This window comes from Sphingopyxis sp. (genome assembly GCF_036675685.1).
In the GTDB taxonomy this organism is placed as follows: domain Bacteria; phylum Pseudomonadota; class Alphaproteobacteria; order Sphingomonadales; family Sphingomonadaceae; genus Sphingopyxis.
The window spans coordinates 113,430-169,336 of the sequence record NZ_JAKFEM010000022.1 but is presented as its reverse complement, the minus strand read 5'-3'; the positions used below and the strand labels follow the sequence as shown (position 1 = coordinate 169,336).

Genomic DNA, 55,907 nt, shown 5'->3' with positions numbered 1-55,907 from the left:
ACATCGCCCCGACATCAGCCACGTCCTCTCGGCCGCACGCGCGATCGCGCCGGTGCTCGAGGCCGGCAATCTCGTGATCCTCGAATCGACCTCCCCCGTCGGCACGACCGAAAAGGTCGCGCAGCTGATCGCCGAACTGCGCCCCGACCTCAAGGTTCCGGGTGCCTGCACCGGCGCCGCCGACATCTTCATCGCCTATTGCCCCGAGCGCGTGCTTCCGGGGCGCATCCTCGTCGAGCTCGTCGACAACGACCGCTGCATCGGCGGGATCACCCCGCGTTGCGCCCGCCGTGCGATGACCTTCTATCGCCAGTTCGTCCGCGGCGCCTGCGTCACGACATCGGCGCGCGCCGCCGAAATGGTGAAGCTGGTCGAAAACAGCTACCGCGACGTCAACATCGCCTTCGCCAACGAACTGTCGATGATGGCCGAAGAGATGGGGGTCGATGTGTGGGAGGTGATCCGCCTCGCCAATCGTCACCCGCGCGTGAACATCCTCCAGCCCGGCCCCGGCGTCGGCGGCCACTGCATCGCGGTCGACCCCTGGTTTCTTGTCCATGGTGCGCCCGACCACAGCCGCCTGATCCGCACCGCGCGCGAGGTCAATCTTGCCAAGACCGCGCACGTCATCGGCGCCGCCGAAATGCTGGTGTCGCAGCATCCGCAAGCGCGCGTCGCTTGTCTCGGCCTCGCCTTTAAGCCCAATATCGACGATTTCCGCGAAAGCCCCGCGGTCGAGGTCGCGGCGGCGCTCGCGCGCCGTTTCGGCAAGCAGATCGCGATCGTCGAGCCTTACGCGCGCGGCCTGCCGATGGAGTTCGCGGGCACGGGCGCCGAGCTGATCGACCTCGATACCGCGCTCGCCGTTTGCGACGTTCTGATCGTGCTCGTCGACCATGAGCTGTTCAAATCGATCCCGATCGAGGAGCGCGCCGACAAGATCGTCTACGACACGCGCGGCCTCTGGCTCGATCAGCCGAACGCAGCAGGCGGCAATCGCCTTCACCGCGCGGCCTGACGCAGCATGGCTTGACGCTCCGCCCGGCGCTCCACATGGTCGGAGCATGCTGACACGCCTTGAAACCATCATCATCGAGAAGCCCTGGGGTCGCACCGACATTCCGCGCGCGTTCGGCGATTTCGGCGGTCGCCGGATCGGCGAGATCTGGTTTTCGAACCCCGCCGGCGACGCCGCGCCGATCATGGTCAAATTCCTCTTCACGTCGGAACGGCTGTCGATCCAGGTTCATCCGGGCGACGAAGCGGCGCGGGCAGCCGGTTTTGCGCGCGGCAAGGAGGAATGCTGGCTGATCCTGAACGCCGAACCCGACGGCGAACTGGGGGTCGGGCTGACACACGAAACGACGCGCGAAAAACTGCACGATGCCGCGCTCGACGGGTCGATCGTCGACATGATCGACTGGCGGCCGAGCAAGGCAAACGACTTCGTCTATAACCGCGCGGGCACGATCCACGCGATCGGCGGCGGGCTGACCGTCGTCGAGGTTCAGCAGAATGTCGACTGTACCTATCGGCTTTACGATTATGGCCGCCCGCGCGAGTTGCACCTCGAAGAAGGGCTGAAGGTTTCGACCCCCGGCCCGGTGCACGATCCGCGCGACGGTGTCGTCGATCCGGACGAAAACAGGATGCTCGTCAGCGGGCCGCATTTCTATCTCGCGCAGCTCGCCGCGCCGCTAGACCCGGCACTGCTCCATCAGGCGACGGGGGAATTCACTTTCGTCCCGCTGTCCCCGGGTTGCCGCGTGGCGGGCGAAATCGTCGCATTGGGCGAAGCCGTGGTGTTGACCGATCCATCGGCCATCGAGATCGATCAAGGCGCTCGCGCGCTTCTGACCTGGTCTGCCCAATAGCCGTCGCCCCCGCGAAGGCGGGGGCCGCTGGAGGTTTACGCCTTCGCGGCCGACTAAGGCCGATTGCGGCCCCCGCCTTCGCGGGGGCGACGGATACACCCTCCCCTTGCGACCCCGCGCGCTATCTCCCATATCCGGCGTCATGAGCGAACCCGATGCGCACCGTGCCGCGCCCTGGCACGGAACCACCATCCTTTCCGCCCGCAGCGCCGACAAGGTCGTCATCATCGGCGACGGCCAGGTATCGATGGGCCAGACGGTGATGAAACCCAACGCCCGCAAGGTACGCCGCCTCCACGACGGCAGCGTCATCGGCGGCTTCGCCGGCGCGACCGCCGACGCCTTTACACTGTTCGAACGGCTCGAGGCCAAGCTTGAGCGCCATAATGGCCAGCTGCTCCGCGCCGCGGTCGAGCTCGCCAAGGATTGGCGCACCGACAAATATCTCCGAAACCTTGAGGCGATGATGATCGTCGCCGACAAGGAAGTAACGCTGGTCATCACCGGCACCGGCGATGTGCTCGAACCGCTGGGCGGGATCGCGGCGATCGGGTCGGGCGGCAATTTCGCCCTGTCGGCGGCCCGCGCGCTCGTCGATTATGAAAAAGACCCCGAAGTGCTGGTCCGCAAAGCGATGGAGGTCGCAGCCGACATCTGCGTCTACACCAACGACCAGTTCACCCAAGAAACCATCGAAATCCAGGCATAATCATATGAACAAGGACCTGACTCCCAAGGCGATCGTCGCCGCCCTCGACACGCATATCATCGGCCAGGATGCCGCCAAGCGCGCCGTCGCGGTGGCGCTTCGCAACCGTTGGCGCCGCCAGCAGCTGTCGTCCGACCTTCGCGACGAAGTGAGCCCCAAGAATATCCTGATGATCGGCCCGACGGGCTGCGGCAAGACCGAGATTTCGCGCCGCCTTGCAAAGCTGGCCGACGCCCCATTCATCAAGGTCGAGGCAACCAAATTCACCGAGGTCGGCTATGTCGGCCGCGATGTCGAACAGATCGCCCGCGACCTCGTCGAGGAAGCCGTGCGGCTCGAGAAGGATCGCCGCCGCGAAGCGGTGCGCGCCGCCGCCGAAGAAGCGGCCATGGAACGCCTGCTCGATGCGCTGACCGGCAAGGGCGCGAGCGAGGCAACGCGCCAGAGTTTTCGCCAGCGCATTCGCGAAGGGCATCTCGACGATAGCGAGGTCGAGATCGAGGTTGCCGACGCCCCGAACATGCCGTTCGAGCTGCCGGGTCAGCCGGGACAGATGAGCATGATCAACCTGTCCGATATGCTCGGCAAGGCGATGGGCGGCGCGCCGAAGAAGCGCCGCAAGCTGAAGGTTATCGAAGCCGCGACGCGGCTGATCGAGGAAGAACAGGACAAGCGTCTCGACCAGGACGATGTCGCGCGCATCGCGCTCGCCGATGCCGAAGCGAACGGCATCGTCTTCCTCGACGAAATCGACAAGATCGCCGTCAGCGACGTGCGCGGCGGATCGGTGAGCCGCGAAGGCGTGCAGCGCGACCTGCTGCCGCTGATCGAGGGCACGACGGTCGCGACCAAATATGGTCCGATGAAAACCGACCATATCCTCTTCATCGCGTCGGGCGCCTTCCATGTCGCCAAACCGAGCGACCTGCTCCCCGAACTCCAGGGGCGCCTGCCGATCCGCGTCGAACTGAGCGCGCTGAGCGAAGCCGATTTCGTCCGCATCCTCAGCGAGACCAAGGCCGGACTTCCCGAACAATATGCGGCGCTGCTCGGCACCGAGGGCGTGACGCTCTCCTTCACCGACGATGCGATCGCGCGCGTCGCCAAGCTCGCGGCCGAGGTCAACGAGCGCGTCGAAAATATCGGCGCGCGGCGCCTCCAAACGATCATGGAGCGGCTGGTCGAGGAGGTCAGTTTTGGCGCGGAAGACCTCCATGGCACGACGCTCGACATCGATGCCGCCTATGTAGACAAGCAACTCGCGGACATCGTGGGCGATACCGACCTCAGCAAATACGTCCTCTGATCGATCCCCACCAACAATCCCAAATCTGTATCTTTTCAGCCGCTCGTTTACCGAACTTCATTTGACTTTCGCGCGTCGTCAGTGCGATGAACGGGTGACACGGTCAGACTGGGTTGCAACCGACCGGCACGGAGACAGTAATGGAAGATGAGGAGGTCGCCCCGGAGCAGGGCGAGTTGGCGATCACGCGCACCGGCGATCGGCTTCGGCTGGCGCGGGAGGCTGCGGGACTGTCGCTCGCCGATGTGGCGACGCGGACGCGGATCACCCAGCGCCATCTGGCCGCGATCGAGAAGTCGGATTTTTCCGAGCTTCCCGGGCGCACCTATGTCACCGGTTTCGCGCGCGCCTATGCGCGCGCCGTCGACCTCCCCGAAGCCGAGATCGGCGCCGCTGTTCGCCGCGAGCTCGAAGACGATGCCTATGGCTCGCGCCCGCTCTACGAAGCCTATGAACCGACCGATCCGGCGCGCCTGCCGACCGCGCGGCTGACCTGGACGCTCGTCATTGTCACCCTGTTGCTGGCGTCGGCCTATGGCGTCTGGCGCTTCCTGTCGATCGAACCCGACGAAGCGCTGATCGCGGCGCAGAATCGCGCCGCGGATGCGTCGGAAGCCCCGCAGGGCGATACCGCTCCTGCTCCGTCGACGCAGGCTGGCGCGACGACGTCCGCCACCGCCGCCAACGCCCCCGTCGTGCTGACCGGTATATCCGAAGTCTGGATCGGTTTCGACGATGCACAGGGCAAGACCGAAAATTGGCGCACACTCGACGCGGGTGAAGCCTATCAGGTCCCACCGGCCTATATCGACCAGTTCACACTGCGCACGAGTATCCCGCAGGCGCTGAAGGTCACCGTCGGGGGTCGCGACATCGGTCCGGTCGGTCCTGCCGACACGCTGGTCAAGGGCGTCTCGCTAAAGCCCGCCGACCTCGTCGCGCGCGCCGAAGGCAGCGGCACGCCGAGCGCGCCGACAACAGCTGCACAGCCGCAGCCAAAGGGTTAAATCGGCCATCATTCGGGCCGGCTGAAGCGGCGGCGCGCCGAAATGGGTTTGCGCTGCTGCACTTTGGCGCGTTATGAACGGCGAAATGGTTAATTGGTGGGGACCTAACGGCAGATGATGATGCGTCAGATCACTTTACTCGGAGCAGCAACGATTGCGCTCGCGGCCACGATGCCCGCGGCGGCGCAGGAGGGGGCGATCGACAAGCGGGTCGAGCGGCTCGAAAAGGAAATGCGGGCGGTTCAGCGCTCGGTCTTCCCCGGCGGCAGCCCGACCTTTTTCGAGGGCGAGATCGCGCCCGACAACACGCCCGGCGAACGCGCACGCAGCAACGCACCGGTGATCGACCTGACCGCGCGCGTCGACGCGTTGGAGAATCAGCTGCAGACGCTGACCGGCCAGACCGAACAAAATGCCTTCCAGCTGCGCGAACTCGAAAAACAGTTCACCGCCTATAAGGCGGAAATGGACAAAAGATTTGCCGATCCGGCGGCTGCCGCAGCGGTCGCGACGCCTGCCGGCCTGACGCCGACGGTAAAACCGCCCGCGACGACATCCACCGTGGCGGCGACGCCGGTGAAAAAGCCTGCCGCCAAGCCCGCGACAACCACACCCGACGCCGCGCGGCTCGCGCTCGTCAAGAAGATCGAGGTTCCGGCGTCCGGCAACGAGACCAAGGACGCCTACGACTATGGCTATCGCTTGTGGGAAGCCAAACTCTATCCCGAGGCGCAGGTGCAGCTGAAGCAGGTTGTGACCAAATGGCCCAAGAGCAGCCAGGCGAGCTTTGCCCAGAATCTGCTCGGCCGCGCCTATCTGGATGAAGGCAAGCCGAGCCTCGCCGCCGTCGCTTTCTATAATAATTACAAGGATCGCCCGAGCGGGGCGCGCGCGCCGCACAGCCTGATGTACATGGGTGTCGCGCTCGACAAGCTCGGACGCAAGGCCGACGCCTGCAAGGCGTTCCGCGAACTCGAAGAAGTCTATGGCGACAAGGCGCCGCAGGATGTCCGGACCGATGCAGCCGCCGCAAAAACAAAAGCAGGCTGCTGACCGCGACTCCGTCGGCCGACTGGGCAGCGATCTCGCCGCACTCGTCGGGCCCGACTGGCAACGCTTCCATTATGGCGTTGCCGTCTCTGGCGGACCCGACAGCATGGCACTGCTCTGGCTGATGGCGTCGCTGCTGCCCGGACAGGTCTGGGCGGCGACGGTCGATCATGGGCTGCGCAAAGGTTCGGACGAAGAAGCGCGGATGGTTGCAAGCTTCTGTAATCGCGAACATATCCCGCATTCGACGTTGCGCCCGCCGACGCCGATCAAGGGATCGCAGCAAGCCGCGGCGCGAACCGAGCGCTACCGTCTGCTCGAGCAGTGGCGCGATGCCAATGCGCTCGACCATATCGTCACCGCACATCATGCCGACGACCAGCTCGAAACGATGGTCATGCGGCTCAACCGCAGCAGCGGCGTCGGCGGCCTTGCCGCGATTCGTGCGCGCAACGGTGTCGTCCTGCGCCCGCTGCTCCACTGGCGGCGGAGCGATCTCGTTCACCTGGCGCTCGACCACGACCTGCCCTTCGTCGACGACCCGTCGAACAGCGACAACCGTTTCGACCGGGCGCGGCTGCGTCATGCCTTGAAGTCGCAATCCGCGCTCGATCCCGCAGCGGCAGCGCGCTCAGCCGGCTGGCTCGCCGAAGCCGACGAGGCGCTCGACTGGGCAGTCGAGCGGCTGATCGCATCCTGGCCCGATGCTTCCAACATCGCAGTGATCCGCGACGCCGGGTATCCGCCCGAGATGTTTCGCCGCATCGTCGCGCAGCGGCTGCGCGCGAACGCGCCGCAACTGGCCTTGCGTGGCGCGTCGCTCGACGGCGTGATCGCGGCGATGCACGCAGGCCGGCGGGCGATGGTCGGCGCGCTGCTGATCGATCCGGTCCGCGGCCTTGAAGGGACGATTTGGCGCATTTCTGCTGCGCCGCGCCGGAAAGCGCCCAAAAAGGGCTGATTGGCTCATTGTCATTTAACGCGATTATCCTATCTTGTGGGGATAGGAGCGCAGTGGCGCGCCGTTGAGGAAAGAATCCGCATGCAGGACGACAAGGAACCGCAGGGCAATCCCTGGATGAAGAGCGTGATGATCTGGAGCGGCATCCTGCTTGCCATGCTCCTCGTCGCCTCGATGTTCGGTGGCGCTTCGCAGCCCGCTGGCAATCCGCTTGCCTATTCCGAGTTCCGGCAAAAGATCCAGGAAGGCAGCGTCAAGGAGGTTGTCCTGTCCGAAGACAAGGCAATCGGCACGCTGTCGAACGGCGACCGCTTCAGCGCCAATGTTGTGCGCGATCCCGATCTGCTCAAGCTGCTCAACGACAATGGCGTCAAATATGACGGCAAGGCGCCCGACACGGGCAATCTCTGGGTTTACCTGCTCATGCAGTCGCTGCCCTTCCTGCTGATCCTCGGCATCGCCTTCTTCGTCTTTCGCCAGGTGCAGAAGAACAATGGCTCGGGCGCGATGGGCTTTGGCAAATCGCGCGCCAAGATGCTGACCGAAAAGCAGGGCCGTGTGACCTTCGACGATGTCGCGGGCATCGACGAAGCCCGCGAGGAACTCGAGGAAATTGTCGAATTCCTGAAAGATCCGACCAAATTTTCGAAACTCGGCGGCCAGATTCCCAAGGGCGCGCTGCTCGTCGGTTCGCCCGGCACCGGCAAGACGCTGCTCGCCCGCGCGATCGCGGGTGAGGCCGGCGTTCCCTTCTTCACCATTTCGGGTTCGGACTTTGTCGAAATGTTCGTCGGCGTCGGTGCATCGCGCGTCCGCGACATGTTCGAACAAGCCAAGCGCAACGCGCCGTGCATCGTCTTCATCGACGAAATCGACGCGGTCGGCCGCCATCGCGGCGCCGGCCTCGGCAACGGCAATGACGAGCGCGAACAGACGCTGAACCAGCTGCTCGTCGAAATGGACGGCTTCGAGGCGAACGAGGGCATCATCATCGTCGCGGCAACCAACCGCCCCGACGTGCTCGACCCCGCGCTCCTGCGTCCGGGCCGCTTCGACCGCCAGGTGGTCGTGCCGCGCCCCGACATCGAGGGCCGTCAGAAGATCCTCGAGGTCCACACGCGCAAGAAACCGCTCGCACCCGACGTCGACCTGCGCCGTGTTGCGCGCGGAACGCCGGGCTTCTCGGGCGCCGATCTGGCTAATCTTTGCAACGAAGCCGCGCTGCTCGCCGCGCGCAAGGGCAAACGCCTGATCGCCAATGACGAGTTCGAAGAGGCCAAGGACAAGGTCATGATGGGCGCCGAACGCCGCTCGATGGTCATGACCGAGGACGAAAAGAAGTCGACCGCCTATCACGAAGCCGGCCATGCGCTCGTCTCGCTGCACGTCGATGGCTGCGATCCGCTCCACAAGGTGACGATCATCCCGCGCGGCCGCGCGCTGGGCGTGACGTGGAACCTTCCCGAACGCGACCGCTATTCGACCAATATGAAGCAGATGAAGGCGCGGCTCGCGCTCTGCTTCGGCGGCCGCATTGCCGAACAGCTGATCTACGGCCAGGACGAGCTCAACACCGGCGCGTCGAACGACATCCAGCAGGCGACCGAAATGGCCCGCTCGATGGTCATGGAATATGGCATGTCGGAAAAGCTCGGCTGGCTGCGTTATCGCGACAATCAGGACGAGGTATTCCTGGGTCACAGCGTGTCACGCGCGCAGAATATGTCCGAGGACACGGCGCGTCTGATCGACGCCGAGGTTCGCCGGCTGGTCGAGGAAGGCGAGACCGTCGCGCGCAAGGTACTCACCGATCACCTCGACGAGCTTCACCTGCTCGCGGGCGCGCTGCTCGAATATGAGACGCTGTCGGGCGAAGAATCGAAGCGCGCGATCAAGGGCGAGGACATCGGCCGCGAAGATGACGCCGACAAGCGCGGTACGCCGGTTCACGGCCATGCCGGCTCGATTCCGCAGATCAAGCGCAAGCCGCGCCCCTTCGGCGACGCCAATCCCCAAGGCGCCTAGGCTACACGGCCCAGGCCCTTCGATTCAGGGACACTTCATTGGCTGGGGGCAATTTGGCGCGCATGACCATCGGGAAACGCGCGCGCATCTTGCCCGCCCTGCTTGCCGCATCCCTGCTTTGCGGCATGGCGCCTGGCGACATGAGCGTCGCGGCCTTCCTGATGCGCGCGGATTCGATTTCGCGGCTGGGTCCGCTGGCGCTCGCCACGCCGCAGGGCAACCAGCTGAAAGGCGAAGTGGTTGCGGCGGGCAAACGCTATAAGGCAGGGATCGACGCCGCCCGCCGCGCCGGTCGCAAGACGACAAGCTGCCCGCCCGAATCGGGCACCCTGACCCCCGACCAATGGCTCGCGCATCTTCGGACCTATCCCGTGGCCGTTCGAAAAACGGTGAGCATCAACACGGCATTCGACGCGCTGATGAAGAAACGCTACCCCTGCCCCAACTGATACGCCAAGGTGCGGTCGACGAAGGAGACGGCGATGTTCGATAAAGCGAGGAGCGCCCTGGTCATTGCGGTCATTCTCGCGCTCGCCGACCAGCCCGCGGCGGCACAGGGGACCGGCGCGCTGACAAGCAAGATCGAACTCGAAAAACTGGTGCCGACGAGCAAAGGCCAGGCGCCGAACAAGAGCTATGTCACACCCGACGTCGTCGTTCCGGGCGACCGGGTCCGCGTGACGCTCACCTTCACCAATCAGGGCGCGGCTCCAGCGGCGGGGGTCAATCTGGTCAACCCCATTCCCGACGGGCTGGTTTTCGACGAAACCGCAAATACGGCCGGTTTCGGCGTGTCGACCGACGGCGGCAAAACGTTCGGCGCGCTGGCCGCTCTCACCGTGCCGGTCGAAGGCGCGAGCCCGCGCGCCGCCGCAGCGGCAGACGTCACGCATGTCCGCTGGCTCTGGCGGGACGCGATTTCCCCTGGCCAAAGCCGCTCCGTCGCCTTTTTCGGGCGGGTGCGATGATCGGGCGGCGTCGTTAGGCGATGACCATCTATTGCGATGAATCGGGTGGTCTCAACGCGGGCGCGATGACCTTTTCGGCCGTGATGCTGACACCCAAGGCCGCCGCCGAAATCCATGCTCGCTTTCGTGACGTCACCGGGTTGCGGGGCGAACTGAAGGGCAGCCGCATCAGCATCGTCGAGCGCGCCTATCTGCTCGAACTGTTCGACCGCGCCGGCGGCCGCGCCTGGATCGCCGTCGCCGCGCGCGACAAGCTCGCCCAAAATCCGGGTGGGACCCTCCCCAGCGACCTTGCGCTTTATGCGGCGCTCCTGAACCTTGCGATCGCGCGCTGGCTCCCTGAAACGGGCGGCGTTTGCACCGATGTGGTGATCGACGACGGGCGCTATGATCCCACCATTCTCGCGCATGTCCGCGAAGACATTCAGGCGGGACTTGGCCAATGGGGGCGTGCATCGCTCGCCGACAGCCAACGCAGCGACGGGGTCCAGATCGCCGACGTGATCGCCAACAGCCTGTTCAACATTGCCGTCGGCTCGCCGCGCGCGCACCGGATCCAGCGAATCATCGACCCGATGCTCGAATCGAAAGCGATTCGCGTAGCCAAACTCACGCAGCTGCCTTGAAACAAGAAGGGCCGCAGTTTCCTGCGGCCCCCCTTGGTGATCGATTGTGCGCGGCGCTTATTCGAAGTCGCTGCCACCACCCGCGGGGCTGCGCGGCGGCGCGGCGGCGGTCAGGCGAAGCGCTTCGGCCGAACGGCTGATCGAGCTGATTTCATCGGGCGTATCGTCATCGTCAACGACAACCTTCTGCAGCGTGCCGATCAGCGTTTCCTTGAGATCCTTGGGACGCACGGTCTGTTCGGCGATTTCGCGCAGCGCAACGACAGGGTTCTTGTCGCGGTCCCGGTCGATGGTCAGCTCCGAACCACCCGAGATCTCGCGAGCGCGATGCGCGGAGAGCAGGACCAGGTCGAAACGGTTGGGAACTTTGTCGACGCAATCCTCGACGGTAACGCGGGCCATGTTGTTTCCTTAGATATAGGAGAGGCCAGCCTTTTTGGGGGCGTGGCGGCAAGCGCTGCGCGCTAGCAGCCGGGCCCGCCGATGTCAATCAAAGCCCGCCCCTTGCGGCCTTCCCGGCCCGCCGCCTATGAGCGGGACATGACCAACCCGCCCGTCTCCGCCAGCCCGATCGATATGTTGACGGCGGACGTGGCCGGACATCGGCTGGAGGTCATCGTCGACGGCGACTTGCGGCTCGAGCGAATCCTTGCGCTGCTCGCCGGCGCGATCCGCTCCATCGACATGATCATGTATATTTTCAAGCATGACGAAGCCGGGACACGCATACTCGATGCAATGGCCGCGGCCGCCCGCCGCGGCGTTCGCGTTCGCGCGGTGATCGACAGTTTCGGATCGTCAGACATCTCCGACAGCATCTTTGGCCCGCTGCGCGAAGCCGGCGGCAGCGTCACTTTTTTTTCACGGCACTGGCGGTCGAGTTACCTGATCCGCAATCATCAGAAGCTGCTGCTGATCGACGAGACGGTCGCCGTCACCGGCGGCTTCAATGTCGCCGATCCCTATCTCAGCAGCGGTGGGGCGCGGTGCTGGTTCGATCTCGGGATCGTCGTTCGCGGGCCGTCGGTGGCACGGATGGTCGCCTGGTTCGAGGAAATCCACGACTATACCGTGAACCACGACGGCAAGCTGCTGATGCTCCGCCGCCTGATCCGCGAATGGCCGGTCGACGCGGGGCCGGTAACCTGGCTCGTCGGCGGCCCGACGCAACGCCTCTCTCCCTGGGCGCGCGCGGTACGAACCGATCTCGAAGGCGCGCGGCAACTCGACATGGCGATGGCCTATTTCTCGCCCGGCCAGGGCATGCTGCGACGCCTTGGCCGTGTCGCACGTGACGGGCGGGCACGGTTTATGATGGCGGCGAAGTCCGACAATGCGGCGACGATCGGCGCCTCGCGCCTGCTCTACGGCTATCTGCTACGAAAACGCGCGCAAATCTGGGAATATCTCCCGTGCCGGCTGCATATGAAGCTGATCGTCATCGACGATGTTGTCTATGTCGGCACCGCCAATTTCGACATGCGCAGCCTGTTCGTGAATGTCGAGGTGATGCTGCGCGTCGCCGACGCCGGTTTCGCGCAGCAGATGCGCGATTTCATCGCGGCGCAGCAAGGTGGTTGCGACGTCATCACGCCCAAGGTCCACAAGGCGCGCGCAGGCTGGCTGACACGGCTGCGCTGGACGCTCGCCTGGTTTGTCGTCGGCGTCGCCGACTATACAGTGTCGCGGCGGCTCAATTTCGGGCTCGCCGAAACCGACCCCGATACGGAAGTTTAGTCCTTCCAGCCCCAGAACAGGAAGCAGGGCGGGACATTGACCCATTCGAACGCATTGTCGATGCGATTGAAATGCGCGGCGAGGAAATCGCGCGCGCGGGCACGGAACTGATAAACCAGAAAAGCGCCGCCGGGACGAAGCACGCGGTGCGTAGCCGATGCGATCGCCGGGCCAACGCCGGCAGGAAGCGTCGAGAAAGGCAGGCCCGAGAGGACGTAATCGGCCTTTTCGAAACCGTGGGCGCGCACGATCTCCTCGACATCGGCCGCCGACCCGTGAACCGCGATGAAGCGGCTGTCGCGGATGTCCTTGCGCAGATAATCGATGAAATCCTCGTTGGTGTCGATCGCGATCAGCGTCGCGTCGCCCGACATGCGCTCGAGCACGGGGCGGCAAAAGGTGCCGACGCCGGGCCCATATTCGACGAACAGCCTGGTATTTTTCCAGTCGACGGGCCGCAGCATGTGGCGGATCAGCGTCGGCGAAGACGGAACGATCGATCCGACCATGACCGGGTGCTTGATGAAGCCGCGGACGAACATGCCCCACGGCCCGAAAAAGCGTTTGAGCCCGACGCGAATCCGGCGGGATAGCGGGACTTTAGATTCTTGGGCCTGCGCCCGCGGATTGGTCATGATGGCTTTCGCGTTGTTGCAGTCGCACAGGGCGTGGCAAAATCGACGCGATGGCGCAAGGAAAGAGTGGGTCTTGACTCTGGACAGGACCGTCGGCGCATGTAGGGAGAAGCAGGTTTCAGTTCGCCGATGGCGGAGCGAGGGGGGAGGACATGGCGACCATATCGCGCTCGATTCCTTCCGACCGCATGGCGGTGCTGTTCGCGGTGATGCTGGTCGCCGCCGCGGGAAACACCGCGATGCAGTCGATCCTGCCCGCAATCGGCGCCAAATTGCGCATCCCCGACGTCTGGGTCAGCCTCGCCTTCAGCTGGTCGGCGCTTTTGTGGGTGCTCACCGCCCCGCACTGGGCGCGCCAGTCGGACAAGCGCGGGCGCAAGGCGTTGATGGCGCTCGGCGTTATCGGCTTTCTTTCCTCAATGGCATTGTGCGGCCTCGTGCTGTGGTCGGGTCTCGAAGGCTGGCTCGCCGCCAGCACGACCTTCATTCTCTTCGCATTGTTCCGCAGCCTCTATGGCGGCCTGGGATCGGCGTCGCCGCCGGCGGTGCAGGCCTATGTCGCCGCGCGGACGGACCCCGAGGAGCGGACGCAGGCTTTGTCGCTCGTTTCCTCGTCTTTCGGGCTCGGAACCGTCATCGGCCCGGCGATTGCACCCTTTTTCATCCTGCCCTTCGTCGGCCTCGCCGGCCCGCTGCTCGTTTTCGCGTTGATCGGCCTCGCGGTGCTCGTGGCGCTGCGCTGGCGCCTGCCCGACGATGTCCCGCGCTTCGCGGCGCGCGGTGCGATCGTTTCCTACCCCACCACCGGCGCGTCGCCGCAGACCGCGGCCGACGAAGCCGAAGATCAGGTGCTCGACGAAAGTGTCGACACGCCGCCGCTGCGCTGGACCGACACGCGCGTGCGGCCCTGGCTGCTGGCGGGCCTGTTCGGCGGACAAGCACAGGCGATGATGCTCGGCGTCATCGGCTTCCTGATCCTCGACCGGCTCGGCCTGCGCCTCCGTCCCGACGAGGGCGCGGCGATCACCGGCATCGTCCTGATGGCCGGGGCGGTCGCAACCTTGCTCGCGCAGTGGGGACTGATCCCGATCCTCAAGCTGACCGCGCGAACCGCCGTGCTCACGGGCGCCGTGCTCGGTGCAATCGGGCTCGTGCTGATCGGCCTCTCATCCGATCTGCACGGTATCGTCATCGGCTTCGCCCTCGCCTCGCTGGGCTTCGGGCTGTTCCGGCCCGGTTTCACCGCCGGCGCATCGCTGTCGGTGCCGCGCCGCGACCAAGGCAGCGTCGCGGGCATGACCGCGTCGATCAACGGGTCGGCCTATATCGTATCGCCCGCGGTCGGCGTGCTGCTCTATAACTGGCACCCAATGGCCGCCTATGGCCTGATGGCGGGCTTCTGCGGCTGGCTGGTCCTGTGGGGCTGGTCCGCGCTTCGGCAGGACCAGCCCGCGACCTGATCCTATTCGCCCGCGTCGTGCTTCCGCTCGCGCACGGGCTTGAGCATACCGGGCGCGAAGAAACCGATCGGATCGACGCTCATGGCGTTCTGTTTGATCTCGCCCTGGATCTTTTCATAATCCTTTTCCATCGCCTCGGTGACCGAAGCACGCGTGTCTTTTAGCGCGGCTTCGAAATCCTCCATCGTCACCGTATCGCTATCGAGCGAGCGCTTGAGCGCGGCAAGCCCCGCGCGCCGCGTCAGATCCTCGAGGTCGGCGCCGGTGAAGCGATCCGACTTTTCCGCGAGTGCCGCGAGATCGACATCCTTCGCAAGCGGCATCTTGCCGGTCTGGATTTCGAGGATACGGCGGCGGCCTTCCTTGTCGGGGACGGCGACATAGATGAGCTCGTCGAGGCGCCCCGGACGCAGCAACGCCGGATCGATCAAATTCGGCCGGTTCGTCGCGCCGATCACCACCACCGACTGCATCTCCTCGATCCCGTCCATTTCGGCGAGGATCGTGTTGACGACGCGTTCGGTCACCTGGGGCTCACCCGACGTGCCGCTGCCGCGCGCGGGCACCAGACTGTCGAGTTCGTCGATGAAGACGATCGTCGGTGCAACCGCGCGCGCGCGGGCAAACAGGCGCGCAATCTGCTGCTCGCTCTCGCCATACCATTTGGAGAGCAGGTCCGACGATTTGATCGAAATGAAATTGGCGTCGGATTCGCGCGCCGCCGCCTTGGCCAGCAGGGTCTTGCCGGTCCCGGGTGGGCCATAGAGCAGGAAACCTTTCGCCGGACGGATGCCGAGCCGACGAAACGCCTCGGGATTCTTCAGCGGCAACTCGATCCCCTCGATCAGCTTGTCGCGCGCCGCATCGAGCCCGCCGATGTCGCTCCAGCGCGTCTTGGGCGCTTGCACCATCACTTCGCGCATCGCCGACGGCTGGACGCGCTTGAGCGCGTTGTTGAAGTCCTCGCGCGTCACACGCAGCTCGTCGAGCACTTCGGGCGGAATCGTCCCTTCTTCAAGGTTGAGCTTGGGCATGATGCGCCGCACCGCCTCGATCGCGGCTTCGCGGGTCAGCGCGGCCATGTCGGCGCCGACGAAACCGAAGGTCGTGCGCGCCAGTTCGGCGAGGTCGACGTCCTCCGCCAACGGCATGCCGCGCGTGTGGATGCCCAGTATCTCGCGCCGCCCGCTCTCGTCGGGAACGCCGATCACGATCTCGCGGTCGAAGCGGCCGGGCCGGCGGAGCGCCTCGTCGATCGCATCGGGGCGGTTGGTCGCCGCGATCACGACCAGGTTCGTCCGCGGCTCGAGCCCGTCCATCAGCGTCAAGAGCTGCGCGACCAGCCGCTTTTCGGCCTCGCCCATCACCTGCCCGCGCTTGGGCGCAATCGAATCGATCTCGTCGATGAACAGGATCGACGGCGCGGCCTTTGCGGCAGCCTCGAAAATATCGCGCAGCCGCTTTTCGGACTCGCCATAGGCCGACCCCATGATCTCGGGACCGTTGATCAGGAAGAATTGCGCTTCGCTTTCGTTCGCGACCGCGCGCGCCAGCCGCGTCTTGCCCGTTCCCGGCGGGCCGTGCAGCAGTACCCCGCGCGGCGGATCGACGCCGAGGCGGCGGAAGAGTTCGGGGTAACGCAGCGGCAGTTCGACCATCTCGCGCAGCTGGTCGATCGTCTCGCCCAAGCCGCCGAGATCGTCATAGGTGACATCGGTGCGGCGCGCGTCCTGCGGCTCCTGAAATTCGGGAAGCAGCTCGATCTCGGTATTCTCGTCGATGAAGACGACGCCCTTGGGCGCCGCGGAAACAACAATGAGGCGAACCTCGGCAAGCGCATAGGCGGGCGCATTGAGCATCTGGCGCAGTTGCGGCGGCATATCGCCCGACTCCAGCCGCTGCTGCCCCGCGGTCGCGACGGTATCGCCCGCGACGAGCGGGCGGCCGAAAAAGCTGCGCTTCAGCGCATTGGCCGAACCCTGCAGGCGCAGATTTTCCTGCGCCGGGGCGAACACGACGCGCGTCGCGGGGCGCGTTTCGACGCGGCTCAGCACCACCATGTCGCCCGCGCCCGCACCGGCATTGGCGCGCTGCAGGCCGTCGAGGCGGATGACTTCGAGCCCCTCGTCCTCGGCATAGGGCGCGACGACGCGCGATGCGGTCTGCCGCTTGCCGCTGATCTGGATAATATCGCCTTCGGTCACGCCAAGTTCGGCCATGGTAGAGCGCGGGATGCGTGCGATGCCGCCGCCGCTCTCCTCGGCGCGCGAATTCGCCACCTGCAGTTTCACCTGTTTTTCTTTTACCGCTGCGTCGGCCAATGCGCGTCTCCCTCAAAAAGGTCAGAATGCCGAAGATAGGGTGGTCGTTCCCGATTTGCGACCCCCCCCATCCTCCCTTGGGCTGCAACGACTTATGACGCACTGCACAAAATTCTGGCATGTCCCGCGGTGTCATGTCATCATCGCATCCGGATATGCCACGCCTTCCTCCCCTCAGCAGCATGGAAGCCTTTCTCGAGGTTGCCCGCCATGGCACGGTCAAGGCCGCCGCCATCGAACTCGGGCTGTCGATGCCCGCGCTGTCGCGCCGAATCCAGACGCTCGAACATGCCGTCGGGCGCCCACTCTTCAACCGGCACCATCATGGCCTCAGCCTGACCGAAGCCGGACGCGCGTTGCAGGAGCAATTGTCGCCGATTCTCGACGAGCTGCGTACCGCGATCGGCCAGGTCGGCAGCCCCGACGCGTCGCTCCGCCTCCACCTCAACGTCCTGCCGCTCTTTGCACAGCAACGCCTGTTCCCGCGCCTTCCCGAACTCCGGCGCAAGCATCCCGAACTGCATATCGACATCGACACCATGTCGCACGCCGAGGCGCGGCTGGGCGAAGGCATCGACGCGGCAATCGCGCTCGCCCGTTCGATCGACCCGGCGCTCTATGCCGCCCGGCTCGACCAGGACAAGGTGTTCCCCATTGCCTCGCGTACCCTCGCAGACGGCGACCGGGCGATTGCCGTGCCCGAGCAATTGCAGCGAATGACGGTCCTGCTCCACCGCGAGATGCCGGAGACTTTCAGCGAATGGAAGAAGGCGATCGGCATGCCCTATCTCGAGCCCGCGGGGATCGACTATTTCGATTCGGGGCCGCTGATGCTCGAGGCCGCGGCGCAGGGCATCGGCGTCGCCTTCATGCACGGCCATCATTTCGATGACGCACACGACCCGCGGCTCGTCCGCCTGTTCGATTTCGACGTCGACAGCCCATACAGCTATTGGTTCGTGTGCCGCCCGCGCGCATTGCGCCAGCCCGCGGTGAAGCTGTTTCATGACTGGCTGCTGGCGGCGAAAATCTGAGCAAGGCCCGTAGCCTGCGGGCAGCGCGGAGGCCCCGTCGGGCAAATCTTCATAAACGGAAAATGGTGCTGCTGGGGAGGATTGAACTCCCGACCTCGTCATTACCAATGACGCGCTCTACCACTGAGCTACAGCAGCAGCAAAAGCCCTCAAACGCCTGTTCGCTGGGCAGGCGCGGCCTATGGCGGGGCGCCCTTCGCCTGTCAAGGTGCGAGGCTTGACGATGTGGCGATTTCGCGGGCATGGGTCGCCTCGTGAGCAAGACGCCCTCTCCCGCCGACATCGAACGCGAACGCCGCCTGGCCGAAGCGCTGCGCGACAATCTGCGCAAGCGCAAGGCGCAGGCACGCGAGACGAAAACCGAAAATCCGGCTAAAGACTGACGGTTACTGTCACATCGTCGCCTTCGGCGAGCCCTTCCGCCTTTCGCACCGCCGCCTTTACGGGGAGCAGCCAGCCGCCGCTTTCCTTGTGCGGAAAGACAGAGGTTTTCCAGCGGGTTTTGCCGATGGTCGCCTCGACTCGTGCGGAGCCGAATCCCTTGCGGCCGTCGAGCCATTGCCCGCCGATCGCGGCGAGGCGAATCCCGTCTGCCTCGTCACCCGCGATCGTGACGAAGAACCAGGCGGCCGGCGCGGTCGCCGACTGCCAGCGCCACAGTGGCGTCGTGACCGTGAAATCTTCCAAAGCTATTTCGCAGCGACCGGGCGCACGGGCACTGGAATGTTACAGATGTCGGCGCCGCCGGCGGGCGTGATAAAGAAAGGATCGCGACGATTGGCCCGCGCATCGGCGTAACGCGCGAAGCTGTCGCTTTCGGTCGACAGATATTCGAAGCGCGGTTGCTCGACGGCGGGCAGTTCGCTGGCGATGCGGATCGAAGCGATGGGCACGCGCTCCGCTTCGGACTTATAGAAGCCGAGCGCCTCCGTCCCGCGCGGCAGGCTCGACAGATGCTCGATCCCGCTGATTACGCGGCCGATGAGCGCGATGTTGCGGTCGAGGTGACGCGGCGCGTGACCGATCACCGTGTAGAGTTCGGCCCCGCTGCCCGTGTCGGGCGACAGGTTGCGGCCAACGCCAACGGCGCCATAGCAATGAACCGGCCAAATCTCGGAGCCGCCCGCGATCGGCCAGCCGCTCACGAATCCCTGAATATCGGAGTATGCGTCGACCTTTTTACGCGTATCTGGAGTGTAGATGGCAAAGGGTTGTGATGCCCGCCACTGCTTCACGACCTGCTCTTTCCGCTTGCGGTTGGCGTGGAGCGTGTCGAGCATTGATGCGCTCGGGGCAGCGACATATTCACTTTCCGATACGGTAGCCAAACCCGCCGGCAATGGTTTCTTCTCGGTCGCGTCGCCCCATTGCACAACATAATTGTCCTGCACGCGGTTCACGCTCGTCCCGTCCCACCAATGCGCGGCGGCGAGCTTGCGGATGTTGCCGATCCAGCCTTGGCTGAACGGTGCCGGCATCAACTGGATGACGACGCGGCGTGCTTTGCCTTTGGCGTCGGGCGCGAGGTCCATCACCAGCAGGTCGGACGGCGCAATAGCGATCCAGTCGCTCGCGGGCGCAGTGGCCGCTATCTCGCCGGGCGACGGGATCGGCGCCGGCTCTCCGGCATAGACGGGAAGGACGAGCGACGCGGCCGCAACAGCCGTCAGGAACAGATGTTTCATCCGGCCTGTCTGCCACGCCCAATCGGCTTGCGAAAGCCCCGCCAAGCGATTAGGGCGCGCGTTCCAAGCATGCGGAGCGGTGGCCGAGTGGTCGAAGGCGCTCGCCTGGAAAGTGAGTATACGTCAAAAGCGTATCGAGGGTTCGAATCCCTCCCGCTCCGCCATTTTCACATCAAGCGAAGTGCAAGCGACGATATTTCCCGCGGAAATAGAGCAGCGGGTCGCGGTGCGGTTCGAACTGCGCGCGCACGACGCGGCCGACGAGAATATAATGGTCGCCCGCTTCGTGCACCGACTCGCGCTGGCATTCGAACGACACCAGCGAGCTCGCCAGCAACGGCACGCCGGTCTGCCCCGGCGCCCAGGGCAGGTTCGCGAACCGGTCCTCGCCGCGGGTCGCGAAGCGGTTCGATGCGGGCTGCTGGCCGATCTGCAGCACATTCACCCCGAAATGGGCCGCCTCGCGCAGCGCGGGCCCGGTTCCGGCCGAATTCGCGATGCACACCAGCAGGAGCGGCGGATCGAGCGATACCGAGGTGAAGCTGTTCGCGGTCAGCCCGACCGGCGTACCGACTGCATCGAGCGCGGTCACAATCGTGACGCCGGTGGCAAAACAGCCCATCGCGTCGCGCAGCGTCCGCGGGTCCGACCCGGCCTTGAACTCCATCGCCTCGCGCGGCTGGCGCCGTTCGAGGAATTCGAGGAGGTGGCCGAGCAAGGCTTCCATCCGGTCCGACGCGAGCGCGAGGTCGCTTTCTTCGATGTCGACATGTTCGCCGATCGGCAGCGCGGCGTTGAACGCGTCGCTGACGGCGCTGCACTGCGCCGGCGACAGGCCGCCGCGTACGACCAGCGTCGGCAATGCAAGCCGGGCCGCCGTGCCGCTTGCGACGGAATCGTCGTCCACCGGCATGTCGACGAGGACGAGCCCGGCGGCAAGATGCGCGCCGTCGGGCGCCAGCGCGCGCGTCGCGATCCGGCCGCCCCCGCGTGCCGCCACAACAACGGGGCGCGACCCCATCTGCGCGAGAACGAGGCGCAGATCCTCGATATGCGGGGCCAGCCCGTCTTCGGGCGTTTCCGCCGCGCCGGTTTCGCGCAGGTCGAGGTTCACGACGCGGCGCCCCGAAAGCACGAGCGCGTCGGCGACATCGCGCCAGGCGGCGCGGCCTTGACCGGCGTCGGGGATCAGCAGCACGGCGGGGTCGTTGTCGTCGCCCAGCACGTCGGCCGACAGAGGAACACCGCCGAAACCCTTATATTCGATGAGGCTCAAAAATCCCCCTTGCCGCGCCGGCAGGCTGACGCCGGCGGCATTCGATATGACCAAGCTCTGAAGAATCGGACCATATCGAAAGCGCGCGCGCCGCGCCAGCGTGCCGGGCGAATTCAGGCTCGCATCGATGCGAGCCGCTGGTCGACGATCGCATCGGCTTCGGCAATGATCCGGTCGATGAGCTGCTGGCAGGTCGGGATATCGTGGATCAGCCCCTGCACCATGCCCGCCCAGAACACGCCCTTGCCGAGGTCGCCGGTCTCGAGCAACTCGCGGCCGGCCTTGCCGTTCACCAGTTCAGCGACGTCGGCGAAAGTCGCGTCGGGCACCGCGAGGCGGCGCACCACCTCTTCGCTCACTGCACTTTTGCCGACGCGTGCGGTGTTCTTGAGGCTGCGGAAGATCAGGAAGCTGCCGCGCTCGTCATTGTCGACATAGGCCTGTTTCACATTGTCGTGGATCGGCGCCTCGACCGTAGCGCAGAAGCGCGTGCCCATGTTGATGCCTTCCGCCCCGAGCGACAGCGCCGCGACAAGGCCGCGGCCGTCGCCGAACCCGCCCGACGCGAGCATCGGGATCTTCACCCTGTCCGCCGCGGCGGGGATCAGGATTAGGCCGGGAATATCGTCCTCGCCCGGATGGCCCGCGCATTCGAACCCGTCGATCGAGATGATGTCGCAGCCCGCGCGCTCGGCCGACAGCGCGTGGCGGACCGCGGTGCATTTGTGCAGGATCGTGACGCCATGGGGCTTCAGCATCTCCCAGATCTCGCGCACCGCCTGCGTTCCCGCGGTCTCGACGATCTTCACGTCACCGTCGATGATCGCCTGCGCATAGGCTTTGTAATCGGGCGCGTTGATCGTCGGAAAGACGGTCATGTTCACGCCGAACGGCTTGTCGGTCATCGCGCGGCAACGCTCGATCTCGGCGCTCAAGGCTGCGGGCGATGGCTGGGTGAGCGCGGTCAATATGCCGAGGCCGCCGGCGTTCGACACGGCAGCGGCGAGTTCGGCATAGCCGACGCTCTGCATCCCGCCCTGGACGATCGGATGCTCGATACCCAGCATTTCGGTGATGCGTGTCCTGAAAGCCATTCCGATCTCTCCTGTACGGTGCTGCCCCTACGGCATCTTCGCTTCGATCCATGAAATAACTTGACGCTTACGTCAACGTCGGGTTGACTAGGAAAATAGTTAGTTAGCGAAGGGAATCGGGATGACGGCACGCGAAGGCATATCGGATCGGGCGCTGGCCATTGCCGCAAAGGTCGAAGCCTTCGTTCGCGAAACCGTCGTCCCCTTCGAGCGCGACCCGCGCCGCGACCATCATGGCGCGCCGACCGACGAGCTGGTGATGGAGATGCGCGGCCATGCGCGCGCCGCGGGCGTGCTGACCCCGCACATCCTGGGCGACGGCGATCACCTCAACCAGCGCGAGACCGCGGTTGTTCTGATCAAGAGCGGTTTGTCGCCGCTTGGCCCGCTCGCGTGCAACACGATGGCGCCCGACGAGGGCAACATGTATCTGCTCGGCAAGGAAGGCAGCGCCGACCTCAAGGAGCGCTTCCTGAAGCCGATGGTCGAGGGGCGTGTCCGCTCGGCCTTCTTCATGACCGAGCCTGCCGAGGATGGCGGCGCGGGATCGGACCCGTCGATGATGAAGACGACGTGCCATCTCGACGGCAATCACTGGGTCGTGAACGGCCGCAAGACCTTCATCACGGGGGCGCTCGGCGCGCGGGTCGGCATCGTGATGGCAAAGTCCGAACAGGGCGCGTGCATGTTCCTTGTCGACCTGCCCGACCCCGCGATCCGCATCGAGGATGTGCCGAACACGATCGACAGCTCGATGCCCGGCGGCCATGCGACGCTGACCATCGACAATCTGCGCGTGCCCGCCGACCAGATGCTGGGCGAAGCCGGTGAAGGTTTTCGTTACGCACAGGTGCGCCTCTCCCCTGCCCGCCTGTCGCACTGCATGCGCTGGCTCGGTGCGTGCATCCGCGCGCACGAGATCGCGACCGACTATGCGAACCGCCGCGAAGCGTTCGGCAAGCCGCTGATCGACCATGAGGGTGTCGGTTTCATGCTCGCCGAAAATATGATCGACCTGAAACAGGCCGAACTGATGATCGACTGGTGCGCGGGCGTGCTCGACACCGGCTCGCTCGGCACGGTCGAAAGCTCGATGGCGAAGGTCGCGGTGTCGGAGGCACTGATGCGGATCGCCGACCGCTGCGTTCAGGTGATGGGCGGCACCGGGGTCACCGACAAGACGATCGTCGAACAGGTGTTTCGCGAAGTTCGGGCCTTCCGCATCTACGACGGCCCGACCGAGGTCCACAAATGGAGCCTCGCCAAGAAGATCCGTCGCGACTGGAAGGCCGGGCTCGCCTGACACGTCCGTCAGTTGCGGCGCGAAAAGCGTAGCGGCAAAACACTTGACGTTTACGTCAACGTACGTTTCATTGGCCGCAACGAGATAATGGGAGAAGGACGGGTGAGCGCATGACCATCCTCTATGACGAAGGCCAGCAGGCGATCGCAACCGAGTCGCGGCGCGTTCTGGAGGCTCGGGTCGGCAAGGATGCACTGCTGCCGCTCCTCGAAATCGTCGGCGAATATCATCGCCCCTTCTGGGATACCGCCAGGGAACAGGGGTGGACCGCGCTTGCCCTTCCCGAAGCGGACGGCGGCCTGGGCCTCGGGTTGATCGAGCTGGGTCTGATCGCGCACCAGGCGGGCCGTAGCATCAGCGGCGCGCCGTTCCTGACAACGAGCTTTGGAGCCGCCAAGGCCGTCGAGCTTTTCGGGTCCGAGGCGCAAAAGTCGCGCTGGTTACCGGGACTGGCGAGCGGCGAGACCATCGGGGCGATCGCTTTTGCCGCTGGCGCCGACGCGCTTCCCCATCAACCCGATGTGACGATCACCAGCGACCGGCTCAACGGCACGGCGCGCGGCGTTTCCGCCGGCCTCGCCGCCGATGTGGCCGTCGTCTTTGCAAACGGCCCGGGTATGCCGGTGCTCGCGCTTGTCGATCTTGCCAAGGCTCGGCGGACCGCCGTCCCGAGCTTCGACAACAGCCGCCTGATTGCGGACCTCGATTTTACCGGCACGCCCGCCGAAACGTTGGCCGTCGGCAGCGCGGCGCGCGAGGCTGCGCTACACATATTGGCGCTACAGGCCGTCGTCACCGCGCACGAACAGACCGGCGGCGCCGAAGTTCTGATGGAAATCGCCCGCGACTATGCCCTCACCCGCCGCGCCTTTGGCCAGCCGATCGGCGCCTTCCAGTCGGTGAAGCATCGCATCGCCGAGCTCTATGGTCTTGTCGAACTGGCACGCGCGAACTGCATCCACGCCGCGGCGCGCGAAGGCGCCGCCGATTTTATCACCGCCGCGGCAGCCGCACGGCTGTCGGCGACCGAGGCCTATGACACCGCGGCACGCGATTGCATCCAGATCCATGGCGGTATCGGCGTGACATGGGAGATCGGCCTGCACCTCCACATGCGCCGCGCGCGCAGCCTCGCGATCGAACAGGGCAGCAGCCTGTTCTGGGAGGACATTCTTGTCGATCGACTTGCGGGAGAAGCGGCATGAGCGACCTCGATGCCTATCGCGCCAAGGCCGCTGCGTGGCTCCAGTCGATGGCGCCGACCTTTGGGCGCGAGGCGCGCAAGGGCCTGTCCGAAGCCGACGATCTCGCGCTCGGCCGCGGGTACCAGAAGGCGAAGTTCGACGCCGGCTATGCGGGGATCAACTGGCCGACCGAATATGGCGGCCAGGGGCTCGGCCATCTCGAAAAGGTCACTTTCGACGCCGAGGAAATGAAACACGGTTTCCCGAGCTTCTATTTCGGTATCTCGCTCGGCATGCCCGTGCCGGTGCTGATGCAGTTCGGCAGCGACAAGGATTTCGTCAAGGAACGGGTGCTGAAGGCGCTGCAAGGCGAAGAGATCTGGTGCCAGCTCTTTTCCGAACCGTCGGGCGGGTCGGACCTTGCGGGGCTGCGCACCAAGGCCGAGCCCGACGGCAACGGGTGGAAGATCAACGGACAGAAGGTGTGGACGAGCTGGGCGCATTACAGCGACTATGGCGTCATCGTCGTGCGCACCGACCCCAATGTCCCGAAGCATAAGGGGCTCACTTACTTTTGGGTCGACATGAAGGCCCCCGGCGTGACGGTGCGCCCGATCAAGCTTGCGGGCGGCGACAGCCACGTCAACGAAGTGTTCTTCGACGATGTGAAGATCACCGACGATCATCGCATGTCGCCGGTCGGCGGCGGCTTTGCGGTCGCGATCGCGACGCTGATGATCGAACGCTATGTCGCGACCGACAGTGCGGGTTTCGGTCCGCACCTCGACCTGTTCGTTGAACTGGCGAAGGATATCCGGTTGAACGGCCGCCCGGCGATCGAGGATGGCCGGATCCGGCAACAGATCGCGCGCAACCATGCGATGCGGTCGGGGCTCGATTCGATCAACGTGCGCGCCCGGCTGATGATGCAGGCGGGCATGATGCCCGGGCCCGAAGGCTCGCTCAACAAGCTGGTCGCGGTGCGCTCGCGCCAGAAATTGTCGGAACTTGCGATCGACCTTCAGGGCAGCGACGGTTTCCTCTTCGACGAACATGCCTCGCAAAAGGAGGATTGGGCGTCGAGCTGGATCAACGCGCCGACCGGCCGCATCGCGGGTGGCTCGGATGAAACATTGCTCAACACGATCGCAGAGAAGGTCCTCGGCCTGCCGCAGGATCATCGCCCCGACAAGGGCATCCCCTTCAACCAGATTCCGGCCTGAGGACGTGCGCCCATGAAAATCGATTCCACCATTGCAGCGGTCGTCACCGGCGGCGCGTCGGGTCTCGGCCGCGCGACCGCCGAAGCGCTGGCCGCATCGGGTGTGAAAGTCGCTATTTTCGATATCAACGACGCGCTTGGCGAAGAGGTCGCGGCATCGATCGGCGGGCTGTTCGTCCATGTCGACATTACCGACGAGCAGTCGGTTCTTGATGGTTACGCGACGGCGCGCGCCGCGCATGGGCAGGAGCGCGTGTGCGTCCATTGCGCGATGACCTCGCGCCGCGGCAAGACGCTCGCCTATGACAAGGAAACCGGCAAATTCCGGCGGACGTCGACCGAGGATTATGCCTATGGCGTCGCGGGCATATTGACTGCCAGTTATCGCATCGGATCGATCGCCGCCGAGGGCATGACCACGCTGCCCGAAATGGAAGACGGCGAGCGCGGCGCGATCATCTTTACCGCCTCGGTCGCGGCGCAGGACGCCCAGATCGGGCAGGTCATCTACGGCTCGGCCAAGGCCGGTGTGAACGGGCTCGTGCTTCCGATGGCGCGGGATTTGATGGACCTCGGCATTCGGGTCAATTCGATTATGCCCGGGGTGTTCGGCACGCCGCTGCTTGGCAATATGAACCCCAAGGTGAAGGAAAGCCTCGAAGCTTCGGTGCCCTTCCCCAAGCGGCTCGGCAAGGCCGAGGAATATGCGAGCCTCGCGATGGAAATGGTCCGCAACACCTATTTCAATGGCCAGGCGGTCCGCCTCGACGGCGCGATCAGGATGGCCCCCCGTTAAACTCCCCGCCAACTCGCTTTTCAATCAAACGACGATCCTCAAAGCTCTCCACGAAAGGATATTCACCATGGCCGAGGCCTATATCATCGACGCCGTTCGCACCCCGCGCGGGGTTGGCAAACCCGGCAAGGGCGCGTTGTCGCACCTACACCCGCAACACCTCGCCGCGACGGTGCTTGCCGCGATCCGCGACCGCAACAACCTCGACACCGCGACCGTCGATGACATCGTCTGGTCGACGTCCAGCCAGAACGGAAAGCAGGGCGGCGACCTCGGCCGCATGGCAGCGCTTTCGGCGGGTTATGACACCAAGGCGAGCGGGACGACGCTCGATCGTTTTTGTGGTGGCGGCATCAGTTCGGTGAATTTCGCGGCCGCCAGCGTGATGAGCGGCATGGAAGATTGCGTGATCGCGGGCGGCACCGAGATGATGAGCTACACCACGGCCTATGCCGCCGAACAGGCCAATGCGGGCCTGCCCCAGCGCCTGATGGGGTCGGGCCATGAAGTGCTCGACGAACTCCACCCGCAATCGCATCAGGGCGTGTGCGGTGATGCGATCGCGACGATCGAAGGGATCAGCCGCGAGGCGCTCGATGCACTCGCGCTCGTCAGCCAGCAGCGCGCCGATCGCGCGATCAAGGAAGGCCGTTTCAACAAATCGGTGGTGCCGGTCCTCAACACCGACGGCAGCGTCGCGCTCGACCATGAGGAGTTTCCGCGGCCCGAAACTACGGCCGAGGGTCTGGCGTCGCTGAAGCCCGCCTTCATCGGCCTCGCCGATTTCGACCTCGGCGGCGGCTTCACCTTCCGCAAGCAGGTCAACCGTCGCTATCCCGATGTCGAAATCCAGCATTTCCACCATGCCGGCAACTCGTCGGGCGTCGTCGATGGCGCGGCGGCGCTGCTGCTGACGTCGAAGGACTATGCCGACAAGCATGGCTTGAAGCCGCGCGCCCGCGTCGTCGCCTATGCCAATATCGGCGATGATCCGACGCTGATGCTCAATGCCCCGGTTCCGGCGGCGAAGAAGGTGCTCGAAAAGGCCGGCCTGAAGAAGGAAGACATCGACGTCTGGGAAATCAACGAGGCGTTTTCGGTCGTTGCCGAAAAATTCATCCGCGACCTCGATCTCGACCGCGAAAAGGTCAACATCAACGGCGGCGCGATGGCGCTCGGGCATCCGATCGGCGCGACGGGTTCGATCCTGATCGGCACCGCGCTCGACGAACTCGAACGGTCGGGCGGCCGTTATGGCCTCGTCACCATGTGCGCCGCCGGCGGCATGGCGCCCGCGATCATCATCGAACGTATCTGAGAGACTGGGAGAGTCACGTGACCGGGCCGCTGAAGGGTATCAGGATCATCGAATTTGCCGGGATCGGTCCCGGTCCCTTCTGCGGCATGATGCTCGCCGATCACGGCGCCGAGGTGATCCGCATCGACCGGCCGGGCGGGTTTATGGACCCGCGCGACCCGCTGAGCCGCAATCGCACGTCGATCGCGCTCGACATGAAGAACCCGGACGCGGTGCGGATCGCGCGCGAGCTTTGCAAGAGCGCCGACGGGATCATCGAGGGCTATCGGCCGGGGGTGATGGAGCGGCTCGGGCTTGGGCCCGAGGTGCTCCTCGCCGACAATCCGAAGCTCGTTTACGGGCGTATGACCGGCTGGGGGCAGTTCGGGCCTTATGCGCAGGCGGCGGGGCACGACATCAACTATATCTCGCTGTCGGGCGTGCTCCACGGCATCGGACGCGCGGGCGAAAAGCCCGTTCCGCCCGCCAATTATGTCGGCGATTTCGGCGGCGGCGGCATGATGCTCGCCTTTGGCATGTCGAGTGCCCTCGTCCACGCCGCGCGGACCGGCGAGGGCCAGGTGATCGATTGCGCGATGACCGACGGATCGGCGCTGCTCGCCGGCATGAGCTGGTGGTTCCATGCTGCCGGACGGCTCAAGGACGAAGCCGGCGTCAACATGCTCGACGGCGGCGCGCATTTCTATGACAGCTACGCCTGCGCCGACGGCAAGTTCATCTCGATCGGGTCGATCGAACCACAATTCTATGCGCTGCTGCGCGAGAAGACGGGGCTGGATGCAGATCCCGCCTTCGATGCGCAGATGGACCCGGCGCAATGGGGGCCGCTGAAGGAAAAGCTGACCGCGCTGTTCGCGACCAGGACGCGCGACCAATGGTGCGCGATCATGGAAATGACCGACGTCTGCTTCGCGCCTATCCTGTCGCTCGGCGAAGCCCCGCAGCATCCGCACAATGTCGCGCGCGAAACCTTTCTGACGATCGGCGGCGCGATCCAGCCGGCTCCGTCACCTCGCTACTCGGCGACGGTCAACGACACGCCGCGCCCGGCACCGGCCGTCGGCGCCGATGGCGACGCCGTGCTGGCCGGTCTTGGCTATGATGCGGGCAAGATCGCCGCTCTGCGCGAAGGCGGCGCGGTACGCTGATGGATCAATCGGCGCACGCGGTCATTGCTTCCCACAAGCCGCGCCCGCCGAAACCCGCAACCTGACGGCCGAGGCGCTGCGCCCAATGGGCGTCGTTCCCATGCTTACCGCGCCAGCGCATCAGCGGAATGGTGACGCGGTTGAGATCATATTCCCGGGTGAAGCCGATTGCGCCATGGACCTGATGCGCGATCGCGGTGACGATGCCGACGGCGCGATTGGCGCGCAGTTTCGCCGCCGCGATCTCGAAATCGGCAGCCGTCGGATCGAGCCCTGCGGCATCGAGCCGTGCCGCCAGCGCCGCTGCCGCCGCGTCGACTGCACGGACCTCGCATGCCATCACGGCGAGCGATTGTTGCACCGCCTGGAACTTGCCGAGCGGACGGCCGAATTGCTGGCGCGTGTTCACATGCTCGATCGACAGCGCAAGCGCTTGCCCCATCGCGCCCGCCATCAGGCTGACGGTCGCGGCGGCAAGGAGCGCTTCATTCGCATCGGGCAGCATCAATTCGGCAACCGGCAGGCCGGGCACCATTACCCCGGCAATCTGCAACACCGCGCTCAAATCGCCCCAATTGCCGCCGAAACCGCCTTCTTCTTCGGGCACCAGTAGAAGCGCGAAACCCGCCTCCTCGACGGGTTCGAGGCCCGCCGCAGCCGCTTCGGCAAAGACTGCCCGCGCGGTGTCACAGAGCATGTCGCGCGCGCCGCTCATCGCAGGCCCAATCCGCGCGCGATGATCCCGCGGATCACCTCGCGCGTCCCACCGCGCAGCGAGAAGCTGGGTGAGGCGATGAGTAGCGCGCGGAGCAGTCTTGCGAGATCGTCGGTGTCGTCCCAGTTGCAATCGACGATCGCCTGCACGCGGCGCGGCATATCCTGTTCAAAGGCATTGCCCAGCTCCTTGACCACCGACGCCTCGACCATCGGATCCTCACCCGCCGCGAGCTTTGCTGCGGTCGACATCGACAGCTGGCGCAGCGTCCACATCTCGGCGGTGAGTTCGCCAATCAACGTTGCGACCGCGGGGTCGGGATCGGAGCCCGCTGCATCGATCAAGGCGACCAGAAGCGCATGGCTCGACAGATAACGCTCAGGTCCCGACCGTTCGAGGCCGAGTTCGGCGGTGACCTGTTTCCACCCCTGCCCGCGCTCGCCGACCAGTGCACTGTGCGGTACCAGCGCATCATCGAAGAAGACCTCGTTGAAATCGTGATGGCCCGCCATGTCGATGATCGGGCGGATGGCGATACCGGGCGTGTCGAGGTCGATCAGCAACTGGCTGAGCCCCGCGTTGCGCTCGCTGCCCTCTTCGGTGCGGACGAGCGCGAGCATGATGTGCGAGAAATGCGCGCCCGTGGTCCAGATCTTCTGACCATTTACGCGCCAGCCATCGGGGGTTTCGCGCGCCGTTGTCCGGACCGCCGCGAGATCGGATCCGGCTCCCGGTTCGGACAGGCCGATGCACGCGTAGAGCTCGCCCTTCGCGATGCCGGGCAGGTATCGCTGCCGCTGCTCCTCACTGCCGTAACGCAGGATGAGCGGCCCCGTCTGGCGATCGGCGATCCAGTGCGCGCCGACCGGCGCTCCGGCTGCCAGCAGTTCCTCGATGACGACATAGCGTTCGAGCGGATGCCGGTCGCCGCCGCCGTAGCGGGCCGGTAATGTCATACCGATATATCCCGCCGATCCGAGCGCACGGCTGAAATCGGCGTCGAAACTCGCCCAGCAATTCGCCCGCGCGACGACATCTTTCATCGGCTGGTTCGCCGCAAGCCATGCCCGTAAATCGGTGCGCAGTGCGGCAATGTCGCCCGGTGGATCGAAAGGATAGAGCGCAAAGCCTTGCATGTCGCCACAGCCATGCAATAGCCTTGACCAAAGACAAAGGAATTTTGAGCATGGGCGGATTTTTGAGTGTCGAGCGACGGGGCAAGATCGCGATCCTGACGATGATCAAGCCCGAGAGCATGAATGCGATCGGCACCCACGAAGATTGCGAAGACATCATCGCGACGATGCGCGAGCTTGGCGACGACCGGAGCATCAGCGCCATCATCCTGACCGGCAGCGGCAAGGCGTTCAGCGCCGGCGGCAACCTCAAGGGCATGAAGGACCGCACCGGCATCGGCGTGCTCGACCAGCCCGATTCCACGCGCTCCAACTATCGTAAGGGCGTGCAGGCGGTGATCCGCGCGCTGATGGATTGTGAAATCCCGATGATCGCCGCGATCAACGGCCATGCCATCGGGCTTGGCTGCGACCTCGCCTGCACCTGCGACATCCGCATTGCCGCCGAGAGCGCGAAATTCGCGTGCAGCTTCGTCAAGGTCGGGATCGTCCCGGGCGACGGCGGGGCGTGGCTTCTCCAGAAAGTGCTCGGCTATCCGCGCGCCGCCGAACTTTTCCTGACCGGCGACCGTTTTGACGCGGCGCAGGCAAAGGAATATGGTCTGGTCACGGACGTCGTGCCCGACGCGGAACTTCTGGACCGCGCCATCGCGATTGCCGAGCGGATCGTGTGCAACCCGCCGCGCGCGCTGCGGCTGACCAAGCGATTGCTTCGCGAGGCACAGCACAGCCGGATGAGCGACATATTGGAGCTCAGCGCCGCCTATCAGGCGATCGTGCACGAGACGGCCGACAATCGCGAGGCGATCGACGCCTTTATCGAGAAGCGCCCGCCGGTGTTTACAGGAGAGTGACCATGATAGCCGAGCGAGTCCTGCCACTGGCCGGCATCCACAATTTCCGCGATTATGGCGGTTACGCCATTGAAGGCGGCGGACGGCTGCGCAGCGGCGTGTTGTGGCGTTCGGCGCATCATCAGGACGCGACGTCAGACGATCTGGACACGATCGACAATCTGGGAATCGAGACGATCGTCGACCTGCGCGGTGACGACGAACGCGAAGCGCACCCGTGCCGCCGGTCGGAGAATTTTTCGGCGCGCGTCCTGTTCGCCGATGGCAATACCGCGGGACTTGCGCCGCACCTGCAAGCCGCGGGCGGCACGATCGATAACGACACCGCGCGGTCGCGAATGGTCGATGTCTATGCCAGCATGCCCTATCGCCCCGTGCTGGTGAACACGTTGCGCCTCTATCTTTCGGCGCTCGCCGAATATGATGCGCCGAGCCTGGTGCACTGCGTCGCGGGCAAGGATCGCACCGGCTTTGCCGTTGCCGTCGTCCACCGTTTGCTCGGGGTGCATGAGGACGATCTGATGCACGACTATCTGCTCACCAACACCGCGGGCAAGATCGAGGAGCGCATCGCGCAGGGCGGCGACGTCATCCGCGCTCGCTATGGCGCCGAAATCCACGACGATGCGATCCGTACCTTGATGTCGGTCAACCCGATCTTCCTCGACGCCGCATTGGCAACGGTACGCCGCGACCATGGCGACGTGCCGACCTATGCCGAAGCGGTGCTGAACTTCACCCCTGACATGCGCGAGGCGTTGACCGACAGGCTGGTGGTATACTGAACACCTAGGTACTTCGTCGCCCCCGCGAAGGCGGGGGCCGCTGGCAACCTTGCGCAAAGCCGATCGCGGCCGCGTTCAGAGGCACGTGACTCTGATCGCCCTTCGCGGGGGCGACGTCTTTAGTTGCCCCGGACCAGCACTCCGCCCTTGACCACCGCATCGACACTTTCGAGCTGGCGCACATCGGCCAAGGGATCGCCGTCGACCGCAACGATGTCGGCATAGCGCCCCACCGCGATCGCCCCGACATCCTTTTCGCGGTCGAGCGCCTCGGCGGCGTTCTTCGTCGCCGCCTGGATCGCCTGCAGCGGGGTCATGCCATATTCGACCATGACGCGGAACTGCCTGCCGATCTGATCATGCGGCATCACGCCGGCGTCGGAGCCGAATACCATGCGCACCCCGGCCTTCACCGCTTTGCGGAAATTGTCGCGCTGGATCTGGGCGATCTCGCGATCCTTACGCAGATTATCCTCGAGCACGCCGTTCTTCGCGCCCTCGGCCTGCGTATATTCGGTGTTGTAAATATCCATAGAGAACCACACCGGCTGTTTGCGCGCCACAGCCATGCGAATGCCCTCGTCGTCGACCAGGCTCGCATGTTCGATCGTGTCGATTCCCGCGGCGATGGCGGCGCGGATGCCCGCCGCGCCGTGCGCGTGGGCGGCGACGCGAATGCCCCATTGGTGCGCCTCGTCGGCGATCGCCGCGAGTTCCCTTTCGGAGACCTGAAGCTGGCCGGGCTCGGTGTTGCGCGAAAAGACGCCGCCGGTCGCGCAGACCTTGATCACCTCAGCGCCATATTTGCGCTGGCGGCGGACCTGATAGCGCAGTTCCTCGGGCGTATCGCCGATGCCCTCTTCCTTGCCGTCCTTCTTCTCGAGGCTGGGCGGTAGGAAAGTGCTGTCGCAATGCCCGCCGGTCGCGCCGAGCGCATAACCCGCGGGAACGATGCGCGGACCCGTGGCATAGCCCGCGTCGATCGCCTGCTTGAGCCCGATGTCGTTGCGGTCGCTCGATCCGACGTTGCGCACGGTCGTAAAGCCCGCGCCGAGCATGTCGTTGGCATTCTTGACCGCGGTCATGCCCCAGAAGCTGTCGGTAAATTCGAGCCCGCGATAGCCGCCGATGTCGGCGGGACCGTCGAGGTGGACGTGCATGTCGATGAGGCCCGGAAGCAGCGTCTTGTCGCCAAGATCGATATGCTTGACCGCGCTGCCCCAACGCACCGTGCGCGCATCGGCGATGCTGGTGATGCGGCCGTCGGCGCCGATGAAGATCGCGGGATGGTCGACCGTCCTGCCGGACAGGACATCGATGTAGCGCGCGGCAGTGACGACGGTCTGACCGCTGCTGTTTTGCGCCTGGGCGGGGCCGATCGACGCCGTGAAAATCGCGGTCGCGCCGAACGCGATTCCCCGCAGAAAACTCCCGAACTTAACACTGGATTGCATATTCGACCCGTCTGTTGTTGTTGCCCATCGCGGTGATGGCAAATGCGGGCTTCGTAGGACAGCGGAAAATTGGTCGGACCGCAGTCTCGTACATTCGGGACCGGCGCGTCGGAGCAACAGATCGCCCCAAACTAGGATTGATTGCGGAAAATCAGACCGTCTTGCGGCCGAAACCGCCGGGGCGCGGCGTGAATGGCTGCAGGTCCGAAAATGCCGGATCGGCCGACGGGTCGGCCGCGGGCGTACCCTCCTCTCCGGCATCGCGCTTGCGCATATAGTTTGCAAAGACCTCATCGGCATCGAACGCCGGTGCATCGGAGACTTCGCCCGGTTTCAGGTTGGCGCCGGGCACGCGGTTGACACCCGTCGCGACGCGCAGCAGCTTGATGATGAGCGGCAGCGCCAACAGCAGGCCAACGATCGAAAGGCCGATCACCGTCGGGCCGAGGCCGATAAAGGCGACGCCCTCGGCCGTTCCGCCGCCGACGCCGACAAAATGACGAAGCAGCCATCCGATATAGACGAGCGGAATGATCCCGCCGATCACGCCAAGCACCTTGCCTAGGGAAAAGTTCATCCTGAAAGCCCCCATTGTTCAGGAGGCCGCGATAGCAGCGAGAGTTTACGATTCCCTTAGTGCGGCGGGGCGCGGTTCATCCCGTGCCCCGGCCCACCACGCCCCGAGCAGCGCAAAGGCCGCGCCGAGCATCGTGCCGCCCAAGATGTCGCTCGCCCAATGGACGCCGAGCATGATGCGCGAAAAACCATTGAGCACGATCATCGCGCCCGCGAGGCTCCACGCCGCGCGGCGCCAGCGCGGCGGCGCGAGCCAGGCGAGCAGCAGGTAGACGACCGCGGCGTTCGTCGCATGGCCGCTGGGGTAAGAGGCGTTAGTCACATGGTCGAGATGCTCGATGACGTCGGGCCGCACACGGCCGAAGGCGATCTTGAGCCCGGTCGAGGCGAGGTTCGACAGCAGCGACGCGCCGCCCAGCGCGATGGCGCAGCGCGGCCCGCACCAGCGCCAGACGAGCGCGCAGAGCAGGATGACGATGATCCAGCGCGGCGTGCCGCCACCAATCCAGCTCGCCCATTGCATGAAGGCGATGAAGGCGGGGCTGGTTTCGCCGACGTGCAGCACCAGTCCATTCGAGACGCGCAGATCGATGGCCTGCGTCCATCCCGCACCGACCGCGAGGCCAAGCAATACCGTCGCGAGGATCAGCCCCGCGGCGGCTATGAGCAGGCGCCGCGCCATCAGCCGCTAGTCTGTTCGATCTCGATCATGCCGACAATGATGCAGTCATTGGGATCGGTGGTATTGTGCAGCGCGGTTTCGCGTTCTCGGACGGTTACCTTGCCGCTGCTCCAAGGATCGCCGCAGCCGCCAGTAACTTCCAACGAATAAGTGCCGGGCGGGAGCTTCTTGATCTTGTATCGCCCGTCTCTCTTCACCTTGCCGCGATATACCCGTCCGCCGTCGCCCTTGGCCGTGACCGTCAGATTGAAGGGCCAGCTGGTGTCGACCATGCCCGAAATCTCGCCGCGCGGTTCCTTTTCCCTGGCGGCCGCGTGTCCGCCCATCATGAACATCGCGGCCGACGCGCCGACGGCGAGCACCATTCGCCGGGCATTCCCCACGGGATGCGGTTTCAGCCGTACCGCGCCTTCGGCGTCGAGCCGTGCACGAACGCAAATCCGGTCGCCCGCGCGCAGCAGCGCCTCCGCCTGATACACATCATATTCGGACAGGTCGAAGATCGTCGTGTCGCAGCGGCCGCAGATGCGATTGCAGCCGGCCCGCGTCATCGCTTCCCATTTTTCGCTGCAGGGCTCGGGAAAGGTAACTCGCAGGTCCTTCATCGCATTCCTCCCCCTCGCCATTGATGCCTCAGATATGCAGCGGTCGTCCGAATGCGGCAAGCACGCCTTCGTGCATCGTCTCGCTGAGCGTCGGATGCGGGAAGACGGTAGCGATGAAATCATCCTCGACCAGTTCGGCGGTCTTGCCGATCGTATAGCCCTGGATCAGCTCGGTAACCTCGGCGCCGATCATGTGCGCGCCGAGCAGTTCGCCGGTCTTGGCGTCGAACACGGTCTTGGTGAAACCTTCGGACTCGCCCAGCGCAATCGCCTTGCCGTTGCCGATGAAAGGGAAGGTGCCTGCCTTGACCTCGTAGCCCAGTTCCTTCGCCTTGGCCTCGGTCAGGCCGACGCTCGCGATCTGCGGGCGGCAATAGGTGCAGCCGGGGATGTTGCGGACGTCCATCGCGTGCGGATGGTTGCCCGCGATCGCCTCGACCGAAATCACCGATTCGTGCATCGCCTTGTGCGCGAGCCATGGCGGCGCGGTGACGTCGCCGATCGCCCAGATGCCGGGGACATTGGTGCGGCACATCGCGTCGGTGTCGATATGGCCCTTGGTCGTCTTCACGCCGAGCGCCTCCAGCCCGATATTCTCGGTGTTCGGGACGATGCCGATCGCGACGATGGCGTGGGTGAATTCGGCGCTTTCGACCTTGCCGTCCTTGGCCTTGATCTTCGCGGTGACGCCGGTGGCGGTCGCCTTCAGCTCTTCGACCCCCGCGCCGGTGAAGATCGTCATGCCCTGCTTCTTGAGCGCCTTTTCGAGGAAGGCCGAAACGTCGGCATCCTCGACCGGCACGACGCGATCGAGCATTTCGACCACGGTTACTTCCGCGCCCATGTCGCTATAGAAGCTTGCGAATTCGATCCCGATCGCGCCCGATCCGATGACGAGCAGCTTCTTGGGCATTTCGGGCGGGACGAGCGCATGGCGATAGGTCCAGATGCGCTTGCCGTCGGCGGGCGCGAAAGGCAGGTCGCGCGCGCGCGCGCCGGTCGCGACGATGATGTTCTTGGCGGAAAGGGTTTCGGTCCCCTTCTCGCCCTTCACCTCGAGCTTGCCCGGCGCGGTCAGCTTGCCGTCGCCCATATGGACGGTGATCTTGTGCTTCTTCATCAGGAACGCGACGCCCTGGCTGAGCTGCTTCGCGACCCCGCGGCTGCGCTTCACGACCGCGTCGATGTCGGCGCTGATCTGCGCCGCGACGAGGCCATAGTCGCCCGCATGCTGCATATAATGATAGATCTCGGCCGAACGCAGCAGCGCCTTCGTCGGAATGCAGCCCCAGTTGAGGCAGATGCCGCCGAGATTCTCGCGCTCGACGATCGCGGTCTTGAGCCCGAGCTGCGCGGCGCGGATCGCCGCGACATAACCCCCGGGACCGGAGCCGAGAACGATGAGGTCGTAGTTGGTATCAGCCACAATTATCTCCCTATTCGCCAGACCTTGAGCGCATCAGCTTGGTCAGCTCGCGCAGAGCGAGGACAGCCATGGCAACATAGGCGACGATCCAAATCCAATGCGACGCGGCGGGCCATATCCAGCTTGCGGCGGCCGCGACGAATGCTGTTGCGAGCAGTCCGATCAACAGATGCAAAGATTGTCGAACGAAGCGCATCGCCGTTTCCGGTCAGGCCACCAGCCCCAGCGGGTTCTCCACGAGTTCCTTGAAGGTCTTCATCAGCAGCGCGCCATCGGCGCCGTCGATCGCGCGGTGGTCGAAGCTGCCGGTGGCCGACATGACGGTGGCGATCGCAAGCGCGTCGTCGACCACATAAGGCCGCTTCTCGCCCGCACCGATTGCCATGATCATGCCCTGCGGCGGGTTGATCACTGCGGTGAACTGCTTGATTCCCATCATGCCCATGTTCGAGATCGAGGCGGTGCCGCCCTGATATTCATTGGGCTGGAGCTTGCCTTCCTTCGCCTTTGCCGCGAGCTCGGACATTTCGGTCGAGATTTTCGACATCGACTTGCCGCCAGCGTCGACGATGATCGGGGTGATGAGGCCGCCGGGGATGCTGACCGCGACCGAAATGTCGGCGCGCTTGTACGTCCGCATCACATCGCCGCCGAACGAGACGTTGCACGCCGGCACGCGTTCGAGCGCGACCGCGAGCGCCTTGATCAGCATGTCGTTGACACTGAGCTTCACGCCGCGGCTTTCGAGGCTGGCGTTGAGTTCGCCGCGCAGCTTGAGCAGCGCGTCGAGGCGGATGTCGACGGTCAGGTAGATGTGCGGCGCTTCCTGCATCGACTGGCTGAGGCGGCGCGCGATCGTCTTGCGCATACCCGACAGCTTCGCGTCCTCGTGCGGGATACCGAAATCGGGGATGCCCTCGGCGGGTGCGGCGGGTGCCGAGGCGGCAGCAGGCGCGGCGGCAGCGGGTGCCGAAACGGGTGCGGCGGTGCCCGCAGGAGCGCCCTCAAGATCGGCCTTGACGATGCGGCCGCCGGGGCCAGTCCCGGTGAGCGTCTTGAGGTCGATTCCCTGCTCCGCGGCGAGGCGTTTCGCGAGCGGGCTCGCCTTTATGCGGTCACCATCTTTCGTCGTTCCCGCAGAGGAGGGAACCGCTGGCGTGGGTGCACTTTGGCTAGCGGCGGCCCCCGCCTTCGCGGGGGCGACGTCTTGAGTGGGCGCTTCGGCTTTCGGTTCAGCGGCGGGCGCCGGGGTCGGCGCTGGCGCAGCTTTCGCGCTCCCCGCATCCTCACCCTCGCCCGCAATCACCGCGATGACGGTGCCGACCTTCACATTGTCGGTGCCTTCGGGAACCAGAATCTGGCTGACCACGCCCTCATCGATCGCTTCGAATTCCATCGTGGCCTTGTCGGTCTCGATTTCGGCGAGCAAGTCACCCGATTTGACCGTGTCGCCTTCCTTGACCAGCCATTTGGCGAGGGTGCCTTCCTCCATCGTCGGCGAAAGAGCGGGCATTTTGAGTTCGATCGGCATGGTCAGATTTCGTCCCTCTTGAACCTGGGCGTGAGTCTTGCAGGCGCGGCCTGCCGCTACGGATTGTTCCTCGCCTTAAGCTTTGCTTCGGTCAAGGTCCAGCGAGCCAAACTTGCCTTTCATACGAATGTGACGCACTCTTCGCCCCAAGCAAAAGCACGAGGGGTCGGGGTGATGCGGACATATCTGGTGGTGATCGACGACAGTCCCGAAGCGACGCTGGCGCTGCGTTTTGCCGCGCGGCGCGCGGCGCGGACGGGGGGCGGCATCATCGTGCTCGCGATCATCCCGCCGCAGGATTTCGTTGCGTTCGGCGGCGTCCAGGCGACGATCGAGGCCGAAGCGCGCGAGCATGCCGAGGAGCTGGTAGCGACCGCCTCCGATGCCGTGGTGCAGGAAGGCGTCACGCCGCAGACGATGATCAAGTCGGGCAAGCCCGCCGAGGTGGTGCGCGAAGTGATCGGCGCGAGCGACGAGATTGCGGCGCTGGTGCTGGCGACCGCCGCGACCGGTGCGCCGGGGCCGCTGGTCGCGCATTTCACCGGACAGGATGCGGGGACGCTTCCCTGTCCGGTGATGCTGGTGCCGGGCGGGATCGACATCGCCCGGCTCGATGCGTTGAGTTAGGCGGTCGCGAGGCGGGCGACCGCGGCGGCTTTCCATTCGAGGATCGCAAAGCCGAGCACGCCGAACGCCTGGGCGATCACGACCGCGATACCGATGCCGGTCATCTGTGCGGCGAAGGTCGCGACGACCGCAAAGCTCGCCGCAACCCAGCCGAGGTTGCCGAGTGCGATGAGCTTCACTAGCGCCGGATTCGGCACGGCTTGCCGCGCCGCGACGATCATCAGGAGCGCGGCGGCGAGGCAGATCCAGCCGCCGATCGCAACGATGTTCGCGGATAGCCCGAGCAGCGCGCCGACCGGTGCGGCGGCGAGCAGGCCGATGGCAAAGACGCCCCCGCAAGTGATGGCGTCGGCGATGAGGATATTCTTCAGATTGAGGATCGACATAGTGGTTCTCCTTTCGACCCGTTCAAACTGGACTCGAAAGTGAATGGCGTCGATTACGCCGGAGGTAATGGAAAAGCGGAAGGCCGAGGTATAGCTCCCGGGACGAAGGAGACGATCATGCAAGTGGCGACGCTGGGCGAACAATTGCGCGAATGGCGTACGCGCCGCCGGATGAGCCAGATGGACCTCGCGCTCGATACCGAAATTTCGACGCGCCACCTGAGCTTTATCGAGACAGGGCGGTCGAAGCCGAGTGCCGCGATGCTCGGACGCATTGCCGATTGCCTCGAGGTCCCGCATCGTGCGCGCAACGCGCTGTTGCTCGCGGCGGGCTATGCCCCCGATTATCAGGAGCGGCCGCTCGATAGCCCCGAAATGACGGGAATGCGCGCGATCGTCGAGCATGTGCTGAAGGGCCACGAGCCTTATCCCGCGCTGGCAGTCGATCGCCACTGGAACATGATTGCGGCGAACGAAGCGATCGCGATCCTGATCGAACAGGTTTCGCCCGCCCTGCTGACGCCGCCGATCAACGCCCTGCGCATCGCGCTCCACCCCGACGGCCTCGCGCCGCAGATCGTTAATTACGGCGAATGGCGCGCGCATATCCTGCACAGGCTCGACCTACAGATCGAGGCGAGCGCCGATGCGGGATTGATCGCTCTGCGTGAGGAGCTGGCGGGCTATGCGGTCGAGGCGAACGACAATGGTATGGCGCATGTGAACAGCGTCGCGGTGCCGCTGGTGCTTGACACGATCGCCGGGCGGATTTCGTTCGTGTCGACGGTGACAATATTCGGGACACCTGTGGATATTACGTTGTCGGAGCTCGCGATCGAGGCGTTTTTCCCGGCGGATGCGGAGAGTGCGGCGTTGTTGCAGAAATTGGCGGGGCGATAGCCACCTCGTCATTCCCGCGAAAGCGGGAACCCAGCGAGCAGCCGTTACAACTGGGTTCCCGCTTTCGCGGGAATGACGAAAATTGGGTTTAGCGTTTCCGCCCCTTGTGCTTGATATTCGCCGGCCGGCCGCGTTTGCCGACCACATGCTTGCCGCCCTTGTCCTTCACCCCATCACGCCGCGGCGGGCGACCCCGGAACCCACCCTCTGGCGCGTCGGGCAATTCGAAGCGTAGCGCGCCGCTGATCGGATTGGCGTCGATCAATCGCAGATCGAGCCGCTGGCCGGTCGTGAAGCTGACGCGGCCATGCTCGCTGTCGAGGCTGCGCGCCGCCTCATCGTAGAAGAAGCGTTCGCTTCCCAACGTCGATACCGGCACCAACCCGTCGCCACCGAGCCCGTCGACGGTCGCGAAGAAGCCGAAGGGCTGCACCCCGGTGATCCGCGCTGCGACGATCTCGCCCTTCTTGGTCGAAAGAAAGGCGGCGACATAACGATCGACCGTCTCGCGTTCGGCCTCCATCGCGCGGCGTTCGAGCGCGCTGATCGCCTCGCCGATGCGTGACAGGCCCTTGGCGTCGGCTTCGCCGAGTCCCGTGCGCGCGGGCAGGTCCTTGGGCTTGCCGGGCACTTCGAGCTTGTAGCTGTCGACGAGCGCGCGATGGACGATCAAATCGGCGTAACGCCGGATCGGCGAGGTGAAATGTGCATAGCTGCCGAGCGCGAGGCCGAAATGACCCGCGTTGGCGGGGCCATAATAGGCCTGCGTCTGGCTGCGCAAAATCGCCTGCATGATCTCGGGCAGGCGGTCGTCTTCGGAAAAGCCGTCGATCAGGCGGTTGAAGACCGCGGGGGTGATGACCTGTCCCAGCGCAAAGCTCTGTTCGAAGGTTTCCAGATAATCCTTGAGGCTGACGAGCTTTTCGCGGCTCGGCGGCTCGTGGATGCGGTACATCACGGGCGATTTCTTCGCCTCGAGCGCCTTCGCCGCGGCGACGTTCGCGGCGATCATATAATCCTCGATGAGCCGCATCGAATCGAGCCGGTCGCGGACGCGGATTTCGGCAATTCCACCCTTCTCGTCGAGGATCACCTGCCGCTCGGGCAGATCGAGGTCGAGCGGCGCGCGCGCGGCGCGCGCTTTTGCGAGCAGCGCCCAGCATGCCCACAGATTCTTGAGCGTGGGGAGCACGTCGGCGTCCCATTCGTCGCGCGCGGCGTCGGCGTCATAAGCCCCCTGCGCATGCTCATAGGCGATGTTCGCGCGCAGCCGGACGAGCGCACGCGTGAAACGCCACGACGTCACCTTGCCATGCTTGTCGATAACGAGATGGCACGCCATCGCCGCGCGGTCCTGCCCCGCTTTCAGCGAGCAGACGCCCGCCGACAGCGTTTCGGGGAGCATCGGGACGACTTGGTCGGGGAAATAGACGCTGTTGCCGCGCTGCCGCGCCTCGCGGTCGAGCGCGCCGTCGGGACGGACATAATAGCTGACATCGGCAATCGCGACGATCGCGCGCCAGCCGCCCTTGTTTGGGCCGTCGGTGTCGGGGGCGGCCCATACGGCGTCGTCATGGTCGCGCGCATCGATCGGGTCGATCGCGACGATCGGCAGGTCACGCAAATCCTCGCGGCCGTCGGGGGTGAGCGGCAGCTTGGCCGCGACCTCAGCCTCGGCGAGCGTTTCGGCACCGAAGATATGCGGGATTTCGTGCCGCGCGATCGCGATCATGCTGAGCGATTTGGGCGCGAAGGGATCGCCGATGCGATCGATGACCTTCGCCTTGATCGCTGGGCCGCGTCCCGTCAGTTCGGCGCGGACGAGGTCGCCGATATTCGCATCGCCCTTGTCGGCGACAGCGAAGTCATGACGCGCGCGCTTGTCGGCGGGGCGCAGCCACAGGATCGGCTTGCCGCCCGGCCCCATATCCTCGACGAGCACGCCGATCACCGTTTCTCCGCCCGATTGCAGCTTTTTCATCGGGTGCGCGACATGGCCGCTGCCACGTTCCTCGGTGCGCGCGAGGATGCGGTCGCCGACGCCGAGCGCGCCCTTACGGCCTTGTTCCATGACGCGCAGCCGCGGCGCGGGCCCTGCGGCTTCCCAATGTTCGGGCACCCCCCAGACATTGCCGCCGTCGATCGCGGCGACGCGCAGCACGGTCACGCGCGGCAGGCCGCCATGTTTGTGAAAGGCGCGGCCGCCCGCGAGATCGACGAGCCCCTCGTCGGTCATATCCTTGAGCAGCGCCTTCAGCGCGATCTTCTCGGTGCCGTGGAGGCCGAAATGTTTCGCGATCTCGCGCTTGCCAACGGGTTGGTCGGAGGTGGTGATGAAATCGATGATCTGCGGGCGGCTCGGCAAGCCGGGTGAGATGTTCTGGCGGTTCTTCATTGTCCGAGGATATACGGGCGCCGGCCAGCTTTACCAAGCGCTCAACGCGTGACACCCAAAAGGGTCAGCCATAGGCGATCCAGCGACCCGATGCCGCCGCACCAAGCCATAGCAGCAGCGATGAAGCCGCCATCGCGCGCGCCGCGCCGGGCACCGTGTCGGACCAGCCGCGCATGCGCGCGCGCCATATCAGCCGGAAAGCCGCGGCATTGACCAGCGCCACGGCTATGATGACCAGCTTTCCCGCAAAAATGTCCGACCGCGCCAGCGCCGCGCCGTCGGCGGCAAACAGCACGATGCCGCTGGCGGCCATCAGCATCAGGCCGACGACCGCGACGGGGGTCAGCGCGCGCGACAGCATGGCGATCGGCAGCCCTTGCCATAGACCAGCCACCCGCAGATCGACGATGCCGATCCCGCCGATGAGCATGACCAGGCCCAGCAAATGCAGCGTGTTAACAATCGGATAGACGAGCGCCGATCCGCGCGCCCACGGTCCGACGCCCGCGACGTCGAGCCATAAGGCGACGTCCGTCAGCAGCGATTCCACGCCGCCCGGCTCAGCGCAGCTCGACCGTCTTCTGGCCGATCATTATCCGTTCCACCCGCATTTCCGTCGTACCGTCGCGACGGACGTAGCCGGTCAGGCGAAGGCGCTTGCCCGGTTCGATCTCGGCGCGCGTCAGGCCGCGGGCTTCCATCCGGCTGGTGGGCGCCAGGATGACGTCCCACAGCTTGCCCTTCCAGCGCATCTTGGCGCTGCCGTGCGGGTTCGCCCACGACAGTTCGGTGAACGACGCGTTCAACGTCACCGGCTTGCTCTCGTCATAAGAGGACCAGCCGTGATGCGCCGCGACGGGAAGCGCGGCGCAGGCCAACGCCGTGGCCGCGATCAGCATGGGAAAACGCATAACCTGTCTCCTTCGGCCCCGCGGCACGAAGGCTAGTGGTGCGCGGCGCCCAGTGCAAGCCGGGCGCCGCCAATCAATAGGCCCGGCCGATCAGCACGCGCTCGACCGCGGGCTCGCCGGTGAAGAAACAGGCACCATCGGCAGCTGCGGCGTCGAGCGGGGCGTTGCGCATCGTGAGCTTGAGCGCCTTCAATTGCTCGACGATCCCGTCGAGGACCGCGCCGGTCGGGCGCGACCATTGCACCTCGACCCAACCGACGAACTTGTCGCCGCCGGCGTAGTGGGCGGCAAGGTCGGTAACGTCGCGGCGAATATTGGCGTGGAGCCGCTCTTTCGCCTCGGCATGGAGACCCGACTGGATGTCCTCGAGCATTGCGACCGCCGCAGCGACGAAATCGCCCCTGGCGACGAAAGCCGTGTTGAGCTTGCCGTCGTCCTTGTAAAGCCGGTCGCGGCGGATCACGGCGACATTGCCGCCGGCGACGTCGCGCGGGCCGATTTCGAGAATGATCGGCGCGCCTTTCTTGACCCAGCCCCAGCGCTTGGTCTGTGCCTTGTTCGCACCGGCGTCGAGATGGACGCGGAGCGGTTCGCGAAAGGCGTCGAGCGCCTTCAGTTCGGCCTGGAGCGACGCGCAATAATCGAGGATCGCCTGATCTTCCTCATTGTCGCGCAGCATCGGCACGATGACGATCTGGTGCGGCGCGATGCGCGGCGGGCAGCGCAGGCCGTCGTCGTCGCCATGCGTCATGATCACCGCCCCGATCGTGCGGGTCGTCATGCCCCAGCTGACGGTGTGGCACAGGCTGTGCCCCCCGTCCTTGTCCTGGAAACGGATATTCGCAGCCTCGGCGAAACCGGTGCCGAGATAGTGCGAGGTGCCGGCCTGCAGCGCCTTGCCATCCTGCATCATCGCCTCGATCGAAAAGGTCGCGGCGGCGCCCGGGAAGCGCTCGTGCTCGGGCTTTTCGCCGACGACCACCGGGACGGCGAGCGCCTCTTCGGCAACCGTGCGATAGAGTTCGAGCGCGCGCATCGTCTCGGCAAGCGCATCTTCCTTGCTGTCGTGCGCGCTATGGCCTTCCTGCCACAGGAATTCGGCGGTGCGCAGGAACATGCGCGTGCGCATTTCCCAGCGCACGACATTCGCCCACTGGTTGACCTTCAGTGGCAAATCGCGCCAGCTCTGGACCCAGCGGCTCATTGCGGCGCCGATAATCGTTTCCGACGTCGGGCGGACGATCAGCGGCTCCTCGAGCTTCGCCTGGGGATCGGGGATCAGCTTGCCCTTGCCGTCGCTGATCAGGCGATGGTGAGTAACCACCGCCATTTCCTTTGCAAAACCATCGACATGGTCGGCTTCTTTCTCAAAGAAGCTCAACGGAATGAAGAGCGGGAAATAGCAATTCTGGACCCCCATATCCTTGATGCCCGCATCCATGATCGCCTGGATACGCTCCCAGATGCCATAGCCCCACGGCTTGATCACCATGCAGCCGCGCACACCCGATTCCTCGGCGAGGTCGGCTTCGGCAATGACATCCTGATACCAGGCCGCGAAGTCGGCCTGCCGGGTTACGCTGAGCGCATGCTTGATCATGTTAGTCCGATTTCTGTCGTTGAGGGCGGGAGAGCGCCCTTCTTACTTCTTGTTTGCGAGTTCGGCCTTGAGCGCGGCCACTTCGGCCTTGAGCGCGGAGATCTCGGCATCCTTTGCCTTGCTGCCACCGGCCCCCGGGATAAAGGCCCCCGCCGCCTGTTGGAACATCTCCATATTGCGCCGCGTCATTTCGGCGAACGGATTGGATCCGAGCGCGCCTTCCAGTGCCGAGCGGACATCCTGCTGGTTCTTGCGAAACGCCGCCATCGAGGCTTCGAGATATTGCGGCACCATCGACTGCATCTTGTCGCCATACATGCCGATCAGGTGGCGCAGAAAATTGACCGGCAGCAAGGTTTCGCCGCGGGTTTCCTCGTCCATGATGATCTGTGTCAGGACATTATGCGTAATATCGTCGCCGCTTTTTGCATCAACGACGCGAAATTCGCGGCCGTCGCGCACCATCGTCCCCAGATCCTCGAGCGTGATATAACAACTGCGTTCGGTGTCGTAGAGCCGCCGGTTGGCATATTTCTTGATCGTGACGACGTCATCGTCCGCCGCCATCTTGGACTTCGCCATCTTGACCTGCGCTCCTTATAACTCCGGGACAATGGCGACCGCGCCGTACCGGACATTCGATTGGCCCTGCATTAGCACCAAATTATGATGCATCGCAACATGCCGGACTTCACGCTGTCGAGGTGGGTGAGAGCGATTCGCAAAGGGCCGATGCGGCCGCGTGGAAGCCCCTTGCTGGCCCCCTCGCCCCTGCGCCAGGTCTGTTCTTGGGGCAAGGCGAGGTTCTGGCGCCTGCCGACGCTGCGCGCTCCTCGCGCAGGGATGTCGAATCGATCGAAACGCAATTTCGTTTCAAAAGAAATCATTGTCTTGGTATTTTTTGCCGCATTTGACCGCCTAGGAGGCAATTCGTTTCGCCAAGCGCAATCCCGCTGTCCGGCCGCCGCCAAGATGGGGCGGCAAACGCCTGTTGCGAAAATGCCACAGCGTCGCACCCGAGTCCCCCTAGTGTCAGAAAATTTTCATCAAAGGCTTGTGCCGCCGAAAATTTCTGTCTTTCTAAGGGGCAATCCGTTCACTTCAATCTTTTGGGCGGGCAACCGGGGAATTACATCATGAAGAAGACTAGCCTGTTGGTTCGGGGCTCCGCCCTGACTCTTGCTTTGTTCAGCGCCATGCCCGCAATGGCACAGGACGAAGCCGCTCCTGCGGATGACGCGGCCGAAGCCGCCGCCGAGGGCACCATTGTCGTTACCGGGTCGCGCATCCGCCGCCCGAACCTCGAATCGACCGTTCCGATCACCTCGATCACGGGCGAAAGCTTCTTCCAGCAGGGCCAGACCAACATCGGCGACACGCTGAACGATCTGCCGCAGCTTCGCAGCACCTTCGCTCAGCAGAACCCGGGCCTCGGCATCGGCATCGCCGGTCTAAACCTGCTCGACCTTCGCGGTCTGGGCACGCAGCGCACGCTGGTCCTCGTCAACGGCCGTCGCCACGTCCCGGCCGACATTCTGAACAACGCCGTTTCGGTCGACGTCAACACCATCCCGAACGACCTGATCGAACGCGTCGATATCGTCACGGGCGGCAACTCGGCCATTTACGGTTCGGACGCCATCGCGGGCGTGGTCAACTTCGTCCTGCGCCGCGACTATGAGGGTGTGCAACTGCGCGCCCAGGGCGGCATGACCGACTCGGGCTACGCCGGAAACCAGTATGTTTCAGCCATGCTCGGCAAGAACTTCGCCGAGGGCCGCGGCAACGTCACGCTGCACGCCGAATATGCACGCAACGACCGTGTCTTTGCTTCGGATGTTCCCGAATTCCGCAAAAACAATGGCTTCTTCGTCGTCGACACCGATGGCGGTGCCGGCATCGTCGACGGCGGCGACGGCTTCCCCGATCGCGCCTTCTTCCGCGATGTCCGCAGCGCGAGCATTCACTTCAACGGCCTGATTCCGGTCAACCAGCAGAACGTACCCGGCGCGGCATGCGGACGCGGCACGGCGGCGACCGCCGGCGGCCCGAACAGCAACGGTACCCCGTATAACTGCACCTATGTCTTCACCAACGAAGGCCGACTGACGCCGCAGACGGGCACCCGCTTCGGCTCGGGCATCATCGGCGGCATCGTCGGTGGCAACGGCCAGACCGGCCGCGAAGGCAAGACGCTGTCGGTCCTGCCGTTCACCGAACGCTATAACTTCAACATGCTGTCGCGTTTCGAATTCAGCGAAGCGGCCGAAGTGTTCGTCGAAGCCAAGTGGAACCGCGTAAACGCGCTGGGCAACAACGCAGGCCCGTCGTTCATCCAGGGCACGCAGTCGGCGTTCGACTTCCGCGAACGCACGCGTCTCGACAACCCGTTCCTGAACACGGCCGACCGCACGACGCTCGCCAATGCCATTCTGGCGTCGGGCTGCCGCAGCGACCTTCAGGTCACCTGCCCGGCAGGCGGCAACCTGACCGCAGCCGACATCACGGCGATCAACAACGGCACCTATCGCTTCGTCGTTGCGCGTAACCTGATCGACGTCGGCCTCCGCGACGAAGCCTTCCAGCGCGACACGTGGCGTGTGGTTGGCGGCCTTCGCGGCACGTTCAACGAGGATTGGAGCTACGAACTGTCGGCGAACTACGGCAAGTTCAAGGAAGCGATCACCACCGACGGCTTCATCGATCGCCAGCGCTTCGTGCTGTCGATGGACGCGGGCCGCAACCCGGTGACCGGCCAGATCCAGTGCCGTTCGCAGTTCGACCCGGCCGCGGCTCTGCCGATCCAGCGCACCGACGCCGTTTCGGCGGCGATCGCGGCGCGCAACGCGGCACGCCTTGCGGCCGACATCGCGGCCTGCGTTCCCTACAACCCCTTCGGTTCGCCGGACAACAGCGCAGCGGTCAACTATTTCGGCCGCACCTTCACGGCGCGTTCGGGCCTCGACCAGCTCGTCCTGTCGGGCTTCGTCTCGGGTGACACCAGCGGTTTCTTCAACCTGCCGGGCGGCCCGGTTCGTTTCGCAATCGGTGCCGAATATCGCGAAGAGAACGCCTTCTATCAGCAGGATGCGTTCGTAACCGATGGCTTCACCAACGGCGTGTCGATCCCGAGCTTCGAGCCCAACACCTTCAAGGTGAAGGAACTCTATGGCGAACTCCAGATTCCGCTGCTCAAGGAAATGCCGTTTGCGCATGAACTGACGGTCAGCGGTGCGGGCCGTGTCGCAAAGTATCAGGGCAATGTCGGCACGGTGTATTCGTACAACGCCGGTCTCGACTGGGCGCCGATAGAAGACATCCGCTTCCGCGGAAACTACAGCCGCGCCGTTCGCGCGCCGAACGTGTCGGAAACGGCGTTCCCGCTAGTCCCGAACTTCGCGCCGAACTTCCAGGATCCCTGCAACCCCGCACGTCGCGGCTCGGGCGTTCGCGCGGCCAACTGCGCCGCAGCACTGGGTGCGTTCCTCGGTAACCTGACCGACATTACGCAGTCGCTCGGTATCGTCAGCGGTTCGAACCCGAACCTGACCGAGGAAACGTCGGACAGCTACACCTATGGTGTGGTCATCCAGCCGCGCTTCATCCCGGGCCTGAACCTGTCGATCGACTATTATGACATCACGGTGAAGGGTATCATCACGGCGCTGACCGCGCAGCAGATCGTCGATAGCTGCTATGACTCGGCGGACCTGAACAACGTGTTCTGTTCGCAGTTCACGCGTAACCTCACAGGCGCCCCCAACGCCTCCGGCGACGCGTCGGGTCGTATCGTCACCAACTCGCTGATCGTGGCGCCGGTGAACTTCGCGAAGCGCAAGCGTGAAGGTATCGACGTCAACCTGGCTTATCGCGCCGACCTGGGTCCGGTGAAGTTCAACACGAACCTCATCTACACGCACAATCTGACGGTCAGCAATTTCCAGGACTCGATCAACCCGGACTTCGAAAACCGTATCCTGAGCGAATTGGGCGATCCGAAGGACGAGTTCCGTTGGGACTTCGACTTCGAACATGGTCCGTTCACGCTGGGTTACCGGATGCGCTACATCGGCCCGATGCTCATCGCCCCGACCTACGAAGCGCTCAACTCGTTGAACGGCCTGCCGCCGACGGACATCGATTATGCCGATCGTGAAAAATACCCGGCTGTTTTCTATCACGACCTTCGCTTCGAATGGGACGTGAACAAGGACACGGGCGGTCCGAACCTGAACTTCTACGCCGGCGTCGACAACGTGTTCGACAAGATGCCGCCGCTGGGTTCGACGGCAACTGGTGCGGGTAGCGCGATCTACAGCTTCCGCGGTCGTACGCTCTACGCTGGCGCTCGCGCCCGCTTCTAATCGCGACGCGATCGGAATAAATGGGGGGTCGGGACATTGTCCCGGCCCCCTTTTCTTTATCTTGTGAACGAGGACGAGCCGTGCAGCTCAGCAATCAGGAAGCCGAAAATCTGATCAGGGAGGGGGTCGAGGCGCTTCAGCAGGGCCGTTCGGCAGACGCCCGCGCGCGCTTCGAACCCGTGACACAGACAGGCCGTGCCAACGCGCAGATCTGGCTTCTTCTCGCGGTCGCTTGCCGCGCCGAAAATGACGCGGCGGCCGAAGAAGCTGCGCTCGACCAGCTGCTCGTGCTGGAGCCGCAGGCGGTGCGCGGGCACATCATGAAAGGCGATTGCCGCGCACATGCCGATGACGAGCGCGGCGCGCTCCACTGCTATGAAATTGCGATGCTCATCGCCGCAAACCAGGAGATCCCGGCCGACCTGCGCGGCGAGCTGCAACGCGCCGAAAGCTGGATCGCCCGGTTCAGGGCCCATGTAGTCGAACAGCGCGAGGCAAAGCTGATCGCGCGCGGATTGCCGCCCGAAAAGCGAAGCGCACGCTTCCAGCATTCGCTCGACATCCTGGCCGGACGCAAGCGGATCTATGTCCAGGAACCGACGGGATATTATTTCCCCGAACTGCCGCAAATCCAGTTCTTCGACCCGGCCGCTTTCGACTGGGTTCCCGCGATCGAGGGCGTGGCAGGCGCAATCAAGCGCGAAATAACCGACCTGCTGGCGGCGGGCACGCAGGGCTTCCGTCCCTATATGCAAGCCCACACCGATCGGCCGCGCGCCGATGCCAATCAGTTGCTCGACAATATCGACTGGAGCGCGCTGTTCCTCTGCGAGAACGGCATGGTGTCCGAGGCGATTATCGCACGCTGCCCCCGGACATGGGAAGCCGTCCAGGCGGCGCCCTTGCCCCGGATCGTCAATTCGCCGACCGTGATGTTTTCGCTCCTGCGCGCCGGCGCCCGGATCACCCCGCATACCGGCACGCACAACGCGCGCCTGATCTGCCACCTGCCGCTGATCGTTCCACCCGGCTGCGGTTTCCGGGTCGGCAATGAGGTGCGAGAGTGGGAGGAAGGCAAGCTGCTGATTTTCGATGACACAATTGAGCATGAGGCCTGGAACGACAGCAAGGAGGATCGCGTAGTGCTGATTTTCGACATCTGGCGCCCCGAACTCACCGAGCAGGAACGGCAGGAGGTCGCCGCCTTCTTCGCCGATCCGGCGCTCGGATGACGGCTTTCGCGCTTCAGTATTGCCCGGATTCGGCGCTTTTTGACGCCGGCCGGGTCTGTTAGCGGTCGGACGATGATCCGACCCAACATCGTCGAACAAGGCCATGCGCTGCTGGCTGCCGGCCGGGCCCAGGCCGCGGTCGACCTGATCGTCGATGCCGCCAAGCGCGGCCATGGCGAGGCACTCCACGAACTCGCGCTCTGGCATGTTTTCGGCGATCCGGTGCCGCGCAGCTTCGCCGCCGCGCGCGCGCTGTTCGAAAAGGCGGGTGCGGCGGGGCATAAGGCGGGAGCGCGCACCCATGCGGTGTTCGTAGCGATCGGTGCGGGGGGACGCGCCGACTGGCCCGCCGCGCTCGCGCTGCTCGACCAGGCCGCTCGTCATGATCCCGTCGCCGCGCGCCAGCGCGAACTGATCGCCGCGATGAAGCTGAAGCCCGATGGCACTCCGGCGGCCGGCCCGCCGGTCGAACCGTTGTCGGCGTCCCCCAAGGTCGCGGTCGCGCGCGCGCTGTTCACCCTCGACGAATGTGCCCACGTCGCCGCGCTTTCGGCGCCGCGCATGACGCCGTCGATCGTGGTCGATTCGGTGACGGGCCGCGAAGCGCCGCACCCGATCCGCACGTCGGACGGAACGGTGCTGGGGCCGATCCAGCAGGATATTGTCATTCACGCGCTCGACCGGCGGATCGCCGCGGTCAGCGGGACGCGCGTCGAGCAGGGCGAACCGCTCTCGGTCTTGCGCTATGCGCCGGGACAGCAATATCGGCTCCACCACGACTGCCTGCCCGGCGAGGTCAATCAGCGCGTGATGACGGCGATCATCTATCTTAACGATGGCTATGAGGGCGGCGCGACGCAATTCCCGGCGATCGATACGGAGTTTCGCGGCGAGGTTGGCGACGCGATCCTGTTCGTCAACACGCTTCCCGACGGCGGCGTCGACGAGCGGAGCCGCCACGCCGGCCTGCCCGTCACCCGCGGCGAAAAATGGATCTGCACGCGCTGGATCCGCACACGCGATTTCGATCCATGGGGTATGCGCCCCGCCTAGGCGTGCGTCAGGACCAAATGCGCTCGAACCTGTCGCCGAGGCCGGTGAGCAATTCATATTGCGACAGCCCGCAACGCGCCGAAACCGCCGGCAAGTCATAATCGAGGCTGAGCCAGTCGCCCTCGGCGATTGCCCCCGCATCGCTCGCGTCGAATGCAATGATGTCCATCGACACACGGCCGACGAGCGGCAAGGCCTGCCCCTGCCAGGTTGCCGCGCCCGTTCCGGCGTGGCATCTCAAATAACCGTCGGCGTAGCCCATGTTCGCAACCGCGATCCGGCTGTCGCGCCGCGCGGTCCAGGTTGCGCCATAGCCAACCGTTTCGCCCGCGCGCACCATGCGCACCTGCAACACGCGGGTTTCGGGAGAGGCGACCTGCCGGATATGCCCCGCAGCCTCGGGACGGGGCGTGCCGCCAAAAAGCGCGATGCCGGGGCGCGTGAGGTCGAACGCATAGTCGGCGCCAAGGCAGATGCCCGCGCTGTTCGCGAGGCTGTAGCGCCGCGCCGGGATTTTCTCGCGGATCGCCCAGAAAATCGCCAGTTGCCGCGCATTTTGCGCGCTGTCTTCGTCGGCCGATGCAAGATGACTGAGCAGGGTGTCGATCGCCAGCCCCTCGAGCGCGCCGTTGAGGACCTCTTCAGCGCGCAGCCCGAGCCGGTTCATGCCGGTGTCGACCATCACATCGCACGGCCGCCCTTCGCCCGCCTCGCGCCAGCGCCGGATCTGTTCGATACTGCCGAGCACGGGCCGTGCGGGAAGCGTGCGCGCCGCCACCATGTCGCTAGCACCAACCCCGTGCAGGACCGACACCGACACGCCGTCAGGCAGCGGCATCAGCGCAGCCGCCTCGACCCATGTTGCGACGAAGAAATCGCGGCAGCCGGCGGCCGCCAGATGCCGCATCACCGCGCGCGCACCGAGGCCATAACCGTCGGCCTTGATCGCCGCGCCGCATGCCGCGGCGCCGCTCTGCGCAGCGAGCCAGCGCCAGTTGGCGACAAGGGCATCGCGGTCGAGACGAAGACGGAGCGGCGACGGAACGGCAATCATGCCTGTGCCCCTATACGGGTTCGGGCGCCGCGCCAATGGGGTGATCAGGCTGCCGGTGCCGGCTTGTCCCACTGCCCTTCGACCGGGTCCTTGAGCATGAAGGCGGTGACAAGGAAGGCCATCAGCACCACACCCCAAGTGTACCAGAGTCCGGCATAGGCATTGCCGGTCTTGGCGCTGATGAAGCTCGCGATCAGCGGCAGGAACCCGCCGAAATAGCCCGTACCCAGATGATAGGGGATCGAGAGCGACGAATAGCGGACGTGCGGCGGGAACATTTCGGAGAGCAGCGCCGCGACGGGGCCATAGGTGAAGCCCGACAAGGCACTCAGGCCGAGCAGCGCGAGAAAGATGACGGCGATGCTGCCGACGCTCGGCACCTGCTTGGCGAAATCATAACCCATCGCCTCGAGCGCGGGTTGCAGCAAGGCGGGGTCCTCGCTCGCAACCTCGCGGTCACCGATGCGGATCTTGACGCTGTCGAAGCTGCTGTCCGTTGCGACGACCGTATAGGGGACGCCGAGCTTCGTCAGTTCGCCCAATGTTCGACCGCATGCGGTATCCTGTTTCTGGGCGAAGGGGTCGAAACTGCATTGCGACCCGGCGACCGTCACCGGAGCGCGTTCGGCCGCGGCCTGCAGCGACGGGTTGGCGACGCTACCCATCCACCAGAACAGCGGGAACAGCAGCACGAGCGTCGTGGCATAGCCCCAGACGATTGGCTTCTTGCGCCCGATACGGTCGGACATGCGGCCCGCCCAGATGAAAAATACCATGCCGGCCGCGGCGGCACAGCCGACGATGATTTCGGCGGCGGTATCCTCGACCTTCATCGGTCCTTTGAGGAAGGAGAGGCCCGAGAACATCGCGGTGTACCAGATGACCGTCAGCCCGGCGGCGATGCCGAACAGCGCGATGAAGATACGGCGCGGGTTGCCCGGATAGGTGAAGCTTTCCTTCAGCGGGTTCTTAGCGAGCTCGCCTTCCTGCTTCATCGCCTGGAACACCGGGCTTTCGGACAGTTTGAGGCGCATCCACAACGAGATCGCAAGCAGGATCAGCGACAGCAGGAACGGCACGCGCCAGCCCCAGCTTTCCCAGACCGCATCGGACATCAGCGCCTTGCACCCGAGCACGACTATCAGGCTGAGCACGAAGCCGCCGACGACGCTCGCCTGGATGAAACTGGTATAAAAACCGCGCTTTCCGGGCGGCGAATGTTCGGCGACATAGATCGCCGCGCCGCCATATTCGCCGCCGAGCGCCAGCCCCTGCAGGATGCGGAGCAGGATGACGATGATCGGCGCGGCGATGCCGATCGTCGCGGCCGACGGAATCATGCCGACGCCTGCCGTGGCTATCCCCATCAGCGTGACGGTTACGAGGAAGGTATATTTGCGCCCCAGCCGGTCGCCGAGAAAGCCGAACAGCACCGCGCCCAGGGGACGGAAACCGAAACCGACCGCAAAACCCGCCCAGACGAGCAAGGTTTCGAGCGTGGCGTTGTCGCTGGGGAAAAAGGCCTTGCCGATGATCGCCGCAAGCGTGCCGTAGATGAAGAAATCATACCATTCGAACACGGTGCCCGCCGACGAAGCGGCGATGACCATGCGGATGTCCTTCTTGGTCGGTTGGTAACCTGCGGCTTCGCTCATCGCTCTGACAATCCCCCATATGCCGTTCGTCCTGAGCTTGTCGAAGGACGGTTCTTCCTTCGACGTTGCGAGAAAGGACGGCCCTTCGACAAGCTCAGGGCAAACGGTGTTGTTTTCTTGCGTCCGTCATAGCCGCTGTTCTGCCTTGCACAAGCCGGGGCGTGGGGGCAGCATCGCGCAATGACCCGCTTCATCGACCTTTCGATCCCGATCACCAACGACGTCGTGTCCGACCCGCCGGTGATGCGCCCCAACATCACCTATATGACCCACGAAAATACGTGGGAACAGATCGCGATGTTCTTCCCCGGGCTGACCAGGGAGGATTTGCCCGACGGTGAAGGCTGGGCGGTCGAGAGCCTGACGCTCAGCACGCACAATGGCACGCATATGGACGCGCCGTGGCATTATCATTCGACCACCAACAGCGGCGCGTCGCCTGCGCCGTCGATCGACGAAGCACCGCTCGATCTCTTCTTTCGTCCCGGGGTGAAGCTCGATTTCTCCGGCAAACCCAACGGCCATGTCGTGAGCGGCGCTGAGGTCGAGGCCGAACTCACACGGATCGGGCATGACCTCCAGCCGCTCGACATCGTGCTCGTCCAGTCGGGCGCAATCTATGGCACCGACAATTTCACCGATCAGGGCTGCGGCATGGGCGCCGAAGCGACGCTCTACCTGACGACACGCGGCGTGCAGGTCGTTGGCACCGATGCGTGGAGCTGGGACGCGCCGTTCAGCCACACCGCGAAGCGCTGGGCCGAAACGCGCGATCCGTCGATCATCTGGGAAGGCCATAAGGCGGGGCGTATCCGGCCCTATTACCAGATCGAGAAGCTCACCAACCTCGCCGCGATCCCGGCGACGGGTTTCACCTTCAGCTGCTTTCCGGTGAAGATCGAGCGCGCCAGCGCGGGATGGATCCGCGCGGTGGCGTTGGTGGATGCTTAGGCATCGAGGCTGCCGATGATCGGAAGCAATGTCGTAGCGGCGGTGTAAAGAAAAGCCGCGTGCCGTAGCGACGGGCGGTACACGCGCCGCAAAAATAGCCAGACAAACAGGATCGGCACCAATTGCATCCCGATCAAAAGCCAGTAATCGAGCGGCCGATAGTCGCCGTCCATCATCCCAGATTCTGCGTCGCGATGATCCAGAGCGTCCAGAGGCCAAGCGCGAGCAATGTACCAAAGGTCGCGACGACGCCGACCTGACGCCCGAGCGGGGCCT

Annotated in this window: 56 protein-coding genes and 2 tRNA genes (2 of these 58 cut by a window edge); 31 read left to right on the top strand and 27 right to left on the bottom strand. The window is 64.8% G+C overall.

Annotated elements, in window-relative coordinates; translation table 11 throughout:
- The 11 genes from wecC to V6M50_RS10135 all read left to right on the top strand — a co-directional run.
- Positions 1-1,018 carry the 3' portion of a UDP-N-acetyl-D-mannosamine dehydrogenase gene (gene wecC / locus V6M50_RS10185; protein WP_332818449.1) on the top strand. 278 nt of this gene lie to the left of the window's left edge, so 1,018 of the gene's 1,296 nt are visible here — the last part of the coding sequence; its start codon lies off the left edge, out of view; it ends in the stop codon at positions 1,016-1,018.
- A gap of 46 nt (positions 1,019-1,064) precedes the next feature.
- On the top strand, positions 1,065-1,874 hold the full coding sequence (locus tag V6M50_RS10180) for a class I mannose-6-phosphate isomerase (RefSeq protein ID WP_332818448.1): 810 nt from the start codon (positions 1,065-1,067) through the stop codon (positions 1,872-1,874).
- A 142-nt stretch (positions 1,875-2,016) separates the two neighbouring features.
- Positions 2,017-2,583 (top strand): ATP-dependent protease subunit HslV, encoded by a 567-nt coding sequence (hslV, locus tag V6M50_RS10175; RefSeq protein ID WP_332818447.1) that lies wholly within the window; start codon positions 2,017-2,019, stop codon positions 2,581-2,583.
- A gap of 4 nt (positions 2,584-2,587) precedes the next feature.
- A complete protein-coding gene (hslU, locus tag V6M50_RS10170; RefSeq protein ID WP_332818446.1) occupies positions 2,588-3,889 on the top strand; it encodes an ATP-dependent protease ATPase subunit HslU in 1,302 nt (433 codons plus the stop codon).
- Between the two features lie 140 nt (positions 3,890-4,029).
- The gene (locus V6M50_RS10165; RefSeq protein ID WP_332818445.1) at positions 4,030-4,896 is read left to right on the top strand and encodes a helix-turn-helix domain-containing protein; all 867 of its coding nucleotides are present in this window, start codon (positions 4,030-4,032) and stop codon (positions 4,894-4,896) included.
- A 114-nt stretch (positions 4,897-5,010) separates the two neighbouring features.
- Complete coding sequence (locus tag V6M50_RS10160; RefSeq protein WP_332818444.1) at positions 5,011-5,949, top strand: tetratricopeptide repeat protein; 939 nt, start codon at positions 5,011-5,013, stop codon at positions 5,947-5,949.
- Complete coding sequence (tilS, locus tag V6M50_RS10155) at positions 5,903-6,907, top strand: tRNA lysidine(34) synthetase TilS (RefSeq protein WP_332818443.1); 1,005 nt, start codon at positions 5,903-5,905, stop codon at positions 6,905-6,907. The genes V6M50_RS10160 and tilS overlap by 47 nt, the downstream gene beginning before the upstream one ends.
- A gap of 81 nt (positions 6,908-6,988) precedes the next feature.
- Positions 6,989-8,932: an ATP-dependent zinc metalloprotease FtsH gene (gene ftsH, locus V6M50_RS10150; protein ID WP_332818442.1), complete on the top strand. Its 1,944-nt coding sequence runs from the start codon at positions 6,989-6,991 to the stop codon at positions 8,930-8,932.
- Between the two features lie 62 nt (positions 8,933-8,994).
- Positions 8,995-9,381, top strand: a complete 387-nt coding sequence (locus V6M50_RS10145) for a hypothetical protein (protein WP_332818441.1) — start codon at positions 8,995-8,997, stop codon at positions 9,379-9,381.
- 33 nt (positions 9,382-9,414) lie between these two features.
- Positions 9,415-9,900, top strand: a complete 486-nt coding sequence (locus V6M50_RS10140) for a hypothetical protein (RefSeq protein WP_332818440.1) — start codon at positions 9,415-9,417, stop codon at positions 9,898-9,900.
- A 65-nt stretch (positions 9,901-9,965) separates the two neighbouring features.
- Positions 9,966-10,526, top strand: coding sequence for a DUF3800 domain-containing protein (locus V6M50_RS10135; RefSeq protein ID WP_332818439.1), 561 nt, complete (start codon positions 9,966-9,968; stop codon positions 10,524-10,526).
- A 57-nt stretch (positions 10,527-10,583) separates the two neighbouring features.
- On the opposite strand, the gene rpoZ is transcribed toward V6M50_RS10135, so the two are convergent.
- Entirely contained in the window at positions 10,584-10,928 is a 345-nt protein-coding gene (gene rpoZ / locus V6M50_RS10130; protein WP_332818438.1) for a DNA-directed RNA polymerase subunit omega, read from the bottom strand.
- Positions 10,929-11,066: 138 nt separating this feature from the next.
- Here rpoZ and V6M50_RS10125 point away from each other — a divergent pair, with 138 nt between their 5' ends.
- On the top strand, positions 11,067-12,263 hold the full coding sequence (locus V6M50_RS10125) for a phospholipase D-like domain-containing protein (protein WP_332818437.1): 1,197 nt from the start codon (positions 11,067-11,069) through the stop codon (positions 12,261-12,263).
- Here V6M50_RS10125 and V6M50_RS10120 read toward each other — a convergent pair.
- Complete coding sequence (locus V6M50_RS10120) at positions 12,260-12,898, bottom strand: class I SAM-dependent methyltransferase (RefSeq protein ID WP_332818436.1); 639 nt, start codon at positions 12,896-12,898, stop codon at positions 12,260-12,262. The genes V6M50_RS10125 and V6M50_RS10120 overlap by 4 nt on opposite strands.
- A 152-nt stretch (positions 12,899-13,050) precedes the next feature.
- Between V6M50_RS10120 and V6M50_RS10115 the strand changes: the two genes are divergently transcribed.
- Positions 13,051-14,358: an MFS transporter gene (locus tag V6M50_RS10115; RefSeq protein WP_332818435.1), complete on the top strand. Its 1,308-nt coding sequence runs from the start codon at positions 13,051-13,053 to the stop codon at positions 14,356-14,358.
- 2 nt (positions 14,359-14,360) lie between these two features.
- On the opposite strand, the gene V6M50_RS10110 is transcribed toward V6M50_RS10115, so the two are convergent.
- The gene (locus V6M50_RS10110) at positions 14,361-16,679 is read right to left on the bottom strand and encodes a CDC48 family AAA ATPase (protein ID WP_332818434.1); all 2,319 of its coding nucleotides are present in this window, start codon (positions 16,677-16,679) and stop codon (positions 14,361-14,363) included.
- A gap of 155 nt (positions 16,680-16,834) precedes the next feature.
- Here V6M50_RS10110 and V6M50_RS10105 point away from each other — a divergent pair, with 155 nt between their 5' ends.
- Positions 16,835-17,713 carry a LysR substrate-binding domain-containing protein gene (locus tag V6M50_RS10105; protein WP_332818433.1) on the top strand — a complete coding sequence of 293 codons (879 nt, stop codon included), beginning with the start codon at positions 16,835-16,837 and terminating at the stop codon, positions 17,711-17,713.
- Positions 17,714-17,776: 63 nt separating this feature from the next.
- Here the strand turns inward: V6M50_RS10105 and V6M50_RS10100 are convergent.
- Positions 17,777-17,851: transfer RNA gene (locus V6M50_RS10100), tRNA-Thr, on the bottom strand.
- Positions 17,852-17,955: 104 nt separating this feature from the next.
- Between V6M50_RS10100 and V6M50_RS10095 the strand changes: the two genes are divergently transcribed.
- Positions 17,956-18,096 carry a hypothetical protein gene (locus V6M50_RS10095; RefSeq protein WP_332818432.1) on the top strand — a complete coding sequence of 47 codons (141 nt, stop codon included), beginning with the start codon at positions 17,956-17,958 and terminating at the stop codon, positions 18,094-18,096.
- Here the strand turns inward: V6M50_RS10095 and V6M50_RS10090 are convergent.
- Positions 18,086-18,400: a DUF1905 domain-containing protein gene (locus V6M50_RS10090; RefSeq protein WP_332818431.1), complete on the bottom strand. Its 315-nt coding sequence runs from the start codon at positions 18,398-18,400 to the stop codon at positions 18,086-18,088. The two genes, V6M50_RS10095 and V6M50_RS10090, sit on opposite strands and share 11 nt — an antisense overlap.
- 2 nt (positions 18,401-18,402) lie before the next feature.
- Positions 18,403-19,398 (bottom strand): peptidylprolyl isomerase, encoded by a 996-nt coding sequence (locus V6M50_RS10085; RefSeq protein WP_332818430.1) that lies wholly within the window; start codon positions 19,396-19,398, stop codon positions 18,403-18,405.
- A gap of 73 nt (positions 19,399-19,471) precedes the next feature.
- Between V6M50_RS10085 and V6M50_RS10080 the strand changes: the two genes are divergently transcribed.
- Positions 19,472-19,562, top strand: a tRNA-Ser gene (locus V6M50_RS10080).
- 8 nt (positions 19,563-19,570) lie between these two features.
- Here V6M50_RS10080 and V6M50_RS10075 read toward each other — a convergent pair.
- On the bottom strand, positions 19,571-20,674 hold the full coding sequence (locus V6M50_RS10075; protein ID WP_332818429.1) for a flavin reductase: 1,104 nt from the start codon (positions 20,672-20,674) through the stop codon (positions 19,571-19,573).
- 113 nt (positions 20,675-20,787) lie between these two features.
- Positions 20,788-21,768: an NAD(P)H-dependent flavin oxidoreductase gene (locus V6M50_RS10070; protein ID WP_332818428.1), complete on the bottom strand. Its 981-nt coding sequence runs from the start codon at positions 21,766-21,768 to the stop codon at positions 20,788-20,790.
- Between the two features lie 121 nt (positions 21,769-21,889).
- On the opposite strand from V6M50_RS10070, the gene V6M50_RS10065 reads away from it, so the two are divergent.
- The 6 genes from V6M50_RS10065 to V6M50_RS10040 all read left to right on the top strand — a co-directional run bounded on the left by V6M50_RS10065 (position 21,890) and on the right by V6M50_RS10040 (position 28,739).
- A complete protein-coding gene (locus tag V6M50_RS10065; protein WP_332818427.1) occupies positions 21,890-23,071 on the top strand; it encodes an acyl-CoA dehydrogenase family protein in 1,182 nt (393 codons plus the stop codon).
- Between the two features lie 110 nt (positions 23,072-23,181).
- Positions 23,182-24,276 carry an acyl-CoA dehydrogenase family protein gene (locus tag V6M50_RS10060; protein WP_332818426.1) on the top strand — a complete coding sequence of 365 codons (1,095 nt, stop codon included), beginning with the start codon at positions 23,182-23,184 and terminating at the stop codon, positions 24,274-24,276.
- Positions 24,273-25,478: an acyl-CoA dehydrogenase family protein gene (locus V6M50_RS10055; protein ID WP_332818425.1), complete on the top strand. Its 1,206-nt coding sequence runs from the start codon at positions 24,273-24,275 to the stop codon at positions 25,476-25,478. Before V6M50_RS10060 ends, V6M50_RS10055 begins: the two co-directional genes overlap by 4 nt.
- 12 nt (positions 25,479-25,490) lie before the next feature.
- A complete protein-coding gene (locus V6M50_RS10050; protein WP_332818424.1) occupies positions 25,491-26,273 on the top strand; it encodes an SDR family NAD(P)-dependent oxidoreductase in 783 nt (260 codons plus the stop codon).
- Between the two features lie 67 nt (positions 26,274-26,340).
- Complete coding sequence (locus tag V6M50_RS10045; protein WP_332818423.1) at positions 26,341-27,591, top strand: acetyl-CoA C-acetyltransferase; 1,251 nt, start codon at positions 26,341-26,343, stop codon at positions 27,589-27,591.
- A gap of 17 nt (positions 27,592-27,608) precedes the next feature.
- On the top strand, positions 27,609-28,739 hold the full coding sequence (locus tag V6M50_RS10040; RefSeq protein WP_332818422.1) for a CaiB/BaiF CoA transferase family protein: 1,131 nt from the start codon (positions 27,609-27,611) through the stop codon (positions 28,737-28,739).
- A 4-nt stretch (positions 28,740-28,743) separates the two neighbouring features.
- On the opposite strand, the gene V6M50_RS10035 is transcribed toward V6M50_RS10040, so the two are convergent.
- Both V6M50_RS10035 and V6M50_RS10030 read right to left on the bottom strand, forming a co-directional pair.
- Positions 28,744-29,454 carry an acyl-CoA dehydrogenase family protein gene (locus V6M50_RS10035; protein ID WP_332818421.1) on the bottom strand — a complete coding sequence of 237 codons (711 nt, stop codon included), beginning with the start codon at positions 29,452-29,454 and terminating at the stop codon, positions 28,744-28,746.
- On the bottom strand, positions 29,451-30,590 hold the full coding sequence (locus V6M50_RS10030; RefSeq protein WP_332818420.1) for an acyl-CoA dehydrogenase family protein: 1,140 nt from the start codon (positions 30,588-30,590) through the stop codon (positions 29,451-29,453). Before V6M50_RS10030 ends, V6M50_RS10035 begins: the two co-directional genes overlap by 4 nt.
- A gap of 50 nt (positions 30,591-30,640) precedes the next feature.
- On the opposite strand from V6M50_RS10030, the gene V6M50_RS10025 reads away from it, so the two are divergent.
- Together V6M50_RS10025 and V6M50_RS10020 are read left to right on the top strand one after the other, a co-directional pair.
- A complete protein-coding gene (locus V6M50_RS10025; protein ID WP_332818419.1) occupies positions 30,641-31,444 on the top strand; it encodes a crotonase/enoyl-CoA hydratase family protein in 804 nt (267 codons plus the stop codon).
- Between the two features lie 2 nt (positions 31,445-31,446).
- Positions 31,447-32,229, top strand: a complete 783-nt coding sequence (locus tag V6M50_RS10020; RefSeq protein WP_332818418.1) for a tyrosine-protein phosphatase — start codon at positions 31,447-31,449, stop codon at positions 32,227-32,229.
- 119 nt (positions 32,230-32,348) lie between these two features.
- On the opposite strand, the gene V6M50_RS10015 is transcribed toward V6M50_RS10020, so the two are convergent.
- The 7 genes from V6M50_RS10015 to V6M50_RS09985 form a co-directional block, all read right to left on the bottom strand.
- On the bottom strand, positions 32,349-33,683 hold the full coding sequence (locus V6M50_RS10015) for a Xaa-Pro dipeptidase (protein WP_332818417.1): 1,335 nt from the start codon (positions 33,681-33,683) through the stop codon (positions 32,349-32,351).
- Between the two features lie 151 nt (positions 33,684-33,834).
- Complete coding sequence (locus V6M50_RS10010; RefSeq protein ID WP_332818416.1) at positions 33,835-34,260, bottom strand: hypothetical protein; 426 nt, start codon at positions 34,258-34,260, stop codon at positions 33,835-33,837.
- A 45-nt stretch (positions 34,261-34,305) separates the two neighbouring features.
- The gene (locus V6M50_RS10005; protein ID WP_332818415.1) at positions 34,306-34,941 is read right to left on the bottom strand and encodes a phosphatase PAP2 family protein; all 636 of its coding nucleotides are present in this window, start codon (positions 34,939-34,941) and stop codon (positions 34,306-34,308) included.
- Positions 34,941-35,546: a carboxypeptidase-like regulatory domain-containing protein gene (locus V6M50_RS10000; protein WP_332818414.1), complete on the bottom strand. Its 606-nt coding sequence runs from the start codon at positions 35,544-35,546 to the stop codon at positions 34,941-34,943. The genes V6M50_RS10005 and V6M50_RS10000 overlap by 1 nt, the downstream gene beginning before the upstream one ends.
- A gap of 28 nt (positions 35,547-35,574) precedes the next feature.
- Entirely contained in the window at positions 35,575-36,972 is a 1,398-nt protein-coding gene (lpdA, locus tag V6M50_RS09995) for a dihydrolipoyl dehydrogenase (RefSeq protein ID WP_332818413.1), read from the bottom strand.
- 10 nt (positions 36,973-36,982) lie between these two features.
- Positions 36,983-37,168: a hypothetical protein gene (locus V6M50_RS09990; protein ID WP_332818412.1), complete on the bottom strand. Its 186-nt coding sequence runs from the start codon at positions 37,166-37,168 to the stop codon at positions 36,983-36,985.
- A 12-nt stretch (positions 37,169-37,180) separates the two neighbouring features.
- Entirely contained in the window at positions 37,181-38,503 is a 1,323-nt protein-coding gene (locus tag V6M50_RS09985) for a pyruvate dehydrogenase complex dihydrolipoamide acetyltransferase (protein ID WP_332818411.1), read from the bottom strand.
- A gap of 174 nt (positions 38,504-38,677) precedes the next feature.
- Here V6M50_RS09985 and V6M50_RS09980 point away from each other — a divergent pair, with 174 nt between their 5' ends.
- Positions 38,678-39,130: a universal stress protein gene (locus tag V6M50_RS09980; protein WP_332818410.1), complete on the top strand. Its 453-nt coding sequence runs from the start codon at positions 38,678-38,680 to the stop codon at positions 39,128-39,130.
- Here V6M50_RS09980 and V6M50_RS09975 read toward each other — a convergent pair.
- Positions 39,127-39,516, bottom strand: a complete 390-nt coding sequence (locus V6M50_RS09975) for a hypothetical protein (protein ID WP_332818409.1) — start codon at positions 39,514-39,516, stop codon at positions 39,127-39,129. The genes V6M50_RS09980 and V6M50_RS09975 overlap by 4 nt on opposite strands.
- A gap of 117 nt (positions 39,517-39,633) precedes the next feature.
- Here V6M50_RS09975 and V6M50_RS09970 point away from each other — a divergent pair, with 117 nt between their 5' ends.
- On the top strand, positions 39,634-40,416 hold the full coding sequence (locus V6M50_RS09970; protein ID WP_332818408.1) for a helix-turn-helix domain-containing protein: 783 nt from the start codon (positions 39,634-39,636) through the stop codon (positions 40,414-40,416).
- An 88-nt stretch (positions 40,417-40,504) separates the two neighbouring features.
- Here V6M50_RS09970 and V6M50_RS09965 read toward each other — a convergent pair whose 3' ends face one another.
- From V6M50_RS09965 to phaR, 5 genes are all read right to left on the bottom strand, one after another.
- Positions 40,505-42,811, bottom strand: a complete 2,307-nt coding sequence (locus V6M50_RS09965) for a ribonuclease R family protein (protein ID WP_332818407.1) — start codon at positions 42,809-42,811, stop codon at positions 40,505-40,507.
- A 64-nt stretch (positions 42,812-42,875) separates the two neighbouring features.
- Entirely contained in the window at positions 42,876-43,361 is a 486-nt protein-coding gene (locus V6M50_RS09960) for a DUF6644 family protein (protein ID WP_332818406.1), read from the bottom strand.
- A 10-nt stretch (positions 43,362-43,371) separates the two neighbouring features.
- Complete coding sequence (locus tag V6M50_RS09955) at positions 43,372-43,722, bottom strand: DUF6152 family protein (RefSeq protein ID WP_332818405.1); 351 nt, start codon at positions 43,720-43,722, stop codon at positions 43,372-43,374.
- A gap of 73 nt (positions 43,723-43,795) precedes the next feature.
- Positions 43,796-45,322 carry a proline--tRNA ligase gene (gene proS / locus V6M50_RS09950; protein ID WP_332818404.1) on the bottom strand — a complete coding sequence of 509 codons (1,527 nt, stop codon included), beginning with the start codon at positions 45,320-45,322 and terminating at the stop codon, positions 43,796-43,798.
- Between the two features lie 42 nt (positions 45,323-45,364).
- Positions 45,365-45,904 carry a polyhydroxyalkanoate synthesis repressor PhaR gene (gene phaR, locus V6M50_RS09945; RefSeq protein WP_332818403.1) on the bottom strand — a complete coding sequence of 180 codons (540 nt, stop codon included), beginning with the start codon at positions 45,902-45,904 and terminating at the stop codon, positions 45,365-45,367.
- A gap of 84 nt (positions 45,905-45,988) precedes the next feature.
- On the opposite strand from phaR, the gene V6M50_RS09940 reads away from it, so the two are divergent.
- The 4 genes from V6M50_RS09940 (at position 45,989) to V6M50_RS09925 (ending at position 51,971) form a co-directional block, all read left to right on the top strand.
- Complete coding sequence (locus tag V6M50_RS09940) at positions 45,989-46,462, top strand: hypothetical protein (RefSeq protein ID WP_332818402.1); 474 nt, start codon at positions 45,989-45,991, stop codon at positions 46,460-46,462.
- Between the two features lie 56 nt (positions 46,463-46,518).
- Positions 46,519-49,686, top strand: a complete 3,168-nt coding sequence (locus V6M50_RS09935) for a TonB-dependent receptor domain-containing protein (protein ID WP_332818401.1) — start codon at positions 46,519-46,521, stop codon at positions 49,684-49,686.
- 80 nt (positions 49,687-49,766) lie between these two features.
- Positions 49,767-50,918, top strand: a complete 1,152-nt coding sequence (locus V6M50_RS09930; RefSeq protein ID WP_332818400.1) for an aspartyl/asparaginyl beta-hydroxylase domain-containing protein — start codon at positions 49,767-49,769, stop codon at positions 50,916-50,918.
- 72 nt (positions 50,919-50,990) lie between these two features.
- Positions 50,991-51,971, top strand: coding sequence for a 2OG-Fe(II) oxygenase (locus V6M50_RS09925; protein ID WP_332818399.1), 981 nt, complete (start codon positions 50,991-50,993; stop codon positions 51,969-51,971).
- Between the two features lie 7 nt (positions 51,972-51,978).
- On the opposite strand, the gene alr is transcribed toward V6M50_RS09925, so the two are convergent.
- Both alr and V6M50_RS09915 read right to left on the bottom strand, forming a co-directional pair.
- A complete protein-coding gene (gene alr, locus V6M50_RS09920) occupies positions 51,979-53,025 on the bottom strand; it encodes an alanine racemase (protein WP_332818398.1) in 1,047 nt (348 codons plus the stop codon).
- Positions 53,026-53,069: 44 nt separating this feature from the next.
- Positions 53,070-54,680: an MFS transporter gene (locus V6M50_RS09915; RefSeq protein ID WP_332818397.1), complete on the bottom strand. Its 1,611-nt coding sequence runs from the start codon at positions 54,678-54,680 to the stop codon at positions 53,070-53,072.
- A gap of 180 nt (positions 54,681-54,860) precedes the next feature.
- Between V6M50_RS09915 and V6M50_RS09910 the strand changes: the two genes are divergently transcribed.
- Entirely contained in the window at positions 54,861-55,631 is a 771-nt protein-coding gene (locus V6M50_RS09910; protein ID WP_332818396.1) for a cyclase family protein, read from the top strand.
- Here the strand turns inward: V6M50_RS09910 and V6M50_RS09905 are convergent.
- Positions 55,628-55,807: a hypothetical protein gene (locus tag V6M50_RS09905; protein ID WP_332818395.1), complete on the bottom strand. Its 180-nt coding sequence runs from the start codon at positions 55,805-55,807 to the stop codon at positions 55,628-55,630. The genes V6M50_RS09910 and V6M50_RS09905 overlap by 4 nt on opposite strands.
- Positions 55,804-55,907, bottom strand: partial view of an MAPEG family protein gene (locus V6M50_RS09900; RefSeq protein WP_332818394.1) — the 3' portion only. The gene runs 307 nt beyond the window's last position; only the last 104 of its 411 coding nucleotides appear in the window; its start codon lies beyond the right edge, outside the window; it ends in the stop codon at positions 55,804-55,806. Before V6M50_RS09900 ends, V6M50_RS09905 begins: the two co-directional genes overlap by 4 nt.

Coding starts and splice junctions, on each gene's coding strand:
- V6M50_RS10085 (WP_332818430.1), bottom strand. CDS start 19,398: ATGAAACATCTGTTCCTGACGGCTGTTGCGGCCGCGTCGCTCGTCCTT.
- V6M50_RS10165 (WP_332818445.1), top strand. CDS start 4,030: ATGGAAGATGAGGAGGTCGCCCCGGAGCAGGGCGAGTTGGCGATCACG.
- V6M50_RS10010 (WP_332818416.1), bottom strand. CDS start 34,260: ATGAACTTTTCCCTAGGCAAGGTGCTTGGCGTGATCGGCGGGATCATT.
- rpoZ (WP_332818438.1), bottom strand. CDS start 10,928: ATGGCCCGCGTTACCGTCGAGGATTGCGTCGACAAAGTTCCCAACCGT.
- V6M50_RS09915 (WP_332818397.1), bottom strand. CDS start 54,680: ATGAGCGAAGCCGCAGGTTACCAACCGACCAAGAAGGACATCCGCATG.
- V6M50_RS09910 (WP_332818396.1), top strand. CDS start 54,861: ATGACCCGCTTCATCGACCTTTCGATCCCGATCACCAACGACGTCGTG.
- V6M50_RS09905 (WP_332818395.1), bottom strand. CDS start 55,807: ATGATGGACGGCGACTATCGGCCGCTCGATTACTGGCTTTTGATCGGG.
- V6M50_RS10105 (WP_332818433.1), top strand. CDS start 16,835: ATGCCACGCCTTCCTCCCCTCAGCAGCATGGAAGCCTTTCTCGAGGTT.
- V6M50_RS10135 (WP_332818439.1), top strand. CDS start 9,966: ATGACCTTTTCGGCCGTGATGCTGACACCCAAGGCCGCCGCCGAAATC.
- V6M50_RS10005 (WP_332818415.1), bottom strand. CDS start 34,941: ATGGCGCGGCGCCTGCTCATAGCCGCCGCGGGGCTGATCCTCGCGACG.
- V6M50_RS10145 (WP_332818441.1), top strand. CDS start 8,995: ATGACCATCGGGAAACGCGCGCGCATCTTGCCCGCCCTGCTTGCCGCA.
- V6M50_RS10050 (WP_332818424.1), top strand. CDS start 25,491: ATGAAAATCGATTCCACCATTGCAGCGGTCGTCACCGGCGGCGCGTCG.
- V6M50_RS10095 (WP_332818432.1), top strand. CDS start 17,956: ATGGGTCGCCTCGTGAGCAAGACGCCCTCTCCCGCCGACATCGAACGC.
- V6M50_RS10160 (WP_332818444.1), top strand. CDS start 5,011: ATGATGATGCGTCAGATCACTTTACTCGGAGCAGCAACGATTGCGCTC.
- V6M50_RS10030 (WP_332818420.1), bottom strand. CDS start 30,590: ATGCAAGGCTTTGCGCTCTATCCTTTCGATCCACCGGGCGACATTGCC.
- V6M50_RS09975 (WP_332818409.1), bottom strand. CDS start 39,516: ATGTCGATCCTCAATCTGAAGAATATCCTCATCGCCGACGCCATCACT.
- V6M50_RS10020 (WP_332818418.1), top strand. CDS start 31,447: ATGATAGCCGAGCGAGTCCTGCCACTGGCCGGCATCCACAATTTCCGC.
- V6M50_RS10115 (WP_332818435.1), top strand. CDS start 13,051: ATGGCGACCATATCGCGCTCGATTCCTTCCGACCGCATGGCGGTGCTG.
- tilS (WP_332818443.1), top strand. CDS start 5,903: ATGTCCGGACCGATGCAGCCGCCGCAAAAACAAAAGCAGGCTGCTGAC.
- proS (WP_332818404.1), bottom strand. CDS start 45,322: ATGATCAAGCATGCGCTCAGCGTAACCCGGCAGGCCGACTTCGCGGCC.
- ftsH (WP_332818442.1), top strand. CDS start 6,989: ATGCAGGACGACAAGGAACCGCAGGGCAATCCCTGGATGAAGAGCGTG.
- hslU (WP_332818446.1), top strand. CDS start 2,588: ATGAACAAGGACCTGACTCCCAAGGCGATCGTCGCCGCCCTCGACACG.
- V6M50_RS09955 (WP_332818405.1), bottom strand. CDS start 43,722: ATGCGTTTTCCCATGCTGATCGCGGCCACGGCGTTGGCCTGCGCCGCG.
- V6M50_RS09935 (WP_332818401.1), top strand. CDS start 46,519: ATGCCCGCAATGGCACAGGACGAAGCCGCTCCTGCGGATGACGCGGCC.
- V6M50_RS10060 (WP_332818426.1), top strand. CDS start 23,182: ATGACCATCCTCTATGACGAAGGCCAGCAGGCGATCGCAACCGAGTCG.
- V6M50_RS10055 (WP_332818425.1), top strand. CDS start 24,273: ATGAGCGACCTCGATGCCTATCGCGCCAAGGCCGCTGCGTGGCTCCAG.
- hslV (WP_332818447.1), top strand. CDS start 2,017: ATGAGCGAACCCGATGCGCACCGTGCCGCGCCCTGGCACGGAACCACC.
- V6M50_RS09940 (WP_332818402.1), top strand. CDS start 45,989: ATGATGCATCGCAACATGCCGGACTTCACGCTGTCGAGGTGGGTGAGA.
- V6M50_RS10035 (WP_332818421.1), bottom strand. CDS start 29,454: ATGAGCGGCGCGCGCGACATGCTCTGTGACACCGCGCGGGCAGTCTTT.
- V6M50_RS09965 (WP_332818407.1), bottom strand. CDS start 42,811: ATGAAGAACCGCCAGAACATCTCACCCGGCTTGCCGAGCCGCCCGCAG.
- V6M50_RS10025 (WP_332818419.1), top strand. CDS start 30,641: ATGGGCGGATTTTTGAGTGTCGAGCGACGGGGCAAGATCGCGATCCTG.
- V6M50_RS09980 (WP_332818410.1), top strand. CDS start 38,678: ATGCGGACATATCTGGTGGTGATCGACGACAGTCCCGAAGCGACGCTG.
- V6M50_RS09990 (WP_332818412.1), bottom strand. CDS start 37,168: ATGCGCTTCGTTCGACAATCTTTGCATCTGTTGATCGGACTGCTCGCA.
- V6M50_RS09925 (WP_332818399.1), top strand. CDS start 50,991: ATGATCCGACCCAACATCGTCGAACAAGGCCATGCGCTGCTGGCTGCC.
- V6M50_RS10000 (WP_332818414.1), bottom strand. CDS start 35,546: ATGAAGGACCTGCGAGTTACCTTTCCCGAGCCCTGCAGCGAAAAATGG.
- alr (WP_332818398.1), bottom strand. CDS start 53,025: ATGATTGCCGTTCCGTCGCCGCTCCGTCTTCGTCTCGACCGCGATGCC.
- phaR (WP_332818403.1), bottom strand. CDS start 45,904: ATGGCGAAGTCCAAGATGGCGGCGGACGATGACGTCGTCACGATCAAG.
- V6M50_RS10045 (WP_332818423.1), top strand. CDS start 26,341: ATGGCCGAGGCCTATATCATCGACGCCGTTCGCACCCCGCGCGGGGTT.
- V6M50_RS09970 (WP_332818408.1), top strand. CDS start 39,634: ATGCAAGTGGCGACGCTGGGCGAACAATTGCGCGAATGGCGTACGCGC.
- V6M50_RS10180 (WP_332818448.1), top strand. CDS start 1,065: ATGCTGACACGCCTTGAAACCATCATCATCGAGAAGCCCTGGGGTCGC.
- V6M50_RS10120 (WP_332818436.1), bottom strand. CDS start 12,898: ATGACCAATCCGCGGGCGCAGGCCCAAGAATCTAAAGTCCCGCTATCC.
- V6M50_RS10140 (WP_332818440.1), top strand. CDS start 9,415: ATGTTCGATAAAGCGAGGAGCGCCCTGGTCATTGCGGTCATTCTCGCG.
- V6M50_RS09985 (WP_332818411.1), bottom strand. CDS start 38,503: ATGCCGATCGAACTCAAAATGCCCGCTCTTTCGCCGACGATGGAGGAA.
- V6M50_RS10015 (WP_332818417.1), bottom strand. CDS start 33,683: ATGCAATCCAGTGTTAAGTTCGGGAGTTTTCTGCGGGGAATCGCGTTC.
- V6M50_RS10070 (WP_332818428.1), bottom strand. CDS start 21,768: ATGGCTTTCAGGACACGCATCACCGAAATGCTGGGTATCGAGCATCCG.
- V6M50_RS10125 (WP_332818437.1), top strand. CDS start 11,067: ATGACCAACCCGCCCGTCTCCGCCAGCCCGATCGATATGTTGACGGCG.
- V6M50_RS10065 (WP_332818427.1), top strand. CDS start 21,890: ATGACGGCACGCGAAGGCATATCGGATCGGGCGCTGGCCATTGCCGCA.